This is a genomic window from Arthrobacter sp. Leaf234 (assembly GCF_001422665.1).
Lineage (GTDB): Bacteria > Actinomycetota > Actinomycetes > Actinomycetales > Micrococcaceae > Arthrobacter_D.
In genome coordinates, this window is sequence record NZ_LMLU01000001.1 from 1 (window position 1) to 57,671 (window position 57,671).

Below are 57,671 nucleotides of genomic sequence, written 5' to 3' on the forward strand. Positions count from 1 at the left end.
AAGTGTTGTCCGGCGGTGTCCTACTCTCCCACACTCTCTCGGGTGCAGTACCATCGGCGCTGTGGGTCTTAGCTTCCGGGTTCGGAATGGGACCGGGCGTTTCCCCCACGCTATGACCGCCGTAACTTTGTTTACCGTGTCCGWCCAGTGTCCTGCCCGGGGTCCGTGTCACCCCCCTTGGTGCCCGTGAGGGGTGTGGGGGTGGTGTGGTCCGGGTGGTGTTGGTGGTGGTAAGTCTGTGGTTACAACTGTGACAACTGTGCTGTATGGAGTTGTGGTGGTGGTTCCTGTTGTTGGTTGGGAACCGCATAGTGGACGCGTAGCATGTTTGATCTTCACTCACCCCTTGGTCAYCSTGTGATCATTGCTGGTCACGGGGTGCGGGGGTGGGTGTGTGGTGTAAGTTATCGGCTTATTAGTACCGGTCAGCTTCACAGGTCTGTAGTCCCTGCTTCCACATCCGGCCTATCAACCCAGTGGTCTGGCTGGGGGCCTCTCACACTCTAGGTGTATGGAAATCTCATCTTGAAGCAGGCTTCCCGCTTAGATGCTTTCAGCGGTTATCCCATCCGAACGTAGCTAATCAGCGGTGCACTTGGCAGTACAACTGACACACCAGAGGTTCGTCCGTCCCGGTCCTCTCGTACTAAGGACAGCCCTTCTCAAATTTCCTGCGCGCGCAGCGGATAGGGACCGAACTGTCTCACGACGTTCTAAACCCAGCTCGCGTACCGCTTTAATGGGCGAACAGCCCAACCCTTGGGACCTACTCCAGCCCCAGGATGCGACGAGCCGACATCGAGGTGCCAAACCATGCCGTCGATATGGACTCTTGGGCAAGATCAGCCTGTTATCCCCGAGGTACCTTTTATCCGTTGAGCGACGGCCATTCCACAATGTGCCGCCGGATCACTAGTCCCGACTTTCGTCCCTGCTCGAGATGTCTCTCTCACAGTCAAGCTCCCTTGTGCACTTACACTCGCCACCTGATTGCCAACCAGGCTGAGGGAACCTTTGGGCGCCTCCGTTACTTTTTAGGAGGCAACCGCCCCAGTTAAACTACCCATCAGGCACTGTCCCTGACCCGGATTACGGGCCGAAGTTAGATATCCAGAGTGACCAGAGTGGTATTTCAACGATGACTCCACGTGAACTGGCGTCCACGCTTCACAGTCTCCCACCTATCCTACACAAGCCACACCGAACACCAATACCAAACTATAGTGAAGGTCTCGGGGTCTTTCCGTCCTGCTGCGCGTAACGAGCATCTTTACTCGTACTGCAATTTCGCCGAGTTTATGGTTGAGACAGCGGGGAAGTCGTTACTCCATTCGTGCAGGTCGGAACTTACCCGACAAGGAATTTCGCTACCTTAGGATGGTTATAGTTACCACCGCCGTTTACTGGGGCTTAAATTCCCAGCTTCGTCCCACGCAAGCGTGAAACTAACCGGTCCTCTTAACCTTCCAGCACCGGGCAGGAGTCAGTCCGTATACATCGTCTTGCGACTTCGCACGGACCTGTGTTTTTAGTAAACAGTCGCTTCCCCCTGGTCTCTGCGGCCCTGATCCGCTCCGGTGAGCTAGTCACCATCACAGTTGGGGCCCCCCTTCTCCCGAAGTTACGGGGGCATTTTGCCGAGTTCCTTAACCATAATTCTCTCGATCGCCTTAGTATTCTCTACCTGATCACCTGTGTCGGTTTGGGGTACGGGCGGCTAGAACCTCGCGCCGATGCTTTTCTAGGCAGCATAGGATCACCGAATTCCCCCATACGGGGGTCCCATCAGATCTCAAGCACGGTATCTAAACCAGAACCACGGATTTGCCTATGGTTCGCCCTACATCCTTAGACCGGGACTACCATCGCCCGGCTCGGCTACCTTCCTGCGTCACACCTGTTAATACGCTTACCTCCCGAGATCAGGTCCCGCGATCCACAAAAAACCACGTCACCACAAGGGTGGGCGGTCATGCTTCTGGCGGTTAGTATCCCTCGATCAGTATTGGCGGTTCTTCGCCGGTACGGGAATATCAACCCGTTGTCCATCGACTACGCCTGTCGGCCTCGCCTTAGGTCCCGACTTACCCAGGGCAGATTAGCTTGACCCTGGAACCCTTGATCATTCGGCGGACGGGTTTCTCACCCGTCTTTCGCTACTCATGCCTGCATTCTCACTCGTGTAGGCTCCACCGCTGGTTTACACCGCGACTTCACTGCCCACACGACGCTCCCCTACCCATCCACACCCTTGAACCAAGAGAACAAGTCTCCGGCTTGGGATATATGTGAATGCCACAACTTCGGCGGTGTACTTGAGCCCCGCTACATTGTCGGCGCGGAATCACTTGACCAGTGAGCTATTACGCACTCTTTCAAGGGTGGCTGCTTCTAAGCCAACCTCCTGGTTGTCTGGGCAACTCCACATCCTTTCCCACTTAGCACACGCTTAGGGGCCTTAGTTGGTGGTCTGGGCTGTTTCCCTCTCGACTATGAAGCTTATCCCCCACAGTCTCACTGCTGCGCTCTCACTTACCGGCATTCGGAGTTTGGCTGACGTCAGTAACCTTGTAGGGCCCATTAGCCATCCAGTAGCTCTACCTCCGATAAGAAACACGCAACGCTGCACCTAAATGCATTTCGGGGAGAACCAGCTATCACGAAGTTTGATTGGCCTTTCACCCCTACCCACAGCTCATCCCCTCCATTTTCAACTGAAGTGGGTTCGGTCCTCCACGACGTCTTACCGTCGCTTCAACCTGGCCATGGGTAGATCACTTCGCTTCGGGTCTAGATCACGCCACTCTGGTCGCCCTATTCAGACTCGCTTTCGCTACGGCTTCCCCACACGGGTTAACCTCGCGACGTAACACTAACTCGCAGGCTCATTCTTCAAAAGGCACGCCGTCACAGAAACAAGTCTGCTCCGACGGTTTGTAGGCACACGGTTTCAGGTACTATTTCACTCCCCTCCCGGGGTACTTTTCACCTTTCCCTCACGGTACTGGTCCGCTATCGGTCATCAGGGAGTATTTAGGCTTACCAGGTGGTCCTGGCAGATTCGCACGGGATTTCTCGGGCCCCGTGCTACTTGGGATCCTCTCCAAACGGCATCACGCATTACGGTTACGGGACTAACACCCTCTCCGGCCGGGCTTTCAAACCCGTTCACCTATACGCATGCACTCATTTCACCAGTCCGGCAGAACTGGAACGGAAAGTCCCACAACCCCAGTGATGCAACGCCCGCCGGCTATCACACACCACTGGTTTAGCCTGTTCCGCGTTCGCTCGCCACTACTAACGGAATCACTATTGTTTTCTCTTCCTGTGGGTACTGAGATGTTTCACTTCCCCACGTTCCCTCCACGTACCCTATGTGTTCAGATACGGGTCACCCGGTCACTCGCGCGCCGGGCGGGGTTTCCCCATTCGGACATCCTGGGATCAAAGTTCGGTTATCAACTCCCCCAGGCTTATCGCAGATTCCCACGTCCTTCTTCGGCTCCTGATGCCAAGGCATCCACCGTGTGCCCTTAAAAACTTGACCACTAAGATCAAAAACATATCGAGAAAACCAGGCCCGAACACACACGCACCCTCCCCCAAAAGGAAAGACCACGCATCCACTCGAAACCAGATTTATCTTAGAAATTGCTTCTTTTTAAGATGCTCGCGTCCACTATGCAGTTCTCAACCAACAACCCCAACACACCCACACCCACCCCAACCAAGGGACAAGCACGGCATGCGCAGGAAAACCAGAAACAACCAAACCCCCACCCGCCGGCACCACACCCCCCACCAGACACACCCCCAGCAACCAGCCACCCACACACACCGAAGCGCATACAGACAACCACCACCAAGGCCACGCCCACCAAAGAACACAACACCACGACAGATAAGAGCCCTGTTATCTCAGGACCCAACAGTGTGCCAAACGATCAACCCGATACCACCCACCAACCTGAGCTTTCCACAACCAGAACACCCACGAACCCACCCCGAAGCCGAAACCCCAGAACAAGACCATGAACGAACCAATCCGTACTCACCAGCTAAGCAGGCACCACCAGGCACCTATCCGTTGATATTCCACCCATGAGCACCCACCGCGGAACAAACGCCCGCGCTATGGGCTGACTCCTGCGAACACCACCCCCACCACACAGGACGAGGACGGACATTCGAGGCGCTCCTTAGAAAGGAGGTGATCCAGCCGCACCTTCCGGTACGGCTACCTTGTTACGACTTAGTCCCAATCGCCGGTCCCACCTTCGACGGCTCCCTCCCACAAGGGGTTAGGCCACCGGCTTCGGGTGTTACCAACTTTCGTGACTTGACGGGCGGTGTGTACAAGGCCCGGGAACGTATTCACCGCAGCGTTGCTGATCTGCGATTACTAGCGACTCCAACTTCATGAGGTCGAGTTGCAGACCTCAATCCGAACTGAGACCGGCTTTTTGGGATTAGCTCCACCTCACAGTATCGCAACCCTTTGTACCGGCCATTGTAGCATGCGTGAAGCCCAAGACATAAGGGGCATGATGATTTGACGTCGTCCCCACCTTCCTCCGAGTTGACCCCGGCAGTCTCCCATGAGTCCCCGGCATAACCCGCTGGCAACATGGAACGAGGGTTGCGCTCGTTGCGGGACTTAACCCAACATCTCACGACACGAGCTGACGACAACCATGCACCACCTGTAAACCGGCCACAAGTGGCTGACACATCTCTGCATCATTCCGGTTCATGTCAAGCCTTGGTAAGGTTCTTCGCGTTGCATCGAATTAATCCGCATGCTCCGCCGCTTGTGCGGGCCCCCGTCAATTCCTTTGAGTTTTAGCCTTGCGGCCGTACTCCCCAGGCGGGGCACTTAATGCGTTAGCTACGGCGCGGAAAACGTGGAATGTCCCCCACACCTAGTGCCCAACGTTTACGGCATGGACTACCAGGGTATCTAATCCTGTTCGCTCCCCATGCTTTCGCTCCTCAGCGTCAGTTACAGCCCAGAGACCTGCCTTCGCCATCGGTGTTCCTCCTGATATCTGCGCATTTCACCGCTACACCAGGAATTCCAGTCTCCCCTACTGCACTCTAGTCTGCCCGTACCCACCGCAGATCCGGAGTTAAGCCCCGGACTTTCACGGCAGACGCGACAAACCGCCTACGAGCTCTTTACGCCCAATAATTCCGGATAACGCTTGCGCCCTACGTATTACCGCGGCTGCTGGCACGTAGTTAGCCGGCGCTTCTTCTGCAGGTACCGTCACCAACCCCGAAAGGCCAGCTTCTTCCCTACTGAAAGAGGTTTACAACCCGAAGGCCTTCATCCCTCACGCGGCGTCGCTGCATCAGGCTTGCGCCCATTGTGCAATATTCCCCACTGCTGCCTCCCGTAGGAGTCTGGGCCGTGTCTCAGTCCCAGTGTGGCCGGTCACCCTCTCAGGCCGGCTACCCGTCGTCGCCTTGGTAGGCCATTACCCCACCAACAAGCTGATAGGCCGCGAGTCCATCCAAAACCACAAAAGCTTTCCACCAACATGGCATGCGCCAGAAGGTCGTATCCAGTATTAGACCCGGTTTCCCAGGCTTATCCCAGAGTCAAGGGCAGGTTACTCACGTGTTACTCACCCGTTCGCCACTAATCCCCCCACAAGTGAGGTTCATCGTTCGACTTGCATGTGTTAAGCACGCCGCCAGCGTTCATCCTGAGCCAGGATCAAACTCTCCGTAAATGATTCACAGACACAACACGGAACCCCGGGAAAACGAGGAACCACGCTGCACAAAATTCGAAACCAGCCAAAAAAACCAGCCACCACACACRAARTGCGCGACAACCAGCAAATTCAACCAATCAAAAAACAATCGGTATCAACAAACTTGGCACACTATTGAGTTCTCAAACAACAGGAGCTACCGGCACCAAACACAACCAAACCGCTGCATTATCGCTCCGAAGCAACTTTTCAAGCTTACCCACACCGCTTCCGTTTCTCCAAATCGGCCGGTTCCCGTCTTCCCCGCGTCCCTGGTCCATTCCATGCGGAAAGAACGAGATCCTCGGTTCTGTGGTTGTCGGCCGGCCAGATGACGTCATCAGCGCGGATATAAACACTAACACCGGATCGTCCGGAAGTACAACAGCGGCGGATCGTCTCCCTCGAGATGATCCGCCGCTGCCCTGCCGAACCTCGGTCTAGGCGGTAGCCGGCTTCAGGTACAGCACTCCGAGCGGCGGCACGCGGACGTCCCCGTACGCCGGCTGGCCGTTGTGGGCACCCTCGTGCGCGGTGACGGAGCCGTCGTTCCCGACGCCCGATCCGCCGAACTCCTCCCAGTCGGTGTTGAGGACCTCGGTCCACTCCCCCGCCCAGGGCAGCCCCACGCGGAACCCCTCGTGCGGACCCCCGGCGAAGTTCGCGACGCACACCAGCGGATTGCCCTGATGGTCCCAGCGGATGAAGGACAGGGTGTTGTGCTCGCCGTCGTTCTCGTCGATCCACTGGAAACCGGCCGGCTCGTTGTCGCGTGCGTACAGTGCCGGGGTGTCCTTGTAGACCGTGTTGAGCGATCGCACGAGTTCCTGGACACCCTTGTGGGACGGCGTCTCCGTCAGCCACCAGTCGAGGCTGTGGTGCTCGGCCCATTCGGCTTCCTGGGCGAACTCGGAGCCCATGAAGATCAGCTGCTTGCCGGGGTGCGCCCACTGGAAGGCGAGGTAGGCGCGAACATTGGCGAGCTGCTGCCAGCGGTCGCCCGGCATCTTGCGCAGGAGCGAGCCCTTTCCGTGCACCACCTCGTCGTGACTGATGGGCAGCATGAAGTTCTCGGTGTAGGCGTAGACCATCGAGAACGTGGCCTTGCCATGGTGGTGCACCCGATTGATCGGGTCCTCGGAGATGTACTGGAGGGTGTCGTGCATCCAGCCCATGTTCCACTTGATCCCGAAGCCGAGTCCGCCGCTGCTGGTGGGACGGGTGACCCCGTCGAACGCCGTCGACTCCTCGGCGACCATGACGATGCCGGGGGCCCGCTTGTAGGCCGTGGCGTTGACCTCCTGCAGGAAGGAGATGGCCTCGAGGTTCTCGCGGCCCCCGAACTTGTTCGGACGCCACTGCCCTTCCTCGCGGGAGTAGTCCAGGTAGAGCATGGAGGCGACCGCGTCCACGCGCAGACCGTCGATGTGGAACTCCTCGAGCCAGTAGAGGGCGTTGGCGACGAGGAAATTGCGGACCTCGCGACGACCGAAGTCGAAGATCAGGGTCCCCCAGTCCTGGTGCTCTCCGAGGAACGGATCGCCGTGCTCGTAGAGGGTGCCGCCGTCGAACTTCGCAAGCGCCCACGCATCCTTCGGGAAGTGCGCCGGGACCCAGTCCATGATGACGCCGATACCGGCCTGGTGCAGCGCATCGATCAGGTACTTGAAGTCGTCGGGCGAGCCGAAGCGCGAGGTCGGGGCGAAGTAGGAGGTGACCTGGTAGCCCCAGGAACCGCCGAAGGGGTGCTCCGCCACCGGCATGAGCTCCACGTGCGTGAAGCCCTGCCAGGTCACGTACTCCACCAGCTGCTTCGCGAGCTCGCGGTAGCTCAGGCCCTGGCGCCAGGACCCGAGGTGCACCTCGTAGACGCTCATCGGGCCGTTGTGGGGATCGTTCGCCGCACGGGCCGTCATCCACTCGTCGTCGCCGAAGCTGTAGGTCGACTCGACCACCTTGGACCCGGTGAGCGGCGGGATCTCGGTGCCGCGCGCCATGGGGTCCGCCTTCTCGCGCCACTGCCCGTCGCTGCCGAGGATGTGGAACTTGTAGCAGGTACCCGCACCGGCCCCGGGGATGAAGATCTCCCAGATCCCCGAACTCCCGAGGGCGCGCATGGCGTTGACGCTGCCGTCCCAACCGTTGAAATCACCCATCACCTGCACCGATCGGGCATTCGGCGCCCAGACGGCGAACGACACGCCCTCGATGTCGCCCAGCACCGACGAGTAGTGGCGGACATGGGCGCCGAGCGCGGTCCACAGCGTCTCGTGGCGGCCTTCGCCGATGAGGTGCATGTCGATCTCGCCCAGGGTGGGCAGGAAACGGTAGGGGTCGTCGACCGTGACCGGCTCGCCCTCGTAGGTGACCTCGAGCCGGTAGTCCGGCACGTGGCCCGGGTTCTCCGCGGGCAGGGCGCCGACCCAGATGCCGTTGTGCTCATGGGTCAATTCCGTGCGTCCCGTGCCGGTGACGACGACGACGGAACGGGCGAGACGCCGCAGTGTCCGGATGGTGACGACGCCGTCCTCGCTGAGGTGCGCGCCGAGGACGGCGTGAGGCTGGTGGTGGACACCCTCCGACACCTGCTGGAGGGTGGCGGTATCGACACCCACGGGCTCGACGACCGCCGGTGGAGCGCCGGCGGCAGGCGAGGATGGCGTGGATGGCGTGTTGCCGGACTCCTTCGCCTTCTCGGCGATACCCGCCGTCGCATCCTTGGCCTTGTCCGCGACGGCCTTCGCGGTGCCGGCGACGGCCTCCGCGGCCTTGGCGGCCTTCGCGGCCAGGTTCTTGCCACCGGCGCCCTTCTCGGGGCCTGTCTTCTTCGAGGATTTCATGTCAGCTGCTTTCGTAGCGTCCGCGCCGGGCTGTGCAGCCAGGGCGCGTCGGACGTCGCGGACGGGCATCTCGACCCAGTCCGGCCTGTTGCGGATTTCGTAGACCACTTCGTAGAGGGCCTTGTCGAGCCAGAGTGCTCGGAACAGGGGGCCGTCGGTCTCGACGGGCGCACCGCTCTCCAGCGCATACCCCTCGAGGAAGGCGTGCCGTGCGGCGTCGGACCACTGCTCGGTCTCGAGCGCTTCGGGGGACCCGACGGGGGCCGCCCCGCGGGAGGCGGCCGCGTACTCGAGTGAGCGCACCATGCCGACGACGTCGCGGATCGGCACGTCGGGGACGCTCCGCTCGGCGGTCGGCCGCAGGGGCTCACCCTCGAAGTCGATCACGAGCCACGTGCCGTCCGGAGCCTGGAGCACCTGGCCGAGGTGGAGGTCGGCGTGGATGCGCTGGAGGGGCGGGATGTCCGAGAGGTTCCGGACGTCCCGGATGACGGCGTCGACCTCGGCAGCCAGCGGTCCGACGGCGTCGCCCGCCTCGTCCCAGGCCCAGCGGATCCGCTGCACGAGGGCGTCCTTGAACTCCTGCTCCTCGGTGGGGGTGGCGGTGCGGCTGCCGAAGGCGCCGTCGAGCTGGCGGTGGATGCGGGCGACGGCCTGGCCCAGGCCGCGCGCCTCCGCCGAGAAGTCGGCGGCCTCGGTCGCCGCGAGCGAGGCGGTCCGCCAGGCGTCGGTGCTGCCCTCCACGAAGTCCCGCAGGACGCTGACGTGACCCGTGACGTGGCGGCCGGGCTCGCCGTGCGCCTCCTGCCACGTCCCCGTGACCCACCCGAAGGTGTCCGGGGTGTCCGTGGATCCGCCGGCGGTGAGCTGTGCGCTGATCTGCACATCCGGGCTCTCGCCGGCGGCCAGGACCCGGAAGAACTTGACGATCATGGAGCCGGCGCCGGAGCCGTAGACCACCGACGTGTTGGACTGCTCACCCTGGAGCACCTTCACCGGCTGGGCGACCCCGGGTTCCTGGTGCTCGGGCGCCTTGACGACGACGCCGTCGAGGCGCCCGTCGGGCGTCGAGCGCGAGGCCAGGATGAAGTCGACCCAGAGCCGGACGAAGTCCGCGTCGTGGGTGGCGTCGTAGACCCAGCGGGTCCCGAGGGCGGGGTGCTCCACCTGGCCGATGAGCCCGGCGGCGGCATCGTCCAGCGGCGTGGCGCGGTAACTGATCGGCACGCTGACGACGTCGGTGCGGGGGCCGGACTCGACCGCGAGGAAGTGCACCTCGAACCCGGCGTCGCCGGACGGGTCCTCCAGCACGGTACCGCCGACGACGGTCACCTCGACGGACCGCCCCTTCGCGGGGAACCACCGCTGGGACGGGAGCCACTCGGTCAGGATCTCCGGGATGAAGGGGGTGTGCGTCGTCATGAGCGGATGGCCTCCGGGAGGGGGATGACAGGCATCGCCTGCGTGTGCGGCGAGGAGGTGTTGGAGTGTGCCGACCGGACACGCAGCCAGAAGAAGTCGTGGCTGCCGAGCGTCAGGGTGATCTCCCCGTCCTCGGCGAAGGCCGGGAAGATCGCTCCGCCGAAGAGATCGCGCAGGCCGCGGCCGGCGAACTCGGGCAGGCGCATCCGGGCAGCGACCGGGTGCTGCGACAGGTTGAAGATGCAGAGCACGGCTTCTGCGGGCTCGCCCTCCGCGTTCGGCTCCTCGACCTCGCGGAGGAAGGCGAGCACGTTCTCCGACTCAACGGGCACGTTGCGGTACCCGCCGAGGCCGAAGGCGGGGTGGGCCTTCCTGACGGCGAGCATCTGCCGGACCCAATGGAGCAGCGAACTGGATGTGGCCATCTGCGCTTCGACGTTCACGTGGTTGTAGTGGTAGACGAGGGACTGCACCACGGGAAGGTAGAGCTTTCCGGGGTCCACCGGGGAGAAACCGGCGTTGCGGTCCGGGTTCCACTGCATCGGTGTGCGGGAGGCGTCCCGGTCCTCGAGCCAGATGTTGTCCCCCATGCCGATCTCGTCCCCGTAGTACAGGAACGGACTTCCCGGCAGCGAGAGGAGCAGCGAGTGGATGAGCTCGACCTCCGCCCGCGAGTTGTCCAGCAGCGGGGACAGCCGACGACGGATGCCCACGTTCGCCCGCATGCGGGGGTCCGGCGCGTACCAGCCGAGCATCGCCTCGCGCTCCTCGTTGGTCACCATCTCGAGCGTCAGCTCGTCGTGGTTCCTGAGGAAGGTACCCCACTGGGCACCCGCCGGGATGTCCGGGGTGTCCCGCATCGTCTCGATGATGGGCGCTGCCTTCTGGTCGCGCAGGGCGTAGAAGAGCCTCGGCATGATCGGGAAGTGGAAGGACATGTGGCACTCGGGGCCGTCCTCGTCACCGAAGTACTCCACGACCTCGTCCGGCATCTGGTTCGCCTCCGCGATGATGACCCGGCCGGGGTAGTTCTCGTCGACCATGGCGCGGAGGCGCTTCAGGAACTCGTGCGTCTTCGGGAGGTTCTCGCAGTTGGTGCCCTCCTCCTCGAAGAGGTAGGGGATGGCATCCGCACGGAAGCCGTCGATGCCCTGGTCCAGCCAGAACTTGACGACGTCGAAGATGGCTTCCTGCACCTTGGGGTTCTCGAAGTTGAGGTCCGGCTGGTGGCTGAAGAAGCGGTGCCAGAAGAACTGGCGGCGCACGGGGTCGAACGTCCAGTTCGACTCCTCGGTGTCCACGAAGATGATGCGGGCGTCCTCGTACTTCTCGTCCGTGTCGCTCCAGACGTAGAAGTCGCCGTACGGGCCCTCGGGGTCGCTGCGCGATTCCTGGAACCAGTGGTGCTGGTCCGAGGTGTGGTTGACGGGCAGGTCGATGATGACGCGGACGCCGCGCGCGTGCGCCTCTGCGACGAGTCGCTTGAAGTCGCTGAGCGAGCCGAACTCGTCGAGGACGTCGTAGTAGTCCGAGATGTCGTACCCGCCGTCCCGCAGCGGGGACTTGAAGAACGGGGGCAGCCAGAGGCAGTCGACGCCGAGCCACTGGAGGTAGTCCAGCTTCTCGATCAGGCCGGAGAGGTCACCGGAGCCGTCCCCGTTCGCGTCGGCGAACCCGCGGACCAGGACCTCGTAGAAGACCGCCTTGCGGTACCAGTGGGGGTCGTGGGCCAGTCCCGGTGCGTTGAGCTGGAAGGGGTTGGGCACTAGCGCTGCCTCCTGATCGAGAGAATGTGTGCGGGCTCCACGTGTGCATCGAGGCGGACGTAGTTGTGCTCGCCCCAGGCGAAGGTCTGTCCCGTGATGAGGTCGTCCACCAGGAACGTGCCGTTCTCGTCGAGGTCCGCGGCGTCGAGCTCGAGCTTCGCGAGATCGAGCGACACGGTACTCTCCCGCGTGCTGTGGGGGTCCACGTTCACGACGACGACGATCGTGTCCTTGCCCTCCGCCGTGCGCTTGTGCTTGACGAACACGAGGGTGGCCGGGTCTGTGCTGCGGTGGATGCTGAGGTTCTCGAGGTCACCGAGCGCGGGGTGCGAGCGCCGGATGGCGTTCAGGCGCGTGATGAACGGTGCGAGCGAGCGACCCTCCGCCTCGGCGGCAGCGTAGTCACGGGGGCGGAACTGGAACTTCTCGTTGTCGATGTACTCCTCGGCGCCCGGGCGGGCCACGTGCTCGAACAGCTCGTACCCCGAGTACACCCCCCAGAGGGGGCTGGCCATCGATGCGAGCACGGCGCGGATCTTGAATCCGGCCGGTCCGCCGTACTGGAGGTACTCCGTGAGGATGTCCGGGGTGTTGACGAAGAAGTTGGGCCGGAAGTAGGCGGGCGAGACGTGGCTGATCTCGGTGAAGTACTCCTCGAGCTCCTCCTTGGTGTTGCGCCAGGTGAAGTAGGAGTAGGACTGCTGGAAGCCTGCCCGTCCCAGGGCATGCATCATCGCGGGGCGTGTGAAGGCCTCGGCGAGGAAGATGACGTCCGGGTGCTTCCTGTTCACCTTCGCGATCAGCCACTCCCAGAACTGGACCGGCTTGGTGTGGGGGTTGTCCACCCGGAAGATCTTCACGCCGTGCTCGATCCACATGAGCACGATCCGCAGCACCTCCTTCGACAGGCCCTTCGGGTCGTTGTCGAAGTTGATGGGATAGATGTCCTGGTACTTCTTCGGCGGGTTCTCGGCGTAGGCGATGGACCCGTCCACCCGGGTGGTGAACCACTCGGGGTGGCTCTGCACCCAGGGGTGGTCGGGTGAGGCCTGCAGTGCCAGGTCGAGGGCGATCTCGAGGTCCAGTTCCCTGGCGCGTGCCACGAAGGCGTCGAAGTCCTCGAAGGTGCCGAGGTCCGGGTGGATGGCGTCGTGGCCGCCCTCGGGGGACCCGATGGCCCAGGGCGAACCGGGATCGGCGGGACCGGCGGTGAGGGTGTTGTTCGGCCCCTTGCGGTGTGCGCGGCCGATCGGGTGGATCGGGGGCAGGTAGACGACGTCGAAGTTCATCGCGGCCACGGCGTCGAGGCGCCTGGTCGCGTCGCGGAACGTCCCGGACGTCCACTCGGCGGTCTCGGGGTCGTAGGTGGCGCCCTCCGACCGGGGGAAGAACTCGTACCAGGCGGCGCGGCCGGCGAGTTCCCGCTCCACGTTCAGGGGGTAGGGGGTGGAGGCGGTCACCAGGTCGCGGATGGGCTGGCGGGCGATCGCCTCGTGGATCTGTGGCGAGAGTCCGGCGGCCAGGCGCGCCTCGACTCCCTGCGTGGTGTCGGACAGTGCGTCGGCGGTCCGACGGAACAGTGCGGCATCCTTCGCCGGGCGCTCGGCCGCCGCGCGGGTGAAGAGGGCAGCACCCTCCGCCAGCATGAGTTCGACGTCGACACCGGCCGCGATCTTGATCGTCGCGTCGTGCTCCCAGGTACCGAAGAGGTCGGACCAGCCCTCGATCGTGAAGGTGTGCAGCCCCTTGGTGCGCGGGGTCAGGGTTCCGGCCCAGCGGTCGAGCCCCGCCCCGACGGGCGTCATGCGGACGCGCTGCACCTCCTTGCCACGGGGGTCGTGGAGGACGGCGGACACGCCCAGCTGGTCGTGTCCCTCCCTGAAGACCGTGGCACCCACGGAGACGTCCGACCCGGGGATGGCCTTCGCCGGGAAACGGCCGTCCTCGACGACCGGGCTGACCGCCGTGATGGGGATGCGGCCAAACCGCAGTCCCTCCGGATACTGGGCATTTCGGTTCTGCTCGCTAGTGGTCGTCACGGGTACGACGTTAGCGAGTAATGGCCCGAATTGCTAAGGGAGCTTGGCGTAACACGCGCGCCATCGAGTATGACGCAAGCGTTTACGCCCAACCCTCCCCACCGCTTGGCAAGTGCGCTAGCGTAACCGGGGTGAAGGCAATCCGCAGATTTACCGTCCGTACCGTCCTCCCCGAGAAGATCGCGCCGCTCGGCAAACTCGCCGGAAATCTGCGGTGGTCGTGGCACCTGCCGACCTCGCGGCTCTTCGAGGAGATCGACCCTGCAGCCTGGGCGGAGAGCGGCCACGATCCCGTTTCCTTCCTCGGTTCGGTCACCCGCGAGAAGCTCGAGCAGCTCGCCGGCGACGACGCCCTGGTGCAGCGGATCCAAGCGGTCGGCGCCGCTCTCGAGAACTACCTGACCGAGCCGCGCTGGTACCAGTCCCTCGGCGACGACGCGCCCCGCAGCATCGCCTACTTCTCACCGGAGTACGGGATCAGTGCTGTCCTCCCCCAGTACTCCGGCGGCCTCGGCATCCTCGCCGGTGACCATCTGAAGTCCGCGTCCGATCTCGGCGTCCCCCTGGTCGGGGTGGGGCTGCTCTACCAGGCCGGCTACTTCAAGCAGTCGCTCTCGCGTGACGCATGGCAGCAGGAGACCTACCCCGTGCTCGACCCGGACGGGCTCCCGCTGACCCTGCTCCGAGAGGAGGACGGTTCCGCGGCGACCGTCGTCCTGCCCCTGCCCAACGGACGCCAGCTCTCCGCGCACATCTGGCGCGCCGACGTCGGCCGCGTCCCCCTCCTCCTGCTCGACTCGAACGTCGCCGGGAACGACGAGGCCGCCCGGAACGTCACCGACCGCCTCTACGGCGGCGGCGGGGACCAGCGCCTGCAGCAGGAGTTGCTGCTCGGCATGGGCGGGGTGAAGGCCCTGCGCATCTTCCAGCGCCTGACCGGCATGCCCGCTCCCGAGGTCTTCCACACCAACGAGGGCCATGCCGGCTTCCTCGGCATCGAGCGCATCCGCGAACTGATGGACCCGGCCAACGAGTCCCCGATGAGCTGGGAGGAGGCCCTCACCGCGGGCCGTGCCTCGACCGTGTTCACGACGCACACCCCGGTCCCCGCCGGGATCGACCGCTTCGACCGCTCGCAGATCGAGCACTTCTTCCACGCCGGCCTGGCTCCTGCCGTCCCGACGGACCGGGTGCTCGCGCTCGGTGCGGAGAACTACGCCGACGGCGATCCCGCCAAGTTCAACATGGCCGTCATGGGGCTGCGCCTGGCCCAGCGGGCCAACGGTGTGGCGAAGCTGCACGGGGAGGTCTCGCGCGGCATGTTCTCGGGCCTGTGGCCGGGCTTCGACACCCGCGAGGTGCCCATCTCCTCCGTCACCAACGGCGTGCACGTGCCGAGCTGGGTCGACCCCGAGATCGCCGACTTCGCCCGCTCCACCTTCGGTGCCGAGTCGATCCTCGATCCGCAGTGGAACAAGGTGTACGACGTCCCGGACACCGACATCTGGGCGTTGCGCCGCAGTTTGCGCTCCAACCTGGTGGACGACGTCCGCCAGCGCCTGCGGTCCTCCTGGAAGAAGCGCGGGGCCGCCGATGCGGAGCTCACCTGGACCGACTCCGTCCTGGACCCCGACGTGCTGACCATCGGCTTCGCCCGGCGCGTGCCGACCTACAAGCGCCTCACGCTCATGCTGCGGAACCCGGCCCGACTGAAGGCCCTGCTCCTGCACCCCGAGCACCCCATCCAGCTCGTGATCGCCGGCAAGTCGCATCCCGCCGACGAGCAGGGCAAGCGCATGATCCAGGACCTCGTCCGGTTCACCGACGATCCCGAGGTGCGCCACCGCATCGTCTTCCTGCCCAACTACGACATCGCGATGGCCCGGACCCTCTTCCCCGGCTGCGACGTCTGGCTGAACAACCCGCTGCGTCCGCTCGAGGCATGCGGCACCTCCGGCATGAAGGCCGCCATCAACGGTGGGCTGAACCTGTCCGTCCTCGACGGCTGGTGGGACGAGATGTACGACGGCGACAACGGCTGGGCCATCCCGACCGCCAACAACGGCGCCTCCGCCGACGAGCGCGACGACATCGAGGCCGCCGCCCTGTACGACCTCCTCGAGACCCAGGTGGGACCGCGCTTCTACTCGCTCGTGCCGGCCGAGGGAGCAGGAGCGGCAGGCCCGTCCGAGCCCTCCCGCGACGGCGTGCCGCACGCGTGGATCGCCATGATCAAGCACACCATGGCCACTCTCGGGCCGGCCGTGTCCGCGGAACGCATGCTGCAGGACTACGTGGAGAAGCTGTACCGGCCGGCCTGGCGGGCGGGCCAGGAAGCCGCCGCCGACCAGTTCTCGCTCGCCAAGCGGACCGCCGCCTGGCGTTCACGCGTCCAGGGCAGCTGGCCCGCTGTGCAGGTGGAGCACGTCGATTCGACGGGCGTGTCCGAGGACCCGCAGATCGGTGATTCACTCACCGTCAACGCGTACGTCTCGCTCGGTGGTCTCGACCCCGACGACGTCGCGGTGGAGGTGGCCTACGGCCGCGCACTGGACAGCGACGAGCTGAGCGACGTCACGGTCGAGGACCTCGACGTCGCCGAGAACCTCGGCAGCGGACGCTACCTGTTCACGGGTGGGATCCGGATCGACCACTCCGGGTCCTTCGGCTACACCGTGCGGGTGCTGCCCAAGCACACGACCCTGGCCACGAAGGCGGAACTGGGGCTCGTCGTCAACGCCTGACCGGCGTCCGGCCGGCGGCCAGGAACGACGAAGCCCGGGACCTCTGGTCCCGGGCTTCGTCGCTTCCGGCAGCGTCGTCAGGTGTCCCGTCGCGTACCGACGCGTCCGGGCCGGTCAGCAGCGGTAGATGCGGACCGAATCGGCAGCGACGACATCGGCCTCGCCCGAGCGGAGCCGGCCGTCGCCACCGCCACCGCCACCATCGGCCCCGGCACCGTGCACCCGCGGGTCATCGCCACCGGCGGAGTCGAAGGTACGGCTGAACCAGCGCGGCTGCTCCCCCTCCACACCCTGGCCCTGCAGGATCCAGGCCGACGGCAGGTGGATGCGCGCCGGCTCGAGCGACCCGTTGATGACCACCAGGCCGTTGATCGTGCCGCCCGTCGATCCGAGGAGGAGCTGCACGGTCCGGGTGGAGGGGTCGTTCCACTCGTGCGGCGTCATCGGCAGTCCGGCGGCGTTGAACCACAGCAGCGTCGACTGGTCGCCCCGGGACGGGAACGTCGGGGGCTGGCAGGCCAGGAAGTCCCGCCGGATGGCGAGCAGGGTCCGGGTGGCGTCCAGCATGCGGCGGGAGGCGGCGTCATCGGGCCAGTGCACCCACGCGAGCTCCGTGTCCTGGCAGTAGGCATTGTTGTTGCCGCCCTGTGTCCGTCCGAACTCGTCGCCGGCGGTGAGCATCGGCACCCCGAGGGAGATGAGCAGCGACGCCATGATGTTGCGGGCGCTGCGCTCACGGGCTGCGAGGATGCCCTCGTCCTCCGTGCGCCCCTCCGCACCGTGGTTGTAGCTGCGGTTGTCGTTGTGGCCGTCCCGGTTGCCCTCGCCGTTGGCCTCGTTGTGCTTGCGCTCGTAGGCCGTCAGGTCGGCGAGTGTGAAGCCGTCGTGCGCGGTCACGAAGTTCACGGAGGCGAGGGGACTCCGGCCGGACGCACCGAAGGTGTCGGCCGATCCGGCGAGGCACCCTGCGAGCCGTCCGGGTGAGGAGGCCGCCCCGCCACCCGTCAGGGATGCGATGTCCCGCAACCAGAAGTCGCGGACCGTGTCGCGGAAGCCGTCGTTCCAGTCCGCCCAGCCGACCGGGAAGCGCCCGGTCTGCCACCCGTCGGGACCGATGTCCCAGGGTTCGGTGATCAGTTTCGTCCCGCGCAGCACCGTCGACGCCCCGGCGGCGACGAGGAAGGGATGCCGCGGGGTGAAGGCGTTGCGCTCGTCCCGTGCGAGGGTGACCGCGAGGTCGAACCGGAAGCCGTCGATGCGGCACTCCTCCGCCCAGTACCGCAGCGAGTCGAGGGCGAACTCGACGACGCGCGGCTGGGAGAAGTCGAGGGTGTTCCCGCAGCCGGTGGTGTCCAGGTAGCGTCCGGCGTCGTCGTGCCGGTAGTAGTCGCGGTCCCCGAGACCGCGCCAGCACAGGGCGGGCCGATGCTGCTCACCCTCCGCGGTGTGGTTGTAGACGACGTCGAGGATGACCTCGAGGCCGCCCTCGTGGAGCGCCTTCACCATGCCCTTGAACTCGTCGAGCACGGCAGCGGGGCCGGCGGTCCGGGCCGCCGCCGTCGCGTAGTCGGTGTGCGCGGCGAAGAAACCCAGGGTGTTGTAGCCCCAGTAGTTGCTGAGGCCGAGCGGCTCGAGGTGCGGCTCGTCGATGTGGAAGTGCACCGGCAGGAGTTCGACGGCGGTGACCCCGAGCTCGCGCAGGTAGGTGACCATCGCCGGATGGGCCAGCCCGGCGTAGGTGCCGCGGAGTTCCTCGGGGACGTCGGGGTGCAGCTTCGTGAGGCCCTTGACGTGCGCCTCGTAGACGACGGTGTCCCGCCAGGCCGTGTTCGGGCGCTCGCTCGTACCCCAGTCGAACGCGTGCTCGAGGAACACCGAGTAGTAGGCACGCGAGTCGGCTTCCCCGGCCGCGTCGGTGCCGGGCGCCCCGACGGTGTCGATCGTCTCGATGGCCCGCCCGTAGGGATCGAGGAGCAGCTGCGCCTCGCCGATGGCGCCGGGCAGGTCCTCGCCCGTGGGCCAGAACGCGTACAGGGCACCCGGATCCACCGGCCCCACCACGCCGTGGTGCACGCCGCCGTCGAGCCCCACCAGCGTCTCGGACGTCCACGACCCGTCGCCACGGCGCCAGTGCACGTCCATGGACGGGATGCCGGGGGCCCAGACGGCCGCGTTGGCGTGGGCATCACGCTGCTCCCCCCGCCTGATGGCGTGGAGCCCGAGGGGGAACTCGCGGGAGGCGCGCGGAAGCTGCCGTGCCGGCTGGGTCATCGTCGGGCGATCAGGACGAACGCTGGCGTGACACCTCGTACAGCGTGATGCCCACCGCCATCGACGCGTTGAGCGACTCCATGGCGGAATCGATGGGGATGGAGACGATCTGGTCGCAGTTCTCGCGCACGAGGCGCGAGAGGCCCTTGCCCTCTGATCCGACGACGATGCAGATCGGGTCGCGGCCGAGGGACAGCTGGGGCAGGGACACGTCGCCGTCGCCGTCGAGACCCAGGACGAAGATGCCCTTGCCCTTCATGCTCTTCAGGGCGGCGTTCAGGTTGCCGACGCGCGCGACCGGCACCCGTACCGCGGCCCCCGCACTCGTCTTCCACGCCGATGCGGTCACGCCGACCGAGCGGCGTTCGGGGACGATGACCCCGTGGCTGCTGAAGGCGGAGGCGGAACGGATGATCGCGCCGAGGTTGCGGGGATCGGTGATGCCGTCGAGGGCCACGAACAGCGGCGCGTTGCCGATGTGTCCGCGGCGGTACTTCTCGATGGTCTCGTCCACCAGGTCGAGGGCGTCGGCGTACTCGTAGGGCGGGATCTGCAGCATGAGGCCCTGGTGCACCGCGCCGTCGGTCATGCGGTCGAGCTCCGGCTTGCCGGTCTCCATCACGGGGATGCCCCGCTCGGCGGCCATCTTCAGCGAGTCCCGGACGCGGTCGTCCATCTCGATCCGGATGGCGACGTGGAGGGCCTTCGCGGGGATGCCGGCACGCAGCGCCTCGACCACCGAGTTGCGGCCGGTGACGGCTTCTTCGGCCGCCTTGCCCTTGGTCCGCCCGGTCCCGGCGCCCTTGCCGCCCGCGCGCTTGGCGGCGGACCGCTCGGCGAGCTCCTTGCTCTTGTACGCCTTGTGGTACGGGCGGTCCTCCGCCTTCGGCGTGGGGCCCTTGCCCTCGAGGGACTTGCGCCCGTGTCCGCCGGTGCCGACGGAAGGGCCCTTTTTCGACTTGCGCACCGCGCCTGGACGTCCGTGACTGACCATGGAACAACACCTTTAAATAGAGGAAGAATCGCCTCCAGTTTACCGGGCGGCGGCGCCTTCCCTCTGCGCGCGGCCGGGCGGTGGTCACGACTCCGGCGCGAGGCGCCCCGGGACGGCGGCCCCGGCTCCGCCGACGTCCTCCGGTCAGTCCTCCGGCCGGTCCTCCGCCAGGGACCAGCGCGCCCCGTCCGCCGTGTCCTCCAGGACGATCCCGGCGCCCGAGAGCGCCTCGCGGATGGCGTCCGCGCGCGCCCAGTCCCGCGCCGACCGGGCGTCGAGGCGTTCGGCGATGCGGTCCCCGACGAGCGCATCGAGGGCCTTCGTGAGCGCGGCGTCCGCCCCGCCCGCACGGGCGTCCCCGGCGTCGTCGAGCCCGAGCACCCCGGTCATGGCGACAACGGCGGAGAGGGCCGCCCCCACCGCGGCGTCATCACCCGAGGCGAGCGCGGTGTTACCGCCGCGCACGGTCGTGTGGAGGACGGCGAGGGCCTGCGGCACGTTGAGGTCGTCATCCATGGCGTCGGCGAAGGCCGCGGGCAGGTCCGCCGCCCGGACCTGCTGCACAACGGGCGCGCCGACCCGGGCAGAGGCCTTGCCGATGAATCCGTCGATCCTGGCGACCGCCGCGGCAGCCTCCTGCAGCGACGTCTCGCGGTAGTCCAGCACGGAGCGGTAGTGCGCCTGCCCGAGGTAGTAGCGCACCACGCGGGGGCCAGCTGCGTCGATCATCTCCTGCGGACTCACGGTGTTGCCGAGGGACTTGGACATCTTCTCCCCCTCGAAGGTGACCATCCCGTTGTGCATCCAGAACCGGGCGAAGGCGTGCCCCGCGGCCTGCGACTGGGCCATCTCGTTCTCGTGGTGGGGGAAGCGGAGATCCAATCCGCCACCGTGGATGTCGAACTCCGTGCCGAGGTACTTCGTGACCATGCTCGAGCACTCGAGGTGCCAGCCGGGCCGCCCCACCCCCCACGGACTGGCCCAGGACGCCGTCACCGGGTCCGACTCCTTGGCGCCCTTCCACAGCGCGAAGTCGCGAGGATCCCGCTTGCCGCGCGGATCGGCGTCGGGCGCGGCCTGCATCTCGTCGATGTCCTGGCGCGTGAGGCTGCCGTAGGCCGGCCAGGAGCGGACGTCGAAGTAGACGTCCCCCGATCCGTCCGGCGCCGGGTAGGCATGGCCGCGGTCGATCAGGAGCTGGATCAGCGCATGCATCTCGGGGATGTGGCCCGTGGCGCGCGGCTCGTAGGTCGGCGGCCGGACACCGAGTGCGGCGTAGGCACGCTGGAACTCCTGCTCGAAACGGTAGGCCAGGGCCCACCACGGCTCGTCCTGGACGACGGCCGGATCGGCATCGGCAGCGCCCCCGCGGAAGGAGTCCCGGGACTTGGCGAGGATCTTGTCGTCGATGTCCGTCACGTTCCGGACCACGGTGACGCGCAGGCCGCGGGCCTCGAGCCACCGGGTGAGCTGGTCGAAGGCGATCGCGGACCGCACGTGGCCCACGTGGGGCATGCCCTGCACGGTGGCGCCGCAGTAGTAGAGGCTCGCCCTGCCCGGTTCGAGGGGTTCGAAGGGACGCACCTCGGCGCGGGCGGTGTCATGGAATCGCAGGCTCACCGGTCCAGATTACCCGCCGGACCCCTCAGGCCCCCGCGGTGTCGCCGGGCACCCGGCCACCGGACCGCACGACGACGGCGGTCGCGATCGCGGCGATCCCCTCGCTCCGTCCGGTGAGGCCGAGCCCGTCGGTGGTGGTCGCCGAGATGCTGACCGGCGCCTGCGCGGCGTCGGACATGGCCGCTTCCGCCTCGGCGCGGCGCGGCGCGAACTTCGGCCGGTTGCCGACGAGCTGGACGGCGATGTTGCCGATGTCGAAGCCCGCCGTCCGGACGATCCGCGCGGCCTCGGAGAGCAGCGCGTGCCCGGAAGCGCCGGCGTACTCGGGCCGGTCCGTGCCGAAGTGGCTTCCGAGGTCACCGACGCCGGCAGCCGAGAACAGGGCGTCCGCAGCCGCGTGCGCCACGACGTCCCCGTCGGAGTGGCCGCTCAGCCCCCGTTCGCCCTCCCAGAGGAGGCCGGCGACCCACAGCGGCGCCGGCGCGTCCTCGGGGGCGAACGCGTGGACATCCACGCCGATCCCGGTGCGGGGAAGGTGGAGGTGCTCACTCAGGTACATCGGTACTCCTGCCGGATGGGGAAGGGTCTGCTGCACCGCGGCCGTCACGCCTGAGCGCCAGGACGGCCTCGGCCACGGTGAGGTCCAGGGGGGTGGTCACCTTGAACGCGAGGGGGTCGCCGTCGACCACGCGGACCGGCACGCCGAGTGCCTCCATGAGCATGGCGTCGTCCGTGATGCCCGGATCCGCGGCGGCGGATCCGTTGTGCGCCGAGCGCAGGGAGGCTGCGGCGAAACCCTGCGGTGTCTGCACGGCGCGCAGGCCGGCGCGGTCGGGGGTGGACTCGACGACGTCCGCGCGGACGACCTTGATGGTGTCCGCCACCGGCACCACGGGGATCACGGCGGGGGCGCCCGCGCGGACCGCGGCCGCGACACGCTGGAAGACCGCAGGAGGAGTGAGGGCGCGGGCGGCGTCGTGCACCAGCACGATCTCCGCCGCCGGCGGGAGTGCAGCCAGTCCCGCGCGGACGGAAGCGACCCGCGCCGCGCCACCGGGGACCGAGGTGATCCGGCAGCCCCGTGGTGCGGCGCCGGCTGCGGCCTCCACGACGGCGGCCAGCACGGTGTCCCCGGGCGGCAGGACCACCACCACGGCGGCGGCCACGCCCGAGGCGGACACGGCGTCCAGCGCGTGCTCGAGCAGCGTGCGCCCACCGCACAGCACGCGGGCCTTGGGGATGCCGTGCCCGAGGCGCTGGCCGGTCCCAGCTGCGACGACGATCAGGCCGACGACGGGCGGGGCGGGCTGCTGCAGGTTCGGTGGCACTCCGTCACCCTATGACAGGGCAAAGAAAAAGAGGGACCCGGGGGTCCCTCTTCGACGATCAGTCCCGCTCCTAGGAGGCGAGGACCTCGTCGAGGACGCTGGCGGCCTTCTCTTCATCGGTCTTCTCCGCGAGTGCGAGCTCGGAGATGAGGATCTGCCGCGCTTTCGCGAGCATCCTCTTCTCACCGGCCGACAGTCCGCGGTCATGGTCGCGACGCCAGAGGTCCCGGACTACTTCGGCGACCTTGATGACGTCGCCGGAGGCGAGCTTCTCGAGGTTCGCCTTGTACCGGCGCGACCAGTTGGTCGGCTCTTCCGTGAATTCGGCCCGCAGGACATCGAACACATGCTCGAGGCCTTCCTTGCCCACCACGTCGCGGACCCCTACGAGGTCGACGTTCTCTGCTGGTACTTCTATGGTCAGATCACCCTGTGCCACCTTGAGCTTGAGATACATCTTCTCTTCGCCCTTGATGACGCGCATCTTGATCTCCTCGATCTTCGCTGCGCCGTGGTGAGGGTAAACAACTGTTTCGCCAACCTCAAAAACCATGTGGACTTTCCCCTTTCCCGCGAGTCAGTTTATCACGGCAACGACACGCCGATGGCGCGTTTTCGCAGGTCAGACGGCTTGAACAGGGCGAATTGACTATCATTCGCCTCTTGACGGAAGGGGCTTTTGGTGCTGCTGCAGCATTCGGGCGGCCGCAACGGACACCACGGTTGATGCTCGTAGCCGATAGTCTGTCCTGTAGGTCCGCATCGGATTCCGTCCCTGTCCCACCTGTTGAGCCCCAGGAGTTTGTGCCGTGAAGAGTGCACCGAAGAACCGAGTGCAGCGGTCCGTCGCTGCCGGCGCCGTGTTGCTGATGCTGGGGGTCTCCGGCTGCAGCTTCACCGCTGAGCAGTCGACGACGACGCAGTACGCCGCATCGGACGGCATCGTGAAGGATCTCGGGCCCGTGCTCATGCGCAACATCCTGATCGTCGGCCGCGATGACGAGACGGCGGGCCGCCTCGTGGGCACGATCTTCAATTCGGGCGACGACCCCGTGAACCTCTCGATCAGCGCCGGCGGTGCCTCCACGAGCTTCACGATCGAGGGCCAGGGCCAGATCAAGCTCGAGGACGAGACCTCGGACGACGCCTCGCTCGAGGGTGTCGACGACATCCCGGGCTCCCTCGTCGACGTCGACTTCGAGGTGAACGGCGACCAGGCGACGTTCGAGGTGCCCGTGCTCGACGGGACGCTCGAGGAGTACCGCGAGTTCGTCCCCGGCGGCTACACGCCGCGCCCGAGCGAGCCTGCGGCCACCGAGGAAGCGTCCGAAGGCGAGTAGGCGGATCCTGCCGACGACACTGCTGCCCGCCTCCGGACCATCGGAGGCGGGCAGTTCTGCGTCGTGCCCCCTCAGGGCTCGTACTTGTACCCGAGTCCCCTGACGGTGATCAGGTAGCGCGGATTCGAGGGGTCGGGCTCCACCTTCCCGCGCAGGCGCTTCACGTGCACGTCGAGCGTCTTCGTGTCCCCGACGTAGTCGGAACCCCACACGCGATCGATCAGCTGGCCACGGGTGAGCACCCGGCCGGAGTTGCGCAGCAGCATCTCGAGGAGCTCGAACTCCTTGAGCGGCAGCGCCACCTGCTCGCCGTCGACGCTCACCACGTGCCGCTCGATGTCCATCCGGACGGGGCCCGCCTGGATGGTGTTCGAGATCAGTTCCTCGGGCTCACCCTGCCGCCGCAGGACCGCACGGATGCGGGCGACCAGCTCGCGGGACGAGTAGGGCTTGGTGACGTAGTCATCGGCACCGAGCTCCAGGCCCACCACCTTGTCGATCTCGGCGTCCTTGGCGGTCAGCATGATGACCGGGACGCTCGAACGCTGGCGCAGCTGGCGGCAGACCTCCGTCCCGGACAGCCCCGGCAGCTGGAGGTCCAGCAGCACGAGGTCGGCACCGGAGCGGTCGAACTCGGTGATGGCGTCGAGGCCGTTGTCCACGACCGACACCTCGAAGCCCTCCTTGCCCAGGAGGTAGGACAGCGGGTCGCTGAAGGACTCCTCGTCCTCGACGATCAGAATGCGGCTCAAGCCTTGACTCCCTGCTCATGGGCAGCGGCGCTGCCCTTCTTGCCCGACGTCGTGTCGGAAACCTGGACGCCCGGGGCATCGGTGCCCGACGTCGTCCCGTGGCCGGGTGCACCGCCGTCCTCCGGGTTGACCTCCATCTCGGGCAGCCGGACCGTGAACGTGCTGCCCTGACCGGCCTGGGACCACACGGTGACCTCTCCGCCATGGTTCGCGACCACGTGCTTCACGATGCTGAGGCCGAGGCCGGTCCCTCCGGTCTGGCGGGACCGCGCGGCGTCGATGCGGTAGAAACGCTCGAAGATGCGCTCCTGCTCCTCGGGCGTGATGCCCGTGCCCTGGTCCGTGACCGAGACCTGCACCAGTCCGTCGCGCGACCGCACGCCCACGCCGACCCGCGTGCCCTCGGGCGAGTAGCGGATGGCGTTGTCGATCAGGTTGCGGAACGCCGTCATCAGCAGGTCGCGGTCGCCGTACACGGGCGCCTGGACGGTCCCGCCGACGACGATGTCGATCTGCTTGCTCTCCGCGGGCAGCTTGTTGCGGTCCACCGCCTCGGCGATCACCGCGTTGACGTCCACGGGCTTGCCGCGGCGGACGACGTCGGCGCCCTGCAGACGGGAGAGTTCGATGATGTCCTGGACGAGCGCGGAGAGCCGGCCGGACTCCTTGTGCATGCGCTGCGCGAACCGGCGCACGGCGACCTCGTCCTCGGCGGCGTCGTCGATCGCCTCGGCGAGCAGCGAGATGGCGCCGACGGGGGTCTTGAGTTCGTGGGAGACGTTCGCGACGAAGTCGTTGCGGATCTCCTCGCTGCGGGTGATCTCCGTCCGGTCATCGGCAAGGATCAGGATGTACTCCGCGCCGAGGGCCGCGACGCGCACCTGGACGACGATGGTCCCCTGCCCCAGCGGACCCCGCGGGAGCTCGAGCTGCTCCTGCTCGATCACGCCGTCGCGCCGCACCCTGGAGGTGAGGTCCAGCAGCTCCGAGTGCACCACGGTGTACCCGCGGACCAGGCCGAAGGCGTAGGCTGCGGGGCTGGCCCGGACGACGCCGTCGATCGCGTCCACGATGACATAGGCGCGGCCGATGATGGAGAGGACCTCGGCGGCGCCGTCGGGCAGCGAGGGCTCGTCCTCGTAGAGCAGCCTGAGCCGCTGGGCCTCGCTCGCACGGAAGGCCGCCATGCCGCTCACACCGAGGGCTAGGCCGACCAGCCCGGCCACGAGCGTCAGGAGAAGGGGGTCCACGGACACAGCTTATGCCGTTCACTTTCCGGGCCGGCCTCATCCGGTGGCAATGGCTGAGGGGTTCAACTAACGTTCACACAATGCGGGGAAACAGTTCACCGACGGCTGGAAGGCTCGGCGGCAGAACTGTGGATACGGTTGCAGTGCAAACTTCCAGGGAGGGACCCCTACGTGCGTAAGGTTTTTCAGGCCGAGCTCCACCAGATCGGCGAGGAGCTGATCGAGATTTCGCAACTGGTGTCCGAGGCCATCCGGAAGGCCAACAGCGCTTTCCGGGGAGCGGACACCGAACTGGCCCAGGAGGTCATCGCGGCGGACGCGCGGATCGACTTCCTGCAGAACGATCTCGACGAGCGCGCGATCGACATCCTGGCCCTGCAGGGCCCCGTGGCCTCCGATCTCCGCATGATCGTGGGAGCCCTGCGCATGAGCGCCTCCCTGGAGCGCATGGGTGACCTCGCCCGCCATGTGGCGCAGCTCGCCCGCCTGCGCTTCCCCGCGAACGTCATCCCCGAGAGCATCCGCGCCACCTTCGACGAGCTCGCCGACCTCGACGTGCAGATCGCGGACAAGGTGACCGAGCTGCTCGAGACGCGGAACCTGGAGCTGAGCAACGAGATCAACGCGGCCAACGCGCGCGTCAACGAGCTGCACGCGAGCGTCTTCCGCGCCGTGGCTGCCGAGGACTGGGCCGAGACCGCACCCACCACCGTGGACGTCACCCTCGCCAGCCGCTACTACGAGCGCTTCGCCGACCACGGTGTCTCCGTGGCGCGGAAGGTCACCTACCTGGTCACCGGCGAATGGCAGCCGAGCGCTCCGCTGACCTGATCCGCATCCGGCATGACAGGACGACGGCGGCCCCCGCAGGGACCGCCGTCGTTCTGGTTCTGCGACGACCGGTGGACGACCGGTGGGAGTCGCGCTCCCCCGCGGCTAGTGCTTGCCCTGGTTCGCGACGGCCTCGATGGCGGCAGCAGCCGCATCGGCGTCGAGGTAGGTGCCACCGGCCTTGACGGGCGTGAGGTCCTCGTCCAGCTCGTACACCAGCGGGATCCCCGTAGGGATGTTCAGTGCTGCGATGTCCTTGTCACTGATGCCGTCGAGGTGCTTCACCAGGGCGCGCAGCGAGTTGCCGTGCGCCGCGATGAGGACGGTCTTCCCGGCCCGGATGTCGACGGTGATGTCGGACTCCCAGTACGGCAGGAAGCGGTCGAGGACGTCCTTCAGGCATTCGGTGCGGGGGACGTCGTCGCCGAGGTCCGCGTAGCGGGGATCGCCGACCTGCGAGTACTCGCTGGAGTCCTCGAGCGCGGGCGGCGGGGTGTCGTAGGACCGACGCCACTCCATGAACTGCTCCTCACCGAATTCGGCGAGCGTCTGGGCCTTGTCCTTGCCCTGCAGTGCACCGTAGTGGCGCTCGTTCAGGCGCCAGTTGCGCTTGACGTCGATCCAGCTGCGGTCCGCGGCCTCGAGCGCGAGGTTGGCGGTGATGATGGCGCGCTTCTGCCGGGACGTGTAGACGACGTCCGGGAGGATACCGGCCTCGGTCAGCAGGTGGCCACCGCGGGTGGCCTCCTCGCGTCCCTTCTCCGTGAGGGCGACGTCCACCCACCCGGTGAAGAGGTTCTTCTCGTTCCATTCGCTCTGCCCGTGGCGCAGCAGGATCAGTGTGTAGGTCATGTCTCCTAGTCTGCCGTATCCACGTCAGCCGGGTCATGCCGGGAGCGGCCTGTTCCGCGAGTGTTAAGGCCGTGGCCTAGCCTTGACGGGTGCCACCGAGACGACCGCCGACCAGACCCCTCGGGACCATCACGCGCGGCACCACCAACCCGAACCGCCTGCGCCGGGTGGACCGCTGGCTCGCCGGCCCGCAGTCCTCCCGCCTGCGCCGGGCCGCTGATCCGCTCGTCGTCGACCTCGGCTACGGGGCTGCTCCCGTGACGGCCGTCGAGCTCTTCGCACGCCTGCGGGCGGTGCGCGACGACGTCGAGGTGATGGGCGTCGAGATCGACCCGGCGCGGGTGGCGGCGGCGGAACCGCTCGCGCGGCCGGGGCTCAGCTTCCGGCAGGGCGGCTTCGAGCTTCCCCTCGACGGACGCCGACCCGTGGTTGTGCGGGCCTTCAACGTGCTGCGCCAGTACGGGGAGGACGAGTACGCCGCCTACTGGGACGAGGTGCGGGGCCGGCTCGCGCCGGGAGGACTCCTCGTCGACGGGACGTGCGACGAGATCGGCCGGCGCGCCACCTGGGCTGCGGTCGAGGCCGACGGGCCGAGCACGCTGAGCATCTCGCTCAGGTTCGGCGCCTTCACCCTGCCCTCGGACGTCGCGGAGCGCCTCCCGAAGGCACTGATCCACCGGAACGTCGAGGGCGAGCGGGTGCACGCCTACCTGCGGGCGCTCGACAAGGCGTGGCTCGACGCGGCGGCGCTCGCGTCCTTCGGCCAGGCGCAGCGATGGCGGTCCATGTGCGCGTCCCTGAGGAGCGCGGGCTGGCCGCTGGTGGACGGTCCGGCGCGCTGGCGCCTGGGCGAGGTCACCGTGGCGTGGGACGCCGTCAAACCCGGCTGAGACGGACGGTGGACCGGGCCCGCCCTCCGCGCTCGGCTTTCCGGCCGGGAGACGCGATCGATCAGGGGAAGCTGCTCCCTACCAGGGGCCGTAGGGGCCGGAGTTGCCGCCGCGTCCGGAGGTCTGGCTGACAGCGGGCTTCACGTCCGCCAGGTACACGCACGCCGCGATGATCGCGACCAGTTGGAAGAGGTTGAAGCCCCCACGGCCGCCCAGGGCGGAGAGGAGGCCGACCACGACGGCGCCACCGGTGAGGGCGAGCCAGAAGCCCTTGGTGCGCTTGAAGGCGGCCTCGAAGGCCGTGCCGGGACGACGCACGCAGTCGGAGAGGGCCCACACCTCGATGCCCAGGGCGACGAAGCCGAGCGCGAGGTACAGGAAGTACTGGGTCTGGAGTACGAGGTCCACGCCCTCAGCTTAGCGGGCCGCCCCGTCCGTGGCGCACCGGCGACACCGACRGACACCGRCAGRCACCGACCGACACCGGCGCGTGCTGCGGATCAGACGACGGCGGACACCGACAGGCACCGACGGACACCGGCAGACACCGACCGACACCGGCGCGTGCTGCGGAYCMGACGACGGCTGGTCCGGTCAGAGGCCGCCGTCACGCCCGCCCGTGGCCCGGCGGAGTGCCTGCTCGAGGTCGGCCCACAGGTCCTCGGGGTTCTCGATGCCGACGGACAGCCGGACGAGGGCCTCGGGCACGGTCGCCGGCTCGGCGGGCTGGCGACGGCGGCGCTCCACGAGGGACTCCACGCCACCGAGGGAGGTCGCCGGGAGCCAGAGCCGCACCGCCTCCACCACGGCGTCCGCGGTGGCGACGTCGTCGAGCTCGATGCTGACGATCCCGCCGAAGCCGTTGAACTGGGCGGCGGCGCGCTCGTGTCCGGGATCCGAGGCGAGACCGGGATAGCGCACCCGGCGGACGGCCGGGTGGTCGGCGAGGTGCAGCGCGAGGAAGGCCGCCGTCGACTGGCTCCGCTCCATGCGCAGGGCGAGCGTCCGGAGTCCGCGGAGGGCCAGCCAGACCTCGAACGGCCCGGCGATCGCCCCGTGGAGGGTGCGGTGCGCCAGCAACCTCCCGCGCAGCGCCGCGTCGGACGTGGCGAGCGCCCCGAGGACGACGTCGGAGTGGCCCGCCAGCCACTTGGTCACCGAGTGCAGGACGACGTCGACCCCCGCTTCCAGCGGCCGGTGCACCATGGGCGTGTTGAAGGTGTTGTCCGCGACGACGAGGGCACCGTGGGCATGCGCCGCGTCCGTCAGGACGGCCAGGTCCGCGACCTCGAGCATGGGGTTGGTGGGACTCTCGAGCCAGAGCATCACCTGGCCGGCTTCGAAGCGGTGCGCGAGCGCGTCGAGCGTACCGAGCACCGCGTCCGTGTCCGCGATGTCCACGGCCAGCAACTCGAAGCGGCCCTGTGCCGCGAGGTCGCCGGCGAGGCTGATGGAGCCGGCGTAGGCGTGCCGCGGCATGACCACAGCTCCTCCGGTCGGCACGAGGGAGAGGGCTGCGGCAGCTGCGCCCAGTCCGGAGCCGAAGACGAGGGCCGGCAGGTCGGCTCCCTCGAGCGCCCCCAGGGCCTCCTCGAACGGATCCCAGGTGGGGCTGGAGCCCCGCGCGTAGATGCGGTCGCCGGGTTGCGGCGCCCGGGTCTCGTGGTAGGTCGTGGAGAGGACGATCGGCACGTTGACGGGTGCGTCGTGCTCCCGCGGCGGTCGTCCCGCCGCGACGGTCAGGGTGTCCGGGGCGAGGTCGGGGTGGTCGGTGGCCATGGACCCGAGCCTAGCGCCGCTCCGGTTCACCCCGGCACGCGTGACCCCGCCCGAAGGGTCGCTGCCACTCGGTAGGCTTGGCGCGTGACCTATCCCCTCCCGCACGGCCTGCCCGGCCTCTTCGTCGCGTTCGAGGGCGGCGACGGCGCCGGCAAGTCGACGCAGGCCTCGCTCCTCTGCACGGCGCTCGAGGAGGGCGGCCGGACCGTGGTCCGGACCCGCGAACCCGGCGGCACCCCGATCGGGGAGGAACTGCGGTCGCTGGTGCTCGAGCACGGCCACGGGGACATCGACGCGCGGACCGAGGCACTCATGTTCGCCGCATCCCGCGCCGCCCACGTGCAGCAGGTGATCGTGCCCGCCCTGGGCCGCGGCGACGTCGTCGTCTGCGACCGCTACATCGATTCCTCCGTCGCGTACCAGGGCGTGGGCCGGGGCCTCGGCGCCGATTCCGTCCTGGACCTGAATCTCTGGGCCACCGACGGCCTCCGCCCCGACCTCACGGTCCTCCTCGACGTGGATCCCGCGGAGGGACGCAGCCGGCGCACCGCCGGCACCGTCGCCGAGGACCGGCTCGAATCGGAGCCCGACGGCTTCCACGCCGCCATTCGCGACGCGTTCCTCGACCTCGCCCGCCAGGATCCCGGACGCTACCTGGTGCTGGCCGCCGCTGCTCGACCGGCGGACCTGCACGCGGCAGTCCTCGCTGCCCTCCCCCGGGCGGCGGCATGACCGCCGTGGCACACGCCCTGCCCTCGACCGGCGTCTGGGCGGAGCTGCGCGGCCAGGAACAGGTGGTGGAGCAGCTCCGCCGGGCCGCGCAGTCCGGAGCGCCCACCCACGCATGGCTCTTCACGGGGCCCCCCGGCTCCGGCCGGTCGAACGCCGCACGGGCCTTCGCCGCCGCTCTGCTGTGCGAGCGTGACCTGTTGGCCGAGCGCGGGTGCGGTACCTGCAAGGCGTGCCGCACGGTCCTGTCCGGGGCGCACGCCGACCTCACCAACGTCACGACGGAGAAGGTCACCATCAGCATCGACGAGGCCCGCGAACTCGTCCGGAAGGCGCAGGACAAGCCCTCCACCGGCCGGTGGCGGATCATCATCGTCGAGGACGCCGACCGCATGCAGGAGCGCAGCACCAACGTGCTCCTCAAGGCCATCGAAGAGCCGCCGCCGCGCACCATCTGGCTGCTGTGCGCGCCGAGTCCGGGCGACGTGCTCGTCACCATCCGCTCACGCTGCCGTTCCGTGGGTCTCCGGCTGCCACCCGTGCAGGACGTCGCGGAGTTGCTCGTGGCCCGGGACGGGATCGATCCCGTGATCGCCGAAGCAGCCGCGCGGGCCGCGCAGAGCCACATCGGGGTCGCCAAGCGGCTGGCGACGGACGACGGGGCGCGCGAGCGCCGCAACCAGATCGTCCGCCTTCCGCTGACGCTGCGCTCGGTCTCCGGCGCCATGCGGGCGGCCGCGGACCTCGTGCGCCTCGCCGAGGCGGAGGCGCAGAGCTCCTTCGAACAGCGCGACGCCGAGGAGCGGGCCTCGCTCCTCGCGACCCTGGGCGCTCCCGAATCAGGAACGCTGCCACCCTCGATGCGCGCACAGATCCGGCGCCTCGAGGAGGACCAGACGCGGCGGGCGAAGCGGTCGAAGAACGACTACTTCGACCGGGCCCTCACCGACCTCATCTCGTTCTACCGCGACGTCCTGATGCTGCAGGTCTCCAGCGGGCAGATGCTCGTCAACGAGCCCCTGCGCCCGGAACTGGAGGACTTCGCCCGGCGTGAAGGCCCCGAGGACACCCTCCAGCGACTCGAGGCGATCAACGAGGTGCGGACGCGACTGGTCAGCACGAACGTCTCACCCCTCCTCGCCATCGAGGCCATGACGGTGAGCCTCCTGTCCCGGAAGGACCTCGACCGATGACCCAGGATCCATCCCTGACCCGGCCCGTGACCCCGCCCGTGACCCCGCGCGGAATCGCGCCCGTGAGCCCTCCCGCCCGGCGCCGCCCGCCGTTCGCCCTCCTCGCCGGAGTCGCTGTCGTCCTCGGGCTGGCCGGCTGCACGCTGTCCTCCCCCTCCCAGACGTCCGCGGACGGCTCGGTCAGTGTCGAGACCGCCGATCCCGCCGCCATCGGGGACGTCCCCGAGGACCTGCGCAGCTTCTACGAGCAGGAGGTGCGCTGGGAGGACTGCGAGGAGGAGTTCTCCTGCGCGACCATCGAGGTCCCGCTCGACTACGCGGACCCGGGACGCGCGAGCATCGACATCTCGGCCATCCGCGCGGACGCGACGGGTGACGCCCAGGGCACGCTCCTCGTCAACCCGGGTGGACCCGGGGGATCAGGCGTGGCCATCGTCCGGGATTCCCTGGACTACGTGGCGAGCGAGCGGCTGCGGGAGGACTACGACATCCTCGGCTTCGATCCCCGCGGCGTGGGCCGCTCGACCCCCGTGCGCTGCTACGACGCCGCCGAGCAGGACGCAGCCCGCCAGGAGTCCTACCCGGTCGACGCCTCGGACGACGAACTACTCGCACTGCTCACCGCCGAGGCGAAGGAGTTCGCCGACCTCTGCGCCGAGCGGACGGGCGAGGTGCTCGGCCACGTCGACACCGGGTCGGCCGCACGCGACATGGACATCCTGCGCGCCCTCGTCAGCGATCCGACACTGACCTACCTCGGCTTCTCCTACGGGACCCAGCTCGGTGCCACCTACGCCGAGCTCTTCCCCGGGCGCGCAGGGCGGCTGGTGCTCGACGGGGCCATCGACCCCTCGCTCAGCAACGAGGAGATCACGCTCGGTCAGGCCGACGGCTTCGAGAAGGCGGTCCGCGCCTACGTGGCGGACTGCCAGCAGGGCGCGGAGTGCCCCTACAGCGGGTCGGTGGACGACGGCGTCCGGCAGATCCAGGAGTTGTTCGCCGCCGTGGAGCGGGAGCCCATGACGGCGGACGACGGACGGCTGGTACCGGTCTCGACGTTCGTCCAGGGCTTCATCCTGCCGCTGTACGACAACGGGAACTGGCCGACGCTCACGCAGGCCGTGACCGACGCCCTCGACGGCGACCCCTCCGCCATGCTGTATCTGGCGGATCTGTCCGCGGAGCGACGCCCGGACGGCACCTACGCCTCGAACTCCACCGCGGCGTTCCTCGCCGTGAACTGCCTCGACTACCCCATGACGAGCGACCCCGCGGAGATGAAGGCCGACGAGCAGCGGCTCATCGAGGCGTCCCCGACCTTCGGCCGCTTCCTGGCCTACGGTGGCGTCACCTGTGCGCCCTGGACGTACCCGCCCGTCGCCGAACCCGCCCCTCTCAGGGCTCCCGGCGCCGATCCGATCCTCGTCATCGGCACCACCGGCGATCCGGCGACGCCCTACGCGTGGTCCACGGCCCTCGCGGACCAGCTCGAATCCGGCGTGCACGTCACCTGGGAGGGTGAGGGCCACACCGCCTACGGCAGGTCGAACGACTGCATCCTCGATCTCGTGGACGACTACTTCATCGACGGGACGGTGCCGGCGGACGGTGTGCGGTGCTGATCGGAGGCTGCCGCACCGCCTGACTGCAGCCACTGCGGCAGCCCGCACATGGAGGGCAGGACGGCGTCGGCGCCCGCCCGGCGCAGCTCCGGCTCGCTGTGCGCGCCCGTGAGGACACCGATGACCGCACCGGCGCCGGCGCGCCTGCCGGCGATCAGGTCCGACGTCGTGTCCCCCGCCACCAGGACCGACCGGACGTCCTCGATGTCGAGGGCGAGCACCGCCGTGAGGATGATGTCGGGATAGGGCCGTCCGCGGCCGGCGTCGGAGGGGCAGAGGCTGAGATCGGCGAGTCCCATCCAGCCCAGCGACGCCAGGATCATGTTCTGCGTATGGCGTCCGAAACCGGTGGCCAGGCAGATCTTCAGGCCCGCGTCACGCAGGGCGAGGATCGCCTCCTCGGCGCCCGGGATGGGCTGCACCCCGTGCCGGGCCAGCAGGGTGTCGTACACCTGCTCGAAGGTCCGGTTGACGTCGAGCGCCGTGGGCGTGTCGGCGAAGAGGTGGCGGAAGACGAGTTCCTTCGAGGTGCCCATGGTGCGGCGGGCATACGCCGTCATCGAGGTGAAGGCTTCCGTGCCCTGGGCGACACCGTGGGAGGTCAGGGCCCGGGTGAACGCCTCCTCCTGCAGGGCGCCCTCGTCGACGGTGGTCCCCGCCATGTCGATCACTGCGAGGGTGAATGGGCGGTCCTGCGTCATGCGGCGTCCCCTTTGCCGGCCGAGCCCGTTCCGGTCTCGGTGACGGGTAGGAGCCACGCTTCGCGACAGGGCTGGCCCGCCAGGAAACGGGAAGCGGCGCAGGCGTGAACGGGAGACGAATTCGCGTCAGGTCCGGCCATTTTGACCACGAGCGGGACCTGCCTATAAAGTTGTGGCTTGTGGATCGGCGTCGGGCTCAGCCCCGGACCGGGAAGCATTGCCTCCTTAGCTCAGTCGGTAGAGCGTCTCACTCGTAATGAGAAGGTCGCCAGTTCGACTCTGGCAGGAGGCTCCAGCAGAAGCCCCGGACGGTTCGCCGCCGGGGCTTTTCCGTGTCCCGTGGCCGTTCGGAGCCCCGGGGTCCGATGACGACGACGGCGGACACCGAAGCAGCCGCCGTCGTCCCCGTCCCGTAAGGGATCGGCATCAAGGGCCTCCCCGAGGTCGATCAGCGCATGGCCGGGCCCGACTCGGAGGACGTGGTGAGCTCCCCGAGGAACCGATGGCACGTCGCGGCGCGCTCGGAGTCCTGGGCCATGACCTGCTCGAAGAACTCGGCGATGTCGTCGCGGCCGGCGTTGCGGGCGTCACGGACGTACTGGCCGTAGTCATGCCCCGCCTTCAACGAGTGATATTGCAGCGAGATCAGGTCGAACGAGACGTCGTCGAATCCGGTTTCTCCGGTAGCCATCAGGCACCTCCATGTAGGGGATGAACAGGTGCAGGAAACGCTAGGTCGCGCTCCGTGGGGGCGGCAACGACGATTCGCGGGCCCACGGGTTCCGCCTGCGCGGGAGCGGTCTGCTAAGGGCGCCGCGGCGTCACACCCGCGGCCCGGAACGACGAGAGCCGCCCGGCGCTGCCGGGCGGCTCTGAAGATCCTGCCAGGATCCCGAGTGGGGATCAGGCGAAGTCGGACGTCGCGGGGTCGGCTCCGATGCGGCCTTCCGCACCCTTGTCGAGGGCGTTGATGGCCTCGACGTCCTCGTCCTCGAGCGTCACGTCGAGGGACTCCCAGTTCTCGATGATGCGCGACTCGGTCACCGACTTGGGGATGACCACGTTCCCGAGCGCGAGGTGCCAGGCGAGGACCACCTGGGCGGGGGAGGCGTTGCGCTTCTGCGCGATGTCCTGCAGGACGGCGTCGTCGAGCAGTCCCTTACCGGAACCGATGGGCGACCACGACTCGTGGAGGATGCCCTTCTCGGCCTCGAACGCGCGCAACTCCGCTTGGTTGAGGTAGGGGTGCGTCTCCACCTGGTTGATGACGGGCACCACGCCGGTGGCGTCGATGATCTCGGTGAGGGCCTCGACCGTGAAGTTCGAGACACCGATGCTCTTCACACGACCCTGCTTCTGCAGTTCGATGAAGGCCTTCCAGGTGTCGAGGTACTTGCCCTGCTGGGGCTGCAGCCAGTGGATGAGGTAGAGGTCCAGCGTCTCGAGGCCGAGGCGCTCCATGGACGCGTCGAACGCCTTGAGCGTGCTGTCGTAGCCCTGATCCGCGTTCCACAGCTTGGTGGTGATGAACATGTCGTCGTGGCTGAGCCCCGATGCCGCGATCGCACGGCCCACGCCGGCTTCGTTCCCGTAGATCTTCGCCGTGTCGATGTGGCGGTAGCCGGCCTTGAAGGCCTTGCCCACGACGTCCTCGGCGACGTTGTCCTCGACCTGCCATACGCCGTAGCCGAGCTGCGGGATGGTGTGGCCGTCGTTGAACGTAAGGTGTGGTGATGTAGTCATACAGGCGGGAACCACCCGCTGCGCCGGATTATTTCTGTTTCACCTGACAACTATCAGTCTGCGTGGCATGTCGCCGCTCGCGGCCGGGGCGCAGGCGGCCGGACGACGGGGGTGGATCTGCTGGACGAGACGTCCCTGCACGACGCCGCCTACCGCTACGCCTTCCGTCGCTCGCTCTCGGTGCGCCTTGCCTCGTCTGCCGCCCACGAGGCCACCGGTCACCTCCCGCCGCCGTCGCCCGGGTGGCCTGCGCTCCCGGCGCCTCCCGTGCTGCCGGACGTGGACGACGGACGGGACGACCGACGGGGCGACGTGCTGGGCGACGTCCTGGTCGCGGCGAGGTCGGCACTGGAACGCTTCCTTCCGCCTGACCTGCCGCCCCGCGTCCCGGACGATCCGGACCTGAGGTCCGCCCTGTCGGCGCTCCGGCCGGACGAGCGGGAGTTCCTCCTGCTCCGGCACTGGGACGGCCTCGAACCCGCCGAGGCTGCGCGTGCCACCGGTCAGGCCGTCGACCAGCTGCGGATCGTCGAGGACGCCGTCGCGCGGCGGTTGGCCGGCACGGAGGAGCCCCACCCTGCGGAAGGGCTCCCGGCTGTGGGGAACGACCGTCCGGGACCGCGACGGGGTACGGGTGGGACCGACGGACCGGGCGCTGCGCCGGATACTCCGCTGCACACGGCCCGGCCCGGCCCTGATCCGCTCACCGAGCGGTTACGGCGGGCTGATCCTGCAACGACCGTCACCGAGGCGCAGCTCGACGCGAGCCGGCCCCTGCCCGCACCACGGATGCCCCCGCCCGGCCCGTCAGCAGGCCGGGGCGTCCCACCTGCCGGACACGACCTCCGCGAGCGGCCGGAGCAGTCCGGCAGCGAACCTCGCCGCCACGACGTCGACGACGAGGACGGGCTGTTCACCGCCCGGGACACCCGCGTCGGTGTCCCGAGGCCCGGAGTGCACGGCGCCCGGGCCGGCCGGGTGCCGACCGCCGTCGGTGCGGCGTGCCTGCTCGCGCTCGTCGCGGTCCTCGCCAGCGTGATCGTTCCGCGCCCTCCCTCCGGTCCGTCGGAAGGCGTCGAGCGCCTGTACGGCCTGGCGGACGTCGTCGCGATCGTCTCCGACGCGGCAGTCGAACCGACCACGGTGGACGGCGACGTGCGGATCCTCCAGGCCTCCGTGGTGGTGCAGATCGTCAAGGGCGAGGCCGACGGCGACGTCCTGACCGTCGACGTGACCGGACGGAGCACCCTCGAGCGCCCCTACAGCAGGAACTTCTTCCCTCCGCACCAGCTCCTCTTCCTGGTGCGCGACGGCGACGGGGTGCTCTCCCCGATCGAGGGGGAGGGCTCGGTGCTGACCCTCGTCGATCGGCGGTCGCCCGAGGCCACGACGGTCTCCGGGGACCCTGCACCGCTGCCGCCGGAACTGCGCGATGCCATCGACACGCTCCCCGCGCCGGAGCTTGCCCTGGCGACGAGCGGCGTGGAGCCGGGTGGGCTCGATCCCGCGGACATCGTCGGCATCCTTCCCGCGGAGGGGCGCTCTGCGCAGAATCTGCCCGCGAACCAGCTTGGGACGTTCCGGATGGCTGCCAACGGCGGCAGGGCCTGCGTGTGGTTCGAGTTCAACGGTCGCTCAGTGGTGCTCCGCTGGCCCGAGGGCTTCTCCGCGTACGAGCGCGAGGAGGTTCTGTCCTACCCCGACGGCGATCCGCGGGTCGGGCGGCGCGTCCTGACCGTCCTCAACGAGCGCGGCTACCCGTACGTGGACGAGAACAGGCCGACCCCGTACATCCGCGGTGTGGCCACCGGTGAACGGGCCACGTGCGGCGGCAAGGAGCTCGATGTGTGGGACATAGCGGCCGGACCGGGCAGCACGCTGCTCTTCTACTGAGCGGCGGGACCATGCGCAGTGCGGGGGGACGGACCGCCTAGCAACCGTCCGGCATCGACCGCTCGGCCTCCTCGACATCATCGGCCACCAATTGGGCCCGCCGGCGGACGTTGTCGAGGCCGGCGGACGCGACGCCCCACCGTTCGCCGTCGAGCCGTGTCATCGCGGCGGCCTCCGCCGTGGTCGCGAGCGTGTTGCCCGCCCTCGAGAGCGCCCGGTGCACCTGGAGCAGGGCGCCCGGGATGTCCAGGCCCGTGCTCGGGGAGGACGACTGCGCACGGACGCACACGGACCGCACCCGCGGCAGCATGGCGCCGAGCTCGTTGGCGACGGTGACCAGTTCGTTGTAGACGTCGTCGTCCTCGATGCCCTCGAGGATCTGGTGGTAACGGTCGAGGCCACGCCGGAAGCGATCGTGGGCGCGACGCCACACGCCCGTACCGAGTTCGGCGTCGTCCTTCCGTCCCTGCCGCGCCGCCGCGAAGAATGCCACCCAGGCGCTACAGGTACTGGCCGGGGCCGTGGGTGTCCGCGGACGCCTGGGCCGGGCGGGCGGGCGGGGTGCGGCGCGGCTCGCCGTCCTCCCCGACGACGACGCCGGGCGCGATCACCGTGCCGGGGGGGAGCTGTCGCAGCTGGAGGCGGGCGGCGAGCTGCTGGTTCGCCATCTGCTGCGCCGCGAGGGCCGCCTGGATCCCGTGGAACAGGCCCTCCAGCCAGCCCACGAGCTGCGCCTGCGCGACCCGCAGCTCAGCGTCGGTGGGCACCGAATCCTCGTCGAACGGCAGGTTGATGCGGTGGAGTTCCTCGACGAGCTCGGGTGCGAGACCGTCCTCGAGCTCCTTGACCGAACGCTCGTGGATGGACGCCAGCCGCGTGCGGCCGGCGTCGTCGAGGGGCGCGCTGCGGACCTCCTCGAGGAGCTGCTTGAGCATCGTGCCGATGCGCATGACCTTCGCCGGCTCGTCGACGAGCTCGGCGAGGGTCGCGGGACGTCCGTCCTGCGACCCCTGGGCACCCTGTGCAGCATCGAGCTGCTCCGGTGTGCCGATGGTGCCCGTCTGCGGCTCGTCCGGAGTGCCCGGACCGGTCGCGGGGGCGGTCCGGAAAGGGCCTGCGGGCTGCTGTTCCGTCATGACGCTATGCTCCCACAACCGTCGGGAGCCGGGCACGTCAGATCCAGCCTTGCTCCCATGCCCTGGCCGCGGCCGCGTGGCGCGACGGTGCGTCCAGCTTGGCCATCGCGGAGGAGACGTAGTTGCGCACCGTCCCGGGGGCCAGATGCAGCTCTCGGGCGATGGTCTGGAGGCTCGCTCCCTGGTGCCCGTGCCGGAGCACGTCGAGCTCGCGCGCCGTCAGGGGGCAGGACTCCCCCGTGAGCGCGCTCGCGGCGATGTCCGGGTCCACGTAGCGACGTCCGGCGGCGACATCGCGGATGACCTCGGCCAGCTGGTCCGCCGGCGTGGACTTCGGGACGAAGCCTGACACCCTGCTCGTCAGCGCCCGCCGCAGGACACCCGGCCGCGCGTGGCGCGTGACGATGACGACGCGCGTCGCGACACTCCGGAGGATCTCCTCCGCGGCGTAGATCCCGTCCGTGGGCGGCATCTCGAGGTCGAGCACGCAGACGTCCGGGACGTGCAGCTGCGCGAGCCGCACGGCATCCGTCCCGTTGTCGGCGCTCGCCACGACCTCGAGGTCCTCCTCCAGCCCGAGCAACGCCTCCAGCGCCCCGCGGATCAGGTGCTCGTCATCGGCGAGGACGATCCTGATCATGGCCGGCCCCGGTCGCCGGCCGTCGACGAGGGCGCCGGGACCGCCGTACCGGCGGGTGCTCCGGCCGCCGTCATCGCCGGAGCGGGAGCGGTACCGGCAGGTGCTTCGGCCGTCAGGACGAACGATCCGCCGTCGCCCCGGGCCGTGACGCGCCCGCCGATCGCCTCGAACCGGCGCCGCAACCCGTCGATCCCCGACCCGCCCGCACGACCACCGCCGGTACCGGGGACGCCGTCGTTCCGCACCACCAGGACGCGCCGGGCGTCGGAGCACTCCAGCCTCAGCTGCACCGCGCCTGCTTCGCTGTGCCGGAGGATGTTCGTCGTCGCCTCCCGGATGACCAGGCCGAAGAAGGTGCGGAGCTCGGCCGGCAACCCCTCGCCGTCGACGTCCACGGAGCAGGAGATCCCCGCCGCGCCGAGCACCTCCGCCGCGTTCGCCGCCTCGGCGGCCAGCGAGACCGCCCGGTAGCCGTGGACGAGGGCCCGGGTGTCCTCGAGCGCCGTCCGCGCGAGCTGCTGGGCCTCGGTGATCTGGACCCGCGCGGCTTCCGGATCGGTGTCGAGCAGGCGCCCGGCGAGCTCGGTCTTGAGGGCGATCACCTGGAGGTGGTGGCCCTGGATGTCGTGGAGGTCCGCGGCGAAGCGCAACCGCTCCTGCACGACCGCCAGCTCACCGGAGGTCCGGCGGCTGTCGTCGAGACGCACCACGATCTCCCACCACCAGATGCTCCCGACGAACAGCAGGGGGGTCATGAGTGCCCACAGCGCGACCGATGCGAACCCCCCGGTGTCCGCGACCGCGCTCTGCCCGCTGTTCCCGAGGAGCACGCCGAGCATCCCGTGCAGCACCAGGACGGGCACCGTGAGGGCGAGCACCCGGGTGCGCTCACGCCGGGTGACGACGACGGCCACCGCGTTCGAGGCGAACCAGAGCGGCAGGGCGGCCACCCACAGCGTGTGGGACTGCAGCAGCCCGAGCACGTACAGCGCCCCCGCGGGGAGGAGGAGCCACAGCGTGTACCTCCGGGCGGGAAGCCCCCCGCCCAACCCGTTGCGGAAGAACCAGCAGTAGCGCACGAGAGCAGCGAGGGAGGTGACGGCGAGCAGGACCAGCGCGACATCGAGGAACTGCAGGCCGTAGGAACCGCCGCTGAGGAGCAGGAGGGTGTTCACGAGGCCGACGACGACGACGTAGAACACGATCGAGGCGATCGTGTACCGCCAGGTGGCGCGAACCCCGCGGCCCGCTTCCAGGGCCGTCACCACCGCGTCGACCGCCTCCGTCCCCTCGTCCGGGGGACGTGATCGATCCGTGAAGAGCGCCATGCCGTCCATCGTAGGACCATGACATCTGTCATGGTCCGGGCGTGCGGACCTGCACGGGCACGCGTGACGCCCGGGCACTGACCCTGCCGCCCCGGGCTCGGAAGGATGGAGGAATGACCACGACTCCCAGCTCCCAGTCCACGTCCACCCGGGCCGTCGAACCCGACACCATCGCGGTCGCCGCCTCGGGCCTGCGCTGCTCCTACGGTTCGTATGAGGCCGTCCACGGGATCGACCTCAGTATCCGCAACGGCGAGTTCTTCGCCCTCCTCGGGACCAACGGTGCCGGGAAGACGACGACGATGGAGACCCTCGAGGGGCACCGCCCGGCGAGCTCGGGGACCGTCTCCGTCCTCGGTGGTGACCCGTACCGCGACAAGGCGTCGATCCGGCCACGCATCGGCATCATGCTGCAGGAGGCCGGCTTCGCGGACGACCTCACGGTCGAGGAGACGTGCCGGCTCTGGCTCCGCCTCTCCTCCGCCGATCCGCGGGGCCGCGACGCCGCCGAGGTGATCACCCACGGCCTCGACGTGCTGGACCTGGCCGGCAAGGCCTCCACCCGGGTGAAGATGCTCTCCGGCGGCCAGCGCCGTCGCCTCGACCTGCTGCTCGCCACGGCCGCCGAACCGGACCTCCTGTTCCTCGACGAGCCCACTACGGGCCTGGACCCCGAGTCCCGCGAGCGCACGTGGGACCTGGTCAGCGCACTCAATGACGACGGGACCACCGTGGTGCTCACCACCCACTACCTCGAGGAGGCGGAGATGTACGCGGACCGCCTGGCGATCATGCACGACGGCGCGATCGCCGTCGAGGGAACGCTCGCCGACGTACTGGCCCGCGAACCCGCGGTCATCGCCTTCGAGGTCGACGCCGCGGTCGACGTCCTGCCGCTGTCGGCCCTCGGCCTGGAGCCGGACTTCACCCCGACACCGTCCACCACCCGGGTGACCCTGCCCACGGGGGACCTGCAGGGCGATCTCTGGAAAGTGCTGTCCTGGGCCGACTCGCACCGGCTGCACCTGGACCGTCTCTCCGCGTCGGAGGCCTCCCTCGCCGCTGTCTTCCGCCGGGTCAGCCTCGGCGCCTCCGCCTGATCCATCCCCTCCGATCCCCGACACCTGGAGACCTTCATGACCGCCCTCACCCCTGCCTCGACCCGGGGCCCGTCCGCCGCGCAGCGCGTGCTCGCGATCGCCCTCATGGAACTGCGGATCATCGTCCGCAACAAGACCGTGCTGACCGGCGCGGTGATCATGCCCGTCGGCATGGCCGTCTACCTGTACTTCATCGGCGCCGACCAGCTCGCCGAGCCGTCCGGCGCGGCCGTCCTGGGAGGTCTGACCCTCATGCTCGTGGCCCTGCTCGGTGTCTACCTGACAGCGACCACCACGCTCGCCACCCGGAGGCAGGAGCTCTTCCTCAAGCGCCTGCGGAGCGGGGAGTCCTCGGACACGGTCATCTGGCTGGGCATGCTCACGCCCATCGTCGTGCTCGTCGCGGCGCAGCTCGCGGTGATCACGGCGGGCTTCGGGATCGCCGGTGTCGAGGCGCCGGCCCAACCGCTCGTCGTCCTCGGCGCTGTCCTCGGATTCCTGGCCCTGTGCGCCACGGCCGGCATGCTCACGAGCATCTACACGCCGTCGGCGGCGGCCGCGCAGATCACCACCCTGCCGTTCATCGCCGCCGTGGTCGGCTCGTTCTTCTGGACCGCCTTCGACGACGGCTTCGAGTTCGCCTCACGCCTCACCCCGGGCGGGGCCCTGCAGAACCTGCTCATGACCGGCTGGGGCGTCGAGCCCCTCGGTGCGTCCACGGCAGGTGCCGCCGTCGTGCTCCTCGCCTGGACCGTGCTGCCCTACCAGGTGGCCGCCCGGCGCTTCCGCTGGGAGAAGCGCTGAGCCCCGGACACGGTGAAGCCCGGTCCTCGCGGAGGACCGGGCTTCATCGGTGGAACGGGTGTCGCTAGCAGCAGCGCCCTTCGGGGTTGGCATCCTGCCGGTCGGTCCGGTCCCGCCAGAACTCGCGCTCCGTCATCGGGTCGCCGCCCGCGTGGGAGCGCTCGTAGTGGTCGAGGTACGTCTGGTACGCGTTCTCGCCCATCACGCCCTTGAACAGCCAGGCCAGTTCCCGGGCGGTGTCACGCGCCCGGTGCAGGACATCGGGGACGGTCATCAGTGGCCCGACCGGGCGGGCCGCTTGCCGGGTTCGAGGGCGGACCACTGCGCCTCGAGGTCCTTCTCGGCCGGCGTGGCCACGAGGCCCGCCGGAGCGAAGATGCGCGACGCCGTCGGGGCGTCCTCGGCCCCCGGGCCACCGCCCTGGCGGTAGGCCTTGATCGTCGCGAGGATCGCCGTGGCGATCACGATGATCGAGAGCACCACGAACACGATGGAGAGCGTGCCCTGGATGAAGGTGTTGCGGACCACCGCCTCCATGGCGGCGACGGTCTTCGCGGTCCCGAAGCTCTCCTCGCCCGCGTCGAGGGCGTTCCTGAAGGCCGTGTGCTGCGCCCAGTACCCGATGGCCGGGGTGGGCGAGAAGATCTTCAGGAACGACGCCGTGATGGTCACGACGGCGGCGAAGGCCAGCGGGAGCGCGGGGATCCAGAGGAACTTGAAGAGCCCGCGCTTGGCGCAGATGGCCATGCAGACCGCGAGCGCGATCGCCGCGAGGAGCTGGTTCGCGATGCCGAACAGTGGGAAGAGCGTGTTGATGCCGCCGAGCGGATCGGTGACGCCCATGATGAGGATCGCCCCCCAGCCGGCCACCATGATGGCGGTGCAGATCCACGCGCCGGTCCGCCACGAGGTGTCGCGGAAGCGGGGCACGAAGTTGCCGATGCTGTCCTGCAGCATGAAACGGGCCACGCGGGTCCCGGCGTCGACCGCCGTGAGGATGAACAGCGCCTCGAACATGATGGCGAAGTGGTACCAGAACGCCATCATGCCCGCGCCGCCGAAGACGCCCTGCATGATCTGGGCGATCCCGACGGCGAGGGTCGGAGCGCCGCCGGTGCGGGACACGATCGACTCCTCGCCGACGTTCGTCGCCATGGTGCTGAGCGCCTCCTGCGTCAGGTTGACGCCGGTGAGTCCGAGCCCGTTGACGAACGCGACGGCACCCTCGATGGTGCCGCCCGTCGCAGCGGCCGAGGAGTTCATCGCGAAGTAAATGCCGCGGTCGATCGACAGGGCTGCGACGAGCGCCATGATGGCCACGAAGGACTCCATGAGCATGCCGCCGTACCCGATGAAGCGTGTCTGGCGCTCCTTCTCGATCATCTTCGGCGTGGTGCCGGACGCGATCAGCGCGTGGAACCCGGAGAGGGCGCCGCAGGCGATGGTGACGAAGAGGAACGGGAAGAGCGTTCCGGCGACCACGGGGCCCGCGCCGGTGGTGGCGTACTCCGTGACGGCAGGGACGCTGATCTCGGGGCGGGTGACGACGATCGCGACGGCGAGCATGACGATCGTGCCGATCTTCATGAAGGTCGAGAGGTAGTCGCGCGGTGCGAGCAGGAGCCAGACGGGCAGGACCGCGGCGATGAAGCCGTAGATGATGATGCCCCAGGCGATGGTGATGCGGTCCAGCGTGAAGAGCTCGACGCCCCAGGCGGTCTCCGAGATCCAGCCGCCGCCGATGATCGCGAGCAGGAGCAGGACGAAGCCGATCAGGGACACCTCGGTGACCTTGCCGGGCCTCAGGTAGCGCAGGTAGACACCCATGAAGAGGGCGATCGGGATGGTCATCGAGACGGAGAAGACGCCCCAGGGGCTCTCGCCGAGGGCGTTGACGACGACGAGCGCCAGGATCGCGACGATGATGATCATGATGGTGAGGGTCGCGACGAGCGCCGCCGTCCCGCCGATGACGCCCAGTTCCTCCCGGGCCATCTGGCCGAGCGACCGGCCGCCGCGGCGCATGGAGAAGAACATCACGAGGTAGTCCTGGACGGCGCCGGCGAAGATGACGCCGATGATGATCCAGAGCGTGCCGGGCAGGTAGCCCATCTGCGCGGCCAGCACGGGTCCTACCAGGGGCCCGGCACCGGCGATGGCGGCGAAGTGGTGCCCGAACAGGACGCGGCGGTCGGTGGCGGCGTAGTCCTTGCCGTCGGCCTTGTACTCCGCCGGAGTCGCCCGGCGGTCGTCCGGCTTCAGCAGGTTGCGCTCGATGAACTTCGAGTAGAACCGATAGGCGATCAGGTAGGTGCAGACCGCCGCGAACACGAACCAGATGGCGTTCACGGTCTCGCCGCGCACGATGGCGAGGATGGTCCAGGAGACACCACCGAGGAGGGCGATGCCCACCCACAGCGCGATCTTCGCCGGTGTCCACCGGCGGTCCTCTGCTTCGGCCTGCTCCGGGTCGACGGCGACCGGCGGCAGGTCCGGATTCGTCACCAGCACGTCGGCGTGCCGGTGGGATCCGCTCTGCTTGTTACTCATGATGCTCCTCGAGTGCGAGAGTGTGGTGCACACGAAGGTAGCAACGTAGTGAGGCGTGCGTCACATGGCAAGCCTGCCGTCGGGCGGCGAGCGCCGAACGCGCGTGGGTGTGCGCCGAACGGCTCGGCGGCGGCCCGGCCGCTCCCGTGCTTCCACCCATGGGCGGGACCACGCGAGCGGCTGCCACTGCTCAGGTCCTACCGGCGCGCGTCGTCCCGCGCCGCAGGGGGTTCGTCGTCGTCGTTCGCGTTGAGGCCCTCGCTGATGCTCGAGTGCGTCCTCGTGCGCCCGTCCGCCGGCTCGTCCGCGTCGTCGGTGGGACCGTTGTCGACGCCGTCGGGCACCTGGTCGCCGAGGTTCTCGGCGAAGCTGTCGGCCGCCTGCTCCAGCCCGCCCTCGTGCCCGTCTCCGCTCGTACCCATGGCAGTGCTCCTTCCGTCGGTCGTCGATCCAGCCTCGCACAGCGCCGGCCGAATCGGAAGCATGCTGATGATCGTGCTGCGCCGACCCACTTCGTGCGCTCCACCGGCGCCTGCGCAGCTCCTACCCGAGCGCCAGCAGGACCTTCCCCGTGTGCTCGCCCGAGTCGAAGTAGGCGTGGGCCTGCGCCACCTCGGCGAGCGGGAAGATCCGGTCGACGAACGGCTTGACCGCACCCGAGGAGACCAGCGGCCAGACGTTCTCCTCGACGGCCGCCATGATCATCGCCTTCTCCTCCGCCGGCCGGGCCCGCAGGGTGGTCCCCGCGACACTCGCGCGCTTGCCCATGAGCATGCCGAGGTCCAGCCCGGCCGTCGAGCCACCCTGCAGCCCGATGACCACCAGCCGTCCGCCCGTGGCCAGCGCCTCGAGGTTGCGCGACAGGTACTTCGCCCCGACGACGTCGAGGATCACGTCCACGCCCCGACCGCCCGTCGCGGCGAGGACCTCCGCCACGAAGTCCTGCCTCCGGTAGTCGATGAGGGTCCGCACCCCGAGGCCCCGGGCGACGTCGAGCTTGGCCGGCGACCCGGCGGTCACGTGGGGCACGGCCCCGAGGGCCAGGGCCACCTGGATCGCCATGACGCCGATCCCTCCGGATGCGCCGTGGATGAGGACGTGCTCGCCCCTGCGCAGGCCGGCCTGCAGCACGAGGTTCGACCAGACGGTCGCTGCGGTCTCGGGCAAGCCGGCGGCGTGGGTGAGGTCCACCCCCTTCGGCGCGCGCACCACCTGACCGGCGGGCACCGCCACCCGTTCGGCGTAGCCCCCACCCGAGAGGAGCGCGACGACGGCCTCCCCTCGCGCGAGATCCGAGGTCCCCGGCTCGGCGATCCGCCCGGACACCTCGAGGCCGGGCACGGTGGACGCGCCGGGAGGTGGCGGGTACAGCCCGCGCCGCTGCTGGACGTCGGCCCGGTTGAGCCCGGCGGCGACGACGTCGATCAGGACCTCGCCATCGCCCGCCACGGGGTCCTGGACCTCCTGCACGGACAGCACCTCCGGCCCTCCGGCACCCTCGATCACCACTGCGCGCATGCCCGGCTCTCCCGTCCCTCGATGGTTGGGCGTCCCACGCCCTTTCGTGAAACACTATCGGCGGGAAGGTTGTCCGAGCGGCCGAAGGAGCTGGTCTTGAAAACCAGTGGGCGGTCACCCCGTCTCAAGGGTTCGAATCCCTTACCTTCCGCTCCCGAGGAGGCTCCGCAGTGCGGGGCCTCCTCTTCTCGTGGTCGACGTGCCGGATCCACGTCCGTTGGTCCGCCCGGATCGTGGTGCGGTCCGTCGCCGTCCGGTACTGTCCCGAGGAGCAACAGCCGTGCCGCGGTGGACGCGGCTGACGACGGGGTCTCGATGCGTACTGGGAACATCAGTGGAACGGACGAGCGCCGGAGCGCCGGGTCGGTCAGGCGCCGTGCGGTGGCCGCCTCGCTCCTGGCCCTGATGGCGTCCTCGGGGTGCAGCCTCCTGCCGACCCCGGAGCCGGACCGGGACGCCCAGGGCACGGTCACCGCCGAGGCGGGGACGGACGCGCTCCCGATCGCCGTGGGCGACTGCATCGACGACCCGGGCATGACCGACGTCTCCGACATCACCGTCCTGCCGTGCGCGGAGCCGCACACGTTCGAAGCCTTCGCGACGACCACCATGCCCGACGGCGACTACCCCGGCGAGGCCGCCGCGAACACCGCGGCGGGCGAGTTCTGCGCCGGCGAGTTCACGGGGTTCGTGGGTGTGGAGCACGACGCCTCCGTGCTCGAGCTGCTCGTCTTCTACCCGGTGGAGGAACGCTGGGATACCGAGGCGGACCGCCGGATCCTCTGCTTCGTCGCCGAAGCCGGCGAGACCCCTGTGACCGGTTCGCTAGAGAACGCCGGCCGATAGGCCCCTTTCGTCCACGGATCACCGCCATTGGCACCCGTTCTTCCGGTGCCACTGGCTTTTTGGTAACCCATTGTTAACGATGTTCTGGTTGGCTACTCCCGGGGATAGGAATGTCACCTGCGTCACATATGGTGCACATGCCAACGCGCCCACCCCTCCAGCGGGTCGGCGGGCTTCACTCGCGGCCGTCACGGCCATCGTCAAGGAGAGTACGAACGAATGGGTAATTCGTCATGGAAGGGAGCGCTCGGTGCGGCGCTGTCGGTAGGGCTCATGGCCTCGCCGATGATCGCACTGCCGGCGAGCGCGGTGGAGACACCGCCGGCCACCGCGTCCGTCACAGGAGACGGCGTCATCATCAACGAGGCCTATGTCTCGGGTGGGTCCGCCGGGACGCCGTTCACCAACAAGTTCGTGGAGCTCTACAACCCGACCGACGCGCCGGTGAGCCTCGACGGCTGGTCGCTGCAGTACCGCGGAGCGACGTCCACCGCCGCCCCTACGGCCACCGCACTCCGGGGCACCATCCCGGCGAAGGGCTACTTCCTGGTCCAGGGAGGCAGCAACGGCACGGCCGGAGCAGCACTCCCGACTCCCGACCTCACCGCGCCCGGCCTCAACGTCGGAGCGCCCGGTGGCGTGATCGTCCTGTCGAACCAGGCCGCCACCGTCGGCGACCTGCCGTCCGGCAGCATCGTCGGAACGCCCGGCGTCGTCGACGCGCTCGGCTACGGCAGCGCGAACGCCTTCGAGGGTTCGGTCGCCACCACGCCCGGTTCCGGCAGCACCAGGTCCACCGCCCGCACCGCGTTCTCCGACACGGATGTCAACGGCGCCGACTTCAGCCTCCAGGAGGCCACGCCCACCAGCAGCGCCGCCACCCCGGGCGGCCCGACCCCCACGCCGACACCCACGCCGACGCCGACCCCGACGCCGGGCGTCGTCACGCCCATCCGCGACATCCAGGGAACGGGCAGCGCGACGCCGCTCTCCGGCCAGACCGTCACCACACGCGGCAAGGTCACCGCGGCGTACCCCACGGGCGGATTCGCCGGGTTCTACCTCCAGACCGCGGGAAGCTCGGCGACAGCCGACCAGACCGCCTCGGACGCCGTCTTCGTCTACTCCCCCGCGACGGTCGCCTCCGTCGCCGTGGGTGACTACGTGGAGGTCACCGGGACCGCCGGTGAATTCGCGGGCCTGACGCAGATCACCGTCGCGGCCGGCGGCACCACCGAGCTCACCGAAGCGGCCGAGGAGCCCAAGGCCTCCGCCATCGCACTGCCTGCCACCGAGACTGCGCGTGAGGCAGTCGAGGGCATGCTCCTCCAGCCCGCCGACACCTTCACCGTCGCCGACAACTACACGCTCAACCAGTACGGCGAGGTCACCCTCGCCGCCGGTACGGAGCGCCTCCTCCAGCCGACCGATGTCGCCCGCCCCGGTACGCCCGAGAACACGGCGGTCATCGCCGACAACGCGGCGCGCGGCATCCGGCTCGACGACGGCGCGTCGACGAACTTCTTCGCGCAGGCGAACCGCGGCAAGGTGCTCCCGTACCTCACCACCGCGCAGTCCGTCCGCGTGGGCTCCACCGCGCAGTTCACCTCGCCGGTGGTCCTCGACTACCGCAACAGTGCCTGGAAGTTCCAGCCTCTCGCCGAGCTCGACGGCGCCAACCCCGGTGGCGTCCAGCCCGTGCAGTTCACGGGCGAGCGCCCGGCGGCACCGGCCGAGGTCGGTGGAGACGTGAAAATCGCGTCCTTCAACGTCCTCAACTACTTCCCGACCACCGGTGACGACCTCGCCGGCTGCACCTTCTTCACCGACCGCGCCGGCAACCCGATCACCATCAACGGTGGCTGCGACGCCCGTGGCGCGGCGGACAAGGAGAACTTCGAGCGCCAGGAGGCGAAGATCGTCGCGGCGATCACCGCCCTCGACGCCGACGTCGTGACCCTCATGGAGATCGAGAACTCCGCCAAGTTCGGCAAGGACCGCGACGCCGCGCTGGCCACCCTCGTGGAGGCACTGAACGAGAAGGCGCCGGGCACGTGGGACTACGTCCGCTCCCCTGCGGCCGTCCCGGCCCTCGCGGACGAGGACGTCATCCGCACCGCCCTCATCTACAAGAAGGCCGTCGCGGAGCCGGTCGGCGAATCCGTCATCCTCGACGACGACGTCGCGTTCTCGAATGCGCGGAAGCCGCTCGCCCAGGCCTTCAAGCCTGTCGGCGGCTCCGGCGCCGAGACGTTCGTCGCGATCGTCAACCACTTCAAGTCGAAGGGCTCCGGACCCAGTTCGGGCGCGGACGCCGACAGCGGCGACGGCCAGGGCGCCTGGAACGCGGCTCGCGTCGCCCAGGCACGCGCCCTCGTGGCCTTCGCGGACTCGGTGAAGGCCACGGCGAAGACCGACCGCGTGTTCCTCACGGGCGACTTCAACTCGTACACGCAGGAGGACCCCATGCAGGTCCTCTACGAGGCGGGCTACGTCAACCAGGGCGAGAAGGACGGGAACTACTCCTACGTCTTCTCCGGCCTGAGCGGCTCCCTCGACCACATCTTGGCCTCTCCCGCGGTCGATGCCACGGTCTCCGGCGTGGACACCTGGAACATCAACTCGGTGGAGTCCGTCGCGCTGGAGTACAGCCGGTTCAACAACAACGTCACCGACTACTACGTGGCGGATCCGTACCGCGCCAGCGACCACGATCCCGTGATCGTCGGATTCGACCTCGCCGCCGCGGACACGACCACGGACGTCAACCTCCTCAACATCAACGACTTCCACGGCCGCATCGATGCCAACACCGTGCGGTTCGCGGGCACTGTCGAGAAGCTCCGCGCCGAGTTCGGCGAGGACGGCACCGCGTTCCTGTCCGCAGGTGACAACATCGGCGCTTCCCTCTTCGCCTCGTCCCTGCAGGACGACGAGCCCACCCTCGACGTCCTGAACGCCCTGGGCCTGGAGGCCTCGGCCGTGGGCAACCACGAGTTCGACAAGGGCTTCGACGACCTCACCGGTCGCGTCAGCGACTCTGCGGGCTTCCCCTACCTCGGCGCGAACGTCTACACCAAGGGCACCACCGATCCCGCGCTCGACGAATACACGATCATCGACGTCGACGGCATCGATGTCGCCGTGATCGGCGTCGTCACCGAGGAGACGGCGACGCTGGTCAGCCCGGGCGGCATCGAGAACGTCGACTTCGGCGATCCCGTGGCGGCCGTGAACCGCGTCGCTGCGCAGATCGAGGAGCAGGATCTCGCGGACGTCATCGTCGCCGAGTACCACGAGGGCGCCGGTGACGGTGTCGTCGAGGGTGCGACCATCGAGGAGGAGATCGCCGCGGGAGGCACCTTCGCCCGCATCGTGAACGAGACCACGCCCCTCGTGGACGCGATCTTCACCGGCCACACCCACAAGCAGTACGCGTGGGACGCTCCGGTCCCCGGTGCAACCGGGACCACCCGCCCCATCCTGCAGACCGGTTCCTACGGCGAATTCATCGGCCAGATCACCCTGACGGTGGACACCGCCACGGGAGACGTGCAGTCCTACACCGCCCGGAACGTCGCGCGCACCACGGACACCGACGCCACCCTCGTCAGTACCTTCCCGAGGGTCGCCGAGGTCAAGACCATCGTCGACGCGGCGCTCGCGCAGGCGGCGATCATCGGCAACCAGCCGGTCGGCTCGGTCACCCAGGACATCACGACGGCGTTCACGGGCACGACGCGTGACGATCGCGCCTCCGAGTCCACGCTGGGCAACCTGGTGGCCGACTCGCTCCGAGCGAGCCTCTCACCCGCCGAACGCGGCGGAGCGCAGATCGGCGTCGTCAACCCCGGCGGACTCCGCAATGAGCTCTACTTCGCACCGGACGGGGTCGTGACCTTCGCAGAGGCCAATGCGGTCCTGCCCTTCGTCAACGACCTCTGGACCACCACGCTCACGGGCGCGGAGTTCAAGGCCGTCCTCGAGCAGCAGTGGCAGCCGGAAGGTAGTTCACGCTCCTTCCTGGCGCTCGGCCTCTCGGACAACGTGAGCGTGACCTACGATCCGGCCCTTGCACGCGGCTCGCGGATCACCTCGGTCCTCGTCGACGGACAGCCGCTCGACCCGGCGAAGGACTACCGCATCGGTACCTTCAGCTTCCTCGCACAGGGCGGCGACAACTTCACCGCCTTCCGCGAGGGAGCCGACACGCGTGAGTCGGGCCTGGTGGACCGCGATGCCTGGATCGACTACATCCGTGCCAACAGTCCGCTGTCGCCGTCGTTCGATCGCCGCAGCGTCCAGGTCCAGGGAGCTCCGACCACGGTGAAGGCCGGCGCAGCCGTCTCCTTCGCCGTCTCGAAGCTGGACCTCACCTCGCTGGGCAGCCCGATCAACACCGCCCTCGCTGCGAGCTACGTTGCAGCGGACGGGACGAGCACCGAGCTCGGCACCTTCCCCGTCACCGGTGGGGGCGCCACGGTCGAGCTGACCATCCCGGCGGCGGCCGGCGGCCAGGGCCGCATCATCCTGACCGCAGCACCGAGCGGAACGACCGTCACCCTGCCGGTGACGGTGGAAGCTGTCGCCGAGCCCGAGGTCCCCGTCAAGCCGGGCAAGCCCGAGAAGCCCGTCAAGCCGGAGAAGCCGGTCAAGCCCGGTAAGCCCGAGAAGCCGGAAAAGCCCGTCAAGCCGGGCAAGCCGATCAAGCCCGAGAAGCCGGGCAAGCCTGCCTGACACGCTCCACCACGACTCCGGTCGTCCTGAAGGACGAGAGGGACCTCCACCGCCACGGTGGGGGTCCCTCTCCTGTGTCACGGGAAGCACTGAACCAGGGTCCGGCCCGTCGCAGCTCCGCTGACCAGGCGCTGCGCTCAGCTCAGGAGGAGGTGGATGCCGTACTCGAGGTATGGACTGCCGCGCCAGTGGCAGCAGAAGTGGCAGCAGAAGTGGCAGCGGAAGTGATGGCACCGGCGATCGCATCAGCATCCAGGAGCGTCCTGGCTCCCGCTCCGAGCGGGGCTCCGGCCTCGGCCGCGATGGCCGTGCCCCACTGGACCGATGCCAGCTGCAGCCCGATCACGAACAGGGATTCCTGCTCCCGTCCCGTGTTGTTCACGGCGCGGTACGGCGGTGCGGTGACGTCGAGTCCGGCGGAGGTCACCGGGACGCCGTCCTCCGCCATGAAGGTGCGTGGACGCACCGTCCCTTTCGCCAGCAGGTCCCGCATCAGCGGGGAGAGGCTCGTGGACACGCGGTTCGCCGGCATCATCGCCTCGACGAGGTAGCGGGCGGTGAACGCCTCCCCCCTCACCCAGGGCGAGGCCGCACGGAACAGTCCTTCGTCCGGGTCGAAGCCGAAAGCCGGGTTCGGCCCGACGAAGCGGACGATCCCCGCACGCACCAGCGCCGCAAGCTGCGCGATCCGCAGCGGCGGTGGCCCGCTCGCCAGCCCCTCCACGAGGGGCTCGAACCAGCCGCGCAACTCCGCGTTCCACGACGCACCGGAGATCCCGCCGTCGGCCACGGCCTCCTTGATCACCGACCGGCCCGCGTTCATCGCGCCGATCGCCATCTTGAGGGGATCGTCCTCGCCCCTGGCCGAGCCCGCAGCATCCTCGTCGAGATACGCCAGGACCGCCGCGGAGAATTCCTCGCCGTCGTCGAACCGACGTCCCGCGAAGGGATGCGCGAGGCTCTCGACGTCGATGCGTCGGTCCGCCGGAACGAGCGCGCCGATCGACGCCGCGGCCGCGGACTCCCACGCCGGGCCATCGAGCTTCAGCGCCGTGTCGAGCTCGCCGAGCAGCACCTCGGGCGTACCCGTCAGGCAGTGCGGTTCCACCCGGCAGAGCGTGGAGTAGTACGCCCAGAGGGTGTCGCGATGCAGCAGGGGCCAGAGGTCGTGGTCGAAGCCAGGCTGGATCCCGGATCGGCGGAAGGCCAGGACGCGTTCCACGGTGCAGAACCTCAGCCGGACGCTCCGAGGGATGTAGGACTCGAGGGACGCCTTGGCCCGGTAGGGCACACCCCGGCGGGACGCGGCCACGAGGCGTGGCTCCTTCCCGGACGGCGCGTACTCGAGCCGGCCGTCCCCGGCGCTCGAGAAACGGCCGCCCCTCCCCTCCGTCATCTGGATCATGGCGTCGAAGAAGTTGAGCCCCAGGCCCCGGATCAGGACGGTCTTGCCGGCGGGCAGCCGGTTCCACGCCACGTCGGCCGGTACGGCGGGCGGCCAGTACTGGAGACCGTGCCTGGCTGCCGCGTCCTGGAGCTTCTCCTGCTCGGGTGTCAGGGTCGCCGGGAGATGCCCGACGGCGAGCACCACGTCGTCGGCCCGGAGGACCTGGCCGTCGTCGAGCCCGATGTCCCACCCCTGCCCGGCTGCACGGTCTGCACGGTCTGCACGGTCTGCACGGTCTGCACGGTCTGCACGGTCTGCACGGTCTGCACGGTCTGCACGGTCTGCACGGTCTTCACGGTCTTCACGGTCTTCACGGTCTTCACGGTCGAGACTGACCGCCTCCTTGCGGTGATGGACGATCGAGACCCCGGAAGGGGCGAGGCGCACCACCTCGCCGAACACCCAGGCGAGGTACCGGCCGTAGAGGGCCCGGCTGGGGAAGCCACTGGAGGTGAGCGTCGTGCACTCCGTGCGATCGTCGACGGTCAGGCCACTGATCAGTCCATCCACGGCACGCCTGCGCCACGCATCGAAGGACAGTGCGACGGGTGGCGCCGCCATCCGGTCCGCGGCGTCGCCGACGGGCACCACGGTCGGGTACAGGCAGGGGGTGTTCATGAGGAACAGCCGGGACTGGTCCGTGCGCCAGATGTGGCCGGGCCCCGGATCATGGGGCTCGACGACATGGATGACGAGGTCCGGAGCAGCATCACCGCGATGCCGGTGACCCGCGACGAGCCGCTCCACCACCGACGTACCGCGGGGCCCGCCGCCGATGACGGCTACCTGCCGCGCCTCCCTGTTGTCCACGCGTCAAGAGTATCCAACGCGTCCGGCCGACCCCGCCGTACCCGCCGCCCGCGACGGCACCCCCTCCGGAGGCCTGCATAGGATGGGCGCATGACGCAGCCCACGGAGTCGTCCGCGACCACAGAGACCACCGATGACCCGTTCCTCTGGCTCGAGGACATCTACGGGGAGAGGCCGCTGGCCTGGGTGCGCGGCGAGAACGCAGTGACCGAGCAGGCCCTCGTGACGCCGGGCTTCGAGGACAGCGAGCAGCGCATCCTCGAGGTCCTCGACTCCACCGACCGGATCCCGATGGCCGGGAAGCACGGCGACTTCTACTACAACTTCTGGCGGGACGCCGAACACCGCCAGGGCGTCTGGCGCCGCACCACCTGGGAGAGCTACACCGCGGCGGACCCGGACTGGGACGTCCTCCTCGACGTCGACGCCCTGAGCGCGGCTGAAGGGACGGAATGGGTGTGGTCGGGCGCCCTGTTCCTCCGTCCCGAGGAGGGCAGGCCACACCGGAGGGTCCTCGTGGTCGTCTCACCCGACGGTGGGGACGCGGCCCGCTACCGTGAATTCGACCTCGGCACCCGCTCCTTCGTCGACGGCGGCTTCGACGTCCCGACGGCGAAGAGCCGCATCAGCTGGGCCGGACCGGATGCCCTCTACGTCGGCACGGACTTCGGCCCCGGCTCCATGACCTCCAGTTCCTACCCGCGCACGGTGCGGATCCTCAGCCGCGGGGAGGACCTCGCGAGGGCCGAGCCGTACTTCGAGGTGGACGAAGACCACATGGTGGCCATGGTGCTGCACGATCCGACCCCGGGCTTCGAGCGGGACCTCGCCGTGGACACCCTCGACTTCTACACCCGGCGCAGCTACCTCCGGGAGGACGGGGCCTGGCGGCTGATCGAGGTGCCGGAGGACGCCTCCATCTCGCTGCACCGCGAGTGGCTGGTGGTCCGCCCGCGCTCCGACTGGGCGGTCGAGGGCACCACGTTCGGTGCGGGCGCCCTGCTCGTCATCGGGTTGCGAACCTTCCTCGACGGCGATCGCTCCTTCGAGGTGGTCTTCGAGCCGGATTCCGCCACTTCCCTCCAGTCCTGGAGCTGGACCCGCAACCACCTGCTGCTCAACCTCCTGCACGACGTCTCGTCGGAGATCCGCATCCTCGACCCGTCGGACGGCTGGAAGGCGGAGCTGCTCGATGACTGTCCGCCGCTCCACTCCGTGGACGCCTATGCCGTCGACGACGAGGACGATCTCGCGGGTGACGACTACTGGCTCATCGCGACCGGGTTCCTGACGCCGTCGACCCTGTACCGGGGCACGATCGGAGGAGGGCACTCGGTGGTGAAGGCGTCGCCGTCCTCCTTCGACGAGGACCTCTTCACGGTCGAGCAGCATTTCGCGATCTCGAGCGACGGCACGCGCGTGCCCTACTTCCAGATCGCCGCACATGGCCTCCAACTCGACGGCGGCAATCCCACGCTGCTGTCCGGGTACGGGGGATTCGAGCACTCCCTGACCCCCGCCTACAGCGGCGTCATCGGGCGGGGCTGGCTCGAGCGGACGACGCCCGAGGGACGACACGGTGTCTACGTGCTGGCGAACATCCGCGGCGGTGGTGAATACGGGCCGCAGTGGCACCACGCCGCCCTCCACGCCGACCGTCATCGGGCCTATGAGGACTTCGCGGCCATCGCGGCCGACCTCGTGGAGCGCGGGGTGACCCGGCCCGCCCTCCTGGGCTGCACCGGCCGGAGCAACGGGGGGCTGCTGGTCGGCAACATGCTCACCACGTATCCCGAGCTGTTCGGTGCCATCTCCTGCGGCGTCCCGCTGCTGGACATGCGGCGCTACTCGAAGCTCTCCGCGGGCTACTCGTGGATCGCCGAGTACGGCGATCCGGACAAGCCCGAGGAGTGGGAGTACGTGCGGACCTTCTCGCCGTACCACCTCCTGCGTGACGACGTCGAGTACCCGAAGACGCTCATCTGGACGGCGACGAGCGATGACCGCGTCGGCCCGGTGCAGGCGCGCAAGATGGCCGCGAGGATGAAGGAGATGGGAATCGGGGACGTCTGGTTCCACGAAGCCCTCGAGGGCGGTCACGCCGGCGCCGCCGACAACCGCCAGGCGGCCCGGATGCACGCCCTGAGCTTCGAGTTCCTGTGGCGAGCGCTGACGGGCTCCCTCTGAGGGGATCGCCAGGACGGGATCGCTTCGAGCGGCCCTCGAGGGCCGCAGCCGACGCCCGACCGGCGGTTTTGCTCTTGCCGACCCCTTCTGGGTAACCTTGGGAGGCTAGAGATAGCCGATGGAGACGTGCCAGAGCGGCCGAATGGGCTTCACTGCTAATGAAGTGTGGGCCTAAAGCCTACCGGGGGTTCAAATCCCCCCGTC

General features: G+C 68.6%; 39 protein-coding genes, 3 tRNA genes and 3 rRNA genes (1 of these 45 running past the window's edge). 16 read left to right on the forward strand and 29 right to left on the reverse strand.

Translation table 11 applies throughout. The features are described from left to right. Positions 1 to 7: 7 nt before the first annotated feature. From rrf to ASF21_RS00030, 6 genes are all read right to left on the reverse strand, one after another. Positions 8 to 124 (reverse strand): 5S ribosomal RNA (rrf, locus tag ASF21_RS00005). 270 nt (positions 125 to 394) lie between these two features. Further along, a 23S ribosomal RNA gene (locus ASF21_RS00010) occupies positions 395 to 3,550 on the reverse strand. 656 nt (positions 3,551 to 4,206) lie between these two features. Continuing rightward, a 16S ribosomal RNA gene (locus tag ASF21_RS00015) occupies positions 4,207 to 5,741 on the reverse strand. The 16S, 23S and 5S rRNA genes sit together here, the layout of an rRNA operon. A gap of 464 nt (positions 5,742 to 6,205) precedes the next feature. After that, a complete protein-coding gene (gene glgB / locus ASF21_RS00020; protein WP_055765115.1) occupies positions 6,206 to 10,027 on the reverse strand; it encodes a 1,4-alpha-glucan branching protein GlgB in 3,822 nt (1,273 codons plus the stop codon). Then, positions 10,024 to 11,793: a maltose alpha-D-glucosyltransferase gene (treS, locus tag ASF21_RS00025; protein WP_055765119.1), complete on the reverse strand. Its 1,770-nt coding sequence runs from the start codon at positions 11,791 to 11,793 to the stop codon at positions 10,024 to 10,026. Before treS ends, glgB begins: the two co-directional genes overlap by 4 nt. After that, a complete protein-coding gene (locus tag ASF21_RS00030; protein WP_055765122.1) occupies positions 11,793 to 13,832 on the reverse strand; it encodes an alpha-1,4-glucan--maltose-1-phosphate maltosyltransferase in 2,040 nt (679 codons plus the stop codon). Before ASF21_RS00030 ends, treS begins: the two co-directional genes overlap by 1 nt. A gap of 131 nt (positions 13,833 to 13,963) precedes the next feature. On the opposite strand from ASF21_RS00030, the gene glgP reads away from it, so the two are divergent. Then, a complete protein-coding gene (glgP, locus tag ASF21_RS00035) occupies positions 13,964 to 16,576 on the forward strand; it encodes an alpha-glucan family phosphorylase (protein WP_055765125.1) in 2,613 nt (870 codons plus the stop codon). A 114-nt stretch (positions 16,577 to 16,690) separates the two neighbouring features. Here the strand turns inward: glgP and glgX are convergent, their stop codons facing one another. From glgX to ASF21_RS00065, 6 genes are all read right to left on the reverse strand, one after another. Next, positions 16,691 to 18,847, reverse strand: coding sequence for a glycogen debranching protein GlgX (gene glgX / locus ASF21_RS00040; RefSeq protein WP_055765126.1), 2,157 nt, complete (start codon positions 18,845 to 18,847; stop codon positions 16,691 to 16,693). Positions 18,848 to 18,857: 10 nt separating this feature from the next. Next, a complete protein-coding gene (gene rlmB / locus ASF21_RS00045; protein WP_055765130.1) occupies positions 18,858 to 19,841 on the reverse strand; it encodes a 23S rRNA (guanosine(2251)-2'-O)-methyltransferase RlmB in 984 nt (327 codons plus the stop codon). Between the two features lie 144 nt (positions 19,842 to 19,985). After that, the gene (gene cysS / locus ASF21_RS00050) at positions 19,986 to 21,461 is read right to left on the reverse strand and encodes a cysteine--tRNA ligase (RefSeq protein WP_055765133.1); all 1,476 of its coding nucleotides are present in this window, start codon (positions 21,459 to 21,461) and stop codon (positions 19,986 to 19,988) included. A gap of 25 nt (positions 21,462 to 21,486) precedes the next feature. Then, a complete protein-coding gene (ispF, locus tag ASF21_RS00055) occupies positions 21,487 to 22,020 on the reverse strand; it encodes a 2-C-methyl-D-erythritol 2,4-cyclodiphosphate synthase (protein WP_055765136.1) in 534 nt (177 codons plus the stop codon). Beyond that, positions 22,007 to 22,789 (reverse strand): 2-C-methyl-D-erythritol 4-phosphate cytidylyltransferase, encoded by a 783-nt coding sequence (ispD, locus tag ASF21_RS00060; protein ID WP_235498534.1) that lies wholly within the window; start codon positions 22,787 to 22,789, stop codon positions 22,007 to 22,009. Before ispD ends, ispF begins: the two co-directional genes overlap by 14 nt. A 70-nt stretch (positions 22,790 to 22,859) precedes the next feature. Then, positions 22,860 to 23,342 carry a CarD family transcriptional regulator gene (locus ASF21_RS00065; RefSeq protein WP_028280415.1) on the reverse strand — a complete coding sequence of 161 codons (483 nt, stop codon included), beginning with the start codon at positions 23,340 to 23,342 and terminating at the stop codon, positions 22,860 to 22,862. Positions 23,343 to 23,598: 256 nt separating this feature from the next. Here ASF21_RS00065 and ASF21_RS00070 point away from each other — a divergent pair, with 256 nt between their 5' ends. Next, positions 23,599 to 24,129, forward strand: coding sequence for a hypothetical protein (locus ASF21_RS00070; protein WP_055765139.1), 531 nt, complete (start codon positions 23,599 to 23,601; stop codon positions 24,127 to 24,129). Between the two features lie 71 nt (positions 24,130 to 24,200). Here ASF21_RS00070 and ASF21_RS00075 read toward each other — a convergent pair whose 3' ends face one another. Then, positions 24,201 to 24,881 carry a response regulator transcription factor gene (locus ASF21_RS00075; protein WP_055765141.1) on the reverse strand — a complete coding sequence of 227 codons (681 nt, stop codon included), beginning with the start codon at positions 24,879 to 24,881 and terminating at the stop codon, positions 24,201 to 24,203. Next, positions 24,878 to 26,131, reverse strand: coding sequence for a sensor histidine kinase (locus ASF21_RS00080; protein ID WP_055768798.1), 1,254 nt, complete (start codon positions 26,129 to 26,131; stop codon positions 24,878 to 24,880). The genes ASF21_RS00075 and ASF21_RS00080 overlap by 4 nt, the downstream gene beginning before the upstream one ends. A 171-nt stretch (positions 26,132 to 26,302) precedes the next feature. Between ASF21_RS00080 and phoU the strand changes: the two genes are divergently transcribed. After that, the gene (gene phoU, locus ASF21_RS00085; RefSeq protein WP_055765144.1) at positions 26,303 to 26,962 is read left to right on the forward strand and encodes a phosphate signaling complex protein PhoU; all 660 of its coding nucleotides are present in this window, start codon (positions 26,303 to 26,305) and stop codon (positions 26,960 to 26,962) included. A gap of 105 nt (positions 26,963 to 27,067) precedes the next feature. On the opposite strand, the gene ASF21_RS00090 is transcribed toward phoU, so the two are convergent. Then, positions 27,068 to 27,814, reverse strand: coding sequence for a phosphoglyceromutase (locus tag ASF21_RS00090; protein ID WP_055765147.1), 747 nt, complete (start codon positions 27,812 to 27,814; stop codon positions 27,068 to 27,070). Between the two features lie 89 nt (positions 27,815 to 27,903). Between ASF21_RS00090 and ASF21_RS00095 the strand changes: the two genes are divergently transcribed. After that, entirely contained in the window at positions 27,904 to 28,704 is an 801-nt protein-coding gene (locus tag ASF21_RS00095) for a class I SAM-dependent methyltransferase (protein WP_055765151.1), read from the forward strand. A 78-nt stretch (positions 28,705 to 28,782) separates the two neighbouring features. Here the strand turns inward: ASF21_RS00095 and ASF21_RS00100 are convergent, their stop codons facing one another. After that, positions 28,783 to 29,112: a DUF2516 family protein gene (locus ASF21_RS00100; RefSeq protein ID WP_055765154.1), complete on the reverse strand. Its 330-nt coding sequence runs from the start codon at positions 29,110 to 29,112 to the stop codon at positions 28,783 to 28,785. Between the two features lie 186 nt (positions 29,113 to 29,298). Next, entirely contained in the window at positions 29,299 to 30,483 is a 1,185-nt protein-coding gene (locus tag ASF21_RS00105) for a trans-sulfuration enzyme family protein (RefSeq protein WP_055765156.1), read from the reverse strand. Between the two features lie 84 nt (positions 30,484 to 30,567). On the opposite strand from ASF21_RS00105, the gene tmk reads away from it, so the two are divergent. The 3 genes from tmk to ASF21_RS00120 are packed head-to-tail and all read left to right on the forward strand — an operon-like array spanning position 30,568 to position 34,027. Then, positions 30,568 to 31,215: a dTMP kinase gene (gene tmk / locus ASF21_RS00110; RefSeq protein WP_235498535.1), complete on the forward strand. Its 648-nt coding sequence runs from the start codon at positions 30,568 to 30,570 to the stop codon at positions 31,213 to 31,215. After that, positions 31,212 to 32,405: a DNA polymerase III subunit delta' gene (locus ASF21_RS00115; RefSeq protein ID WP_055765159.1), complete on the forward strand. Its 1,194-nt coding sequence runs from the start codon at positions 31,212 to 31,214 to the stop codon at positions 32,403 to 32,405. Before tmk ends, ASF21_RS00115 begins: the two co-directional genes overlap by 4 nt. Next, a complete protein-coding gene (locus ASF21_RS00120) occupies positions 32,402 to 34,027 on the forward strand; it encodes an alpha/beta hydrolase (protein ID WP_082471115.1) in 1,626 nt (541 codons plus the stop codon). Before ASF21_RS00115 ends, ASF21_RS00120 begins: the two co-directional genes overlap by 4 nt. On the opposite strand, the gene ASF21_RS00125 is transcribed toward ASF21_RS00120, so the two are convergent. Then, the gene (locus ASF21_RS00125; RefSeq protein ID WP_082471116.1) at positions 33,982 to 34,728 is read right to left on the reverse strand and encodes an HAD family hydrolase; all 747 of its coding nucleotides are present in this window, start codon (positions 34,726 to 34,728) and stop codon (positions 33,982 to 33,984) included. The genes ASF21_RS00120 and ASF21_RS00125 overlap by 46 nt on opposite strands. Before the next feature lie 219 nt (positions 34,729 to 34,947). Between ASF21_RS00125 and ASF21_RS00130 the strand changes: the two genes are divergently transcribed. Continuing rightward, positions 34,948 to 35,023: transfer RNA gene (locus tag ASF21_RS00130), tRNA-Thr, on the forward strand. Positions 35,024 to 35,176: 153 nt separating this feature from the next. Here ASF21_RS00130 and ASF21_RS00135 read toward each other — a convergent pair. Together ASF21_RS00135 and ASF21_RS00140 are read right to left on the reverse strand one after the other, a co-directional pair. Then, on the reverse strand, positions 35,177 to 35,419 hold the full coding sequence (locus tag ASF21_RS00135; RefSeq protein WP_055765162.1) for a hypothetical protein: 243 nt from the start codon (positions 35,417 to 35,419) through the stop codon (positions 35,177 to 35,179). A 212-nt stretch (positions 35,420 to 35,631) separates the two neighbouring features. Beyond that, on the reverse strand, positions 35,632 to 36,471 hold the full coding sequence (locus ASF21_RS00140; protein ID WP_055765165.1) for an aldo/keto reductase: 840 nt from the start codon (positions 36,469 to 36,471) through the stop codon (positions 35,632 to 35,634). A gap of 111 nt (positions 36,472 to 36,582) precedes the next feature. On the opposite strand from ASF21_RS00140, the gene ASF21_RS16640 reads away from it, so the two are divergent. Then, positions 36,583 to 38,364, forward strand: a complete 1,782-nt coding sequence (locus tag ASF21_RS16640) for a sigma-70 family RNA polymerase sigma factor (RefSeq protein WP_055765168.1) — start codon at positions 36,583 to 36,585, stop codon at positions 38,362 to 38,364. 37 nt (positions 38,365 to 38,401) lie between these two features. Here the strand turns inward: ASF21_RS16640 and ASF21_RS00150 are convergent, their stop codons facing one another. The 4 genes from ASF21_RS00150 to ASF21_RS00165 are packed head-to-tail and all read right to left on the reverse strand — an operon-like array spanning position 38,402 to position 41,468. Further along, complete coding sequence (locus tag ASF21_RS00150) at positions 38,402 to 38,857, reverse strand: hypothetical protein (RefSeq protein ID WP_055765171.1); 456 nt, start codon at positions 38,855 to 38,857, stop codon at positions 38,402 to 38,404. Between the two features lie 7 nt (positions 38,858 to 38,864). Further along, entirely contained in the window at positions 38,865 to 39,500 is a 636-nt protein-coding gene (locus ASF21_RS00155) for a bacterial proteasome activator family protein (protein WP_082471119.1), read from the reverse strand. A 37-nt stretch (positions 39,501 to 39,537) separates the two neighbouring features. Further along, positions 39,538 to 40,140: a response regulator transcription factor gene (locus tag ASF21_RS00160; protein WP_055765173.1), complete on the reverse strand. Its 603-nt coding sequence runs from the start codon at positions 40,138 to 40,140 to the stop codon at positions 39,538 to 39,540. Continuing rightward, a complete protein-coding gene (locus tag ASF21_RS00165) occupies positions 40,137 to 41,468 on the reverse strand; it encodes a sensor histidine kinase (RefSeq protein WP_162237494.1) in 1,332 nt (443 codons plus the stop codon). Before ASF21_RS00165 ends, ASF21_RS00160 begins: the two co-directional genes overlap by 4 nt. Positions 41,469 to 41,581: 113 nt before the next feature. Here ASF21_RS00165 and ASF21_RS00170 point away from each other — a divergent pair, with 113 nt between their 5' ends. Continuing rightward, the gene (locus ASF21_RS00170; protein ID WP_082471120.1) at positions 41,582 to 42,568 is read left to right on the forward strand and encodes an ABC transporter ATP-binding protein; all 987 of its coding nucleotides are present in this window, start codon (positions 41,582 to 41,584) and stop codon (positions 42,566 to 42,568) included. A 36-nt stretch (positions 42,569 to 42,604) separates the two neighbouring features. Beyond that, positions 42,605 to 43,372 (forward strand): hypothetical protein, encoded by a 768-nt coding sequence (locus ASF21_RS00175; protein WP_055765179.1) that lies wholly within the window; start codon positions 42,605 to 42,607, stop codon positions 43,370 to 43,372. Between the two features lie 64 nt (positions 43,373 to 43,436). Here ASF21_RS00175 and ASF21_RS00180 read toward each other — a convergent pair whose 3' ends face one another. The 4 genes from ASF21_RS00180 to ASF21_RS00195 form a co-directional block, all read right to left on the reverse strand. Beyond that, positions 43,437 to 43,646, reverse strand: a complete 210-nt coding sequence (locus ASF21_RS00180; RefSeq protein WP_082471121.1) for a YbdD/YjiX family protein — start codon at positions 43,644 to 43,646, stop codon at positions 43,437 to 43,439. Then, on the reverse strand, positions 43,646 to 45,922 hold the full coding sequence (locus ASF21_RS00185) for a carbon starvation CstA family protein (protein ID WP_055765182.1): 2,277 nt from the start codon (positions 45,920 to 45,922) through the stop codon (positions 43,646 to 43,648). The genes ASF21_RS00180 and ASF21_RS00185 overlap by 1 nt, the downstream gene beginning before the upstream one ends. A 197-nt stretch (positions 45,923 to 46,119) precedes the next feature. Then, positions 46,120 to 46,344 carry a hypothetical protein gene (locus ASF21_RS00190; protein ID WP_055765186.1) on the reverse strand — a complete coding sequence of 75 codons (225 nt, stop codon included), beginning with the start codon at positions 46,342 to 46,344 and terminating at the stop codon, positions 46,120 to 46,122. 121 nt (positions 46,345 to 46,465) lie between these two features. After that, the gene (locus ASF21_RS00195; RefSeq protein WP_055765189.1) at positions 46,466 to 47,440 is read right to left on the reverse strand and encodes an NAD(P)H-quinone oxidoreductase; all 975 of its coding nucleotides are present in this window, start codon (positions 47,438 to 47,440) and stop codon (positions 46,466 to 46,468) included. Between the two features lie 63 nt (positions 47,441 to 47,503). Here ASF21_RS00195 and ASF21_RS00200 point away from each other — a divergent pair. From ASF21_RS00200 to ASF21_RS00210, 3 genes are all read left to right on the forward strand, one after another. Continuing rightward, positions 47,504 to 47,591: transfer RNA gene (locus ASF21_RS00200), tRNA-Ser, on the forward strand. A gap of 164 nt (positions 47,592 to 47,755) precedes the next feature. Next, positions 47,756 to 48,286, forward strand: coding sequence for a septum formation family protein (locus ASF21_RS00205; protein WP_157365686.1), 531 nt, complete (start codon positions 47,756 to 47,758; stop codon positions 48,284 to 48,286). 219 nt (positions 48,287 to 48,505) lie between these two features. After that, positions 48,506 to 53,023, forward strand: a complete 4,518-nt coding sequence (locus tag ASF21_RS00210) for an ExeM/NucH family extracellular endonuclease (protein ID WP_055765196.1) — start codon at positions 48,506 to 48,508, stop codon at positions 53,021 to 53,023. 142 nt (positions 53,024 to 53,165) lie between these two features. Here the strand turns inward: ASF21_RS00210 and ASF21_RS00215 are convergent, their stop codons facing one another. Next, positions 53,166 to 55,280, reverse strand: coding sequence for an FAD/NAD(P)-binding protein (locus ASF21_RS00215; protein ID WP_055765199.1), 2,115 nt, complete (start codon positions 55,278 to 55,280; stop codon positions 53,166 to 53,168). A 90-nt stretch (positions 55,281 to 55,370) separates the two neighbouring features. Here ASF21_RS00215 and ASF21_RS00220 point away from each other — a divergent pair, with 90 nt between their 5' ends. Both ASF21_RS00220 and ASF21_RS00225 read left to right on the forward strand, forming a co-directional pair. Beyond that, on the forward strand, positions 55,371 to 57,467 hold the full coding sequence (locus ASF21_RS00220) for a prolyl oligopeptidase family serine peptidase (RefSeq protein WP_055765202.1): 2,097 nt from the start codon (positions 55,371 to 55,373) through the stop codon (positions 57,465 to 57,467). A 120-nt stretch (positions 57,468 to 57,587) separates the two neighbouring features. Then, positions 57,588 to 57,671: transfer RNA gene (locus tag ASF21_RS00225), tRNA-Ser, on the forward strand; it runs 4 nt beyond the window's last position.

Coding starts and splice junctions, on each gene's coding strand:
- ASF21_RS00065 (WP_028280415.1), bottom strand. CDS start 23,342: ATGGTTTTTGAGGTTGGCGAAACAGTTGTTTACCCTCACCACGGCGCA.
- ASF21_RS00155 (WP_082471119.1), bottom strand. CDS start 39,500: ATGACGGAACAGCAGCCCGCAGGCCCTTTCCGGACCGCCCCCGCGACC.
- ASF21_RS00210 (WP_055765196.1), top strand. CDS start 48,506: ATGGGTAATTCGTCATGGAAGGGAGCGCTCGGTGCGGCGCTGTCGGTA.
- rlmB (WP_055765130.1), bottom strand. CDS start 19,841: ATGGTCAGTCACGGACGTCCAGGCGCGGTGCGCAAGTCGAAAAAGGGC.
- ASF21_RS00185 (WP_055765182.1), bottom strand. CDS start 45,922: ATGAGTAACAAGCAGAGCGGATCCCACCGGCACGCCGACGTGCTGGTG.
- ASF21_RS00140 (WP_055765165.1), bottom strand. CDS start 36,471: ATGACTACATCACCACACCTTACGTTCAACGACGGCCACACCATCCCG.
- ASF21_RS00180 (WP_082471121.1), bottom strand. CDS start 43,646: ATGACCGTCCCCGATGTCCTGCACCGGGCGCGTGACACCGCCCGGGAA.
- ASF21_RS00125 (WP_082471116.1), bottom strand. CDS start 34,728: ATGACGCAGGACCGCCCATTCACCCTCGCAGTGATCGACATGGCGGGG.
- ASF21_RS00190 (WP_055765186.1), bottom strand. CDS start 46,344: ATGGGTACGAGCGGAGACGGGCACGAGGGCGGGCTGGAGCAGGCGGCC.
- ASF21_RS00170 (WP_082471120.1), top strand. CDS start 41,582: ATGACCACGACTCCCAGCTCCCAGTCCACGTCCACCCGGGCCGTCGAA.
- ispF (WP_055765136.1), bottom strand. CDS start 22,020: ATGTACCTGAGTGAGCACCTCCACCTTCCCCGCACCGGGATCGGCGTG.
- ASF21_RS00090 (WP_055765147.1), bottom strand. CDS start 27,814: ATGACCTACACACTGATCCTGCTGCGCCACGGGCAGAGCGAATGGAAC.
- glgB (WP_055765115.1), bottom strand. CDS start 10,027: ATGACGACGCACACCCCCTTCATCCCGGAGATCCTGACCGAGTGGCTC.
- ASF21_RS00205 (WP_157365686.1), top strand. CDS start 47,756: ATGCGTACTGGGAACATCAGTGGAACGGACGAGCGCCGGAGCGCCGGG.
- ASF21_RS00160 (WP_055765173.1), bottom strand. CDS start 40,140: ATGATCAGGATCGTCCTCGCCGATGACGAGCACCTGATCCGCGGGGCG.
- ASF21_RS00115 (WP_055765159.1), top strand. CDS start 31,212: ATGACCGCCGTGGCACACGCCCTGCCCTCGACCGGCGTCTGGGCGGAG.
- glgX (WP_055765126.1), bottom strand. CDS start 18,847: ATGACCCAGCCGGCACGGCAGCTTCCGCGCGCCTCCCGCGAGTTCCCC.
- ASF21_RS00195 (WP_055765189.1), bottom strand. CDS start 47,440: ATGCGCGCAGTGGTGATCGAGGGTGCCGGAGGGCCGGAGGTGCTGTCC.
- ASF21_RS00120 (WP_082471115.1), top strand. CDS start 32,402: ATGACCCAGGATCCATCCCTGACCCGGCCCGTGACCCCGCCCGTGACC.
- ASF21_RS00175 (WP_055765179.1), top strand. CDS start 42,605: ATGACCGCCCTCACCCCTGCCTCGACCCGGGGCCCGTCCGCCGCGCAG.
- ASF21_RS00165 (WP_162237494.1), bottom strand. CDS start 41,468: ATGGCGCTCTTCACGGATCGATCACGTCCCCCGGACGAGGGGACGGAG.
- ASF21_RS00220 (WP_055765202.1), top strand. CDS start 55,371: ATGACGCAGCCCACGGAGTCGTCCGCGACCACAGAGACCACCGATGAC.
- ASF21_RS00105 (WP_055765156.1), bottom strand. CDS start 30,483: ATGGCCACCGACCACCCCGACCTCGCCCCGGACACCCTGACCGTCGCG.
- ASF21_RS00135 (WP_055765162.1), bottom strand. CDS start 35,419: ATGGCTACCGGAGAAACCGGATTCGACGACGTCTCGTTCGACCTGATC.